The organism is Paenibacillus sp. RC73, assembly GCF_044908085.1.
GTDB classification, from domain to species: Bacteria; Bacillota; Bacilli; order Paenibacillales; family Paenibacillaceae; genus Paenibacillus; species Paenibacillus terrae_A.
This window is the reverse complement of the sequence record NZ_JBIYCV010000004.1, coordinates 461,372-519,042: the sequence shown is the minus strand read 5'-3', so window position 1 is coordinate 519,042 and position 57,671 is coordinate 461,372. Positions and strand designations below refer to the sequence as shown.

The 57,671-nt window shown below is 45.8% G+C and carries 52 protein-coding genes and 1 pseudogene (1 of these 53 cut by a window edge); 15 read left to right on the top strand and 38 right to left on the bottom strand.

Annotated features, from left to right (window positions below):
• Nucleotides 1–368 precede the first annotated feature (368 nt).
• The 4 genes from ABH897_RS12455 (at nucleotide 369) to ABH897_RS12440 (ending at nucleotide 3,306) form a co-directional block, all read left to right on the top strand.
• Nucleotides 369–1,103 carry an SDR family NAD(P)-dependent oxidoreductase gene (locus tag ABH897_RS12455; RefSeq protein WP_283655163.1) on the top strand — a complete coding sequence of 245 codons (735 nt, stop codon included), beginning with the start codon at nucleotides 369–371 and terminating at the stop codon, nucleotides 1,101–1,103.
• Nucleotides 1,104–1,178: 75 nt separating this feature from the next.
• Nucleotides 1,179–1,778, top strand: coding sequence for an NADPH-dependent F420 reductase (locus ABH897_RS12450; RefSeq protein WP_404592067.1), 600 nt, complete (start codon nucleotides 1,179–1,181; stop codon nucleotides 1,776–1,778).
• Between the two features lie 287 nt (nucleotides 1,779–2,065).
• A complete protein-coding gene (locus ABH897_RS12445; protein WP_404592064.1) occupies nucleotides 2,066–2,329 on the top strand; it encodes a hypothetical protein in 264 nt (87 codons plus the stop codon).
• A gap of 422 nt (nucleotides 2,330–2,751) precedes the next feature.
• Entirely contained in the window at nucleotides 2,752–3,306 is a 555-nt protein-coding gene (locus ABH897_RS12440) for a TetR/AcrR family transcriptional regulator (protein ID WP_283655162.1), read from the top strand.
• Nucleotides 3,307–3,561: 255 nt separating this feature from the next.
• Here ABH897_RS12440 and ABH897_RS12435 read toward each other — a convergent pair whose 3' ends face one another.
• Nucleotides 3,562–3,696 carry a hypothetical protein gene (locus ABH897_RS12435; RefSeq protein WP_014277671.1) on the bottom strand — a complete coding sequence of 45 codons (135 nt, stop codon included), beginning with the start codon at nucleotides 3,694–3,696 and terminating at the stop codon, nucleotides 3,562–3,564.
• A gap of 614 nt (nucleotides 3,697–4,310) precedes the next feature.
• Entirely contained in the window at nucleotides 4,311–4,577 is a 267-nt protein-coding gene (locus ABH897_RS12430) for a hypothetical protein (RefSeq protein WP_283655161.1), read from the bottom strand.
• A gap of 765 nt (nucleotides 4,578–5,342) precedes the next feature.
• Here ABH897_RS12430 and ABH897_RS12425 point away from each other — a divergent pair.
• Nucleotides 5,343–5,634, top strand: a pseudogene (locus tag ABH897_RS12425) (hypothetical protein).
• 161 nt (nucleotides 5,635–5,795) lie between these two features.
• Entirely contained in the window at nucleotides 5,796–5,885 is a 90-nt protein-coding gene (locus ABH897_RS12420) for a putative holin-like toxin (RefSeq protein ID WP_007429455.1), read from the top strand.
• 237 nt (nucleotides 5,886–6,122) lie between these two features.
• On the opposite strand, the gene ABH897_RS12415 is transcribed toward ABH897_RS12420, so the two are convergent.
• A complete protein-coding gene (locus tag ABH897_RS12415; protein WP_404519943.1) occupies nucleotides 6,123–8,012 on the bottom strand; it encodes a B12-binding domain-containing radical SAM protein in 1,890 nt (629 codons plus the stop codon).
• Nucleotides 8,013–8,062: 50 nt separating this feature from the next.
• Nucleotides 8,063–9,961, bottom strand: coding sequence for a DNA helicase RecQ (gene recQ, locus ABH897_RS12410; RefSeq protein WP_404519942.1), 1,899 nt, complete (start codon nucleotides 9,959–9,961; stop codon nucleotides 8,063–8,065).
• A 246-nt stretch (nucleotides 9,962–10,207) separates the two neighbouring features.
• Between recQ and ABH897_RS12405 the strand changes: the two genes are divergently transcribed.
• On the top strand, nucleotides 10,208–11,254 hold the full coding sequence (locus ABH897_RS12405) for an RluA family pseudouridine synthase (RefSeq protein WP_283655157.1): 1,047 nt from the start codon (nucleotides 10,208–10,210) through the stop codon (nucleotides 11,252–11,254).
• A gap of 89 nt (nucleotides 11,255–11,343) precedes the next feature.
• On the opposite strand, the gene ABH897_RS12400 is transcribed toward ABH897_RS12405, so the two are convergent.
• The 3 genes from ABH897_RS12400 to ABH897_RS12390 all read right to left on the bottom strand — a co-directional run bounded on the left by ABH897_RS12400 (nucleotide 11,344) and on the right by ABH897_RS12390 (nucleotide 12,791).
• Complete coding sequence (locus ABH897_RS12400) at nucleotides 11,344–12,192, bottom strand: hypothetical protein (protein ID WP_283655156.1); 849 nt, start codon at nucleotides 12,190–12,192, stop codon at nucleotides 11,344–11,346.
• A 194-nt stretch (nucleotides 12,193–12,386) separates the two neighbouring features.
• Nucleotides 12,387–12,626 carry a helix-turn-helix domain-containing protein gene (locus tag ABH897_RS12395; protein ID WP_283655155.1) on the bottom strand — a complete coding sequence of 80 codons (240 nt, stop codon included), beginning with the start codon at nucleotides 12,624–12,626 and terminating at the stop codon, nucleotides 12,387–12,389.
• A 27-nt stretch (nucleotides 12,627–12,653) separates the two neighbouring features.
• Complete coding sequence (locus ABH897_RS12390; protein ID WP_283655154.1) at nucleotides 12,654–12,791, bottom strand: hypothetical protein; 138 nt, start codon at nucleotides 12,789–12,791, stop codon at nucleotides 12,654–12,656.
• Between the two features lie 252 nt (nucleotides 12,792–13,043).
• On the opposite strand from ABH897_RS12390, the gene ABH897_RS12385 reads away from it, so the two are divergent.
• The 3 genes from ABH897_RS12385 (at nucleotide 13,044) to ABH897_RS12375 (ending at nucleotide 15,888) form a co-directional block, all read left to right on the top strand.
• Nucleotides 13,044–13,379 carry a hypothetical protein gene (locus ABH897_RS12385; RefSeq protein WP_404520077.1) on the top strand — a complete coding sequence of 112 codons (336 nt, stop codon included), beginning with the start codon at nucleotides 13,044–13,046 and terminating at the stop codon, nucleotides 13,377–13,379.
• A gap of 13 nt (nucleotides 13,380–13,392) precedes the next feature.
• Nucleotides 13,393–14,199 (top strand): adenosylmethionine decarboxylase, encoded by an 807-nt coding sequence (gene speD / locus ABH897_RS12380; RefSeq protein ID WP_283655153.1) that lies wholly within the window; start codon nucleotides 13,393–13,395, stop codon nucleotides 14,197–14,199.
• Nucleotides 14,200–14,469: 270 nt separating this feature from the next.
• Nucleotides 14,470–15,888 (top strand): NAD-dependent malic enzyme, encoded by a 1,419-nt coding sequence (locus ABH897_RS12375; protein ID WP_283655152.1) that lies wholly within the window; start codon nucleotides 14,470–14,472, stop codon nucleotides 15,886–15,888.
• A gap of 108 nt (nucleotides 15,889–15,996) precedes the next feature.
• On the opposite strand, the gene ABH897_RS12370 is transcribed toward ABH897_RS12375, so the two are convergent.
• Entirely contained in the window at nucleotides 15,997–16,677 is a 681-nt protein-coding gene (locus ABH897_RS12370) for a protein kinase family protein (protein ID WP_283655151.1), read from the bottom strand.
• Between the two features lie 42 nt (nucleotides 16,678–16,719).
• Nucleotides 16,720–17,454 carry an HAD family hydrolase gene (locus ABH897_RS12365; protein WP_404592062.1) on the bottom strand — a complete coding sequence of 245 codons (735 nt, stop codon included), beginning with the start codon at nucleotides 17,452–17,454 and terminating at the stop codon, nucleotides 16,720–16,722.
• A 447-nt stretch (nucleotides 17,455–17,901) separates the two neighbouring features.
• On the opposite strand from ABH897_RS12365, the gene ABH897_RS12360 reads away from it, so the two are divergent.
• From ABH897_RS12360 to ABH897_RS12350, 3 genes are all read left to right on the top strand, one after another.
• Nucleotides 17,902–18,759, top strand: a complete 858-nt coding sequence (locus tag ABH897_RS12360) for a hypothetical protein (protein ID WP_404580814.1) — start codon at nucleotides 17,902–17,904, stop codon at nucleotides 18,757–18,759.
• Nucleotides 18,760–18,870: 111 nt separating this feature from the next.
• The gene (locus ABH897_RS12355) at nucleotides 18,871–19,626 is read left to right on the top strand and encodes a threonine/serine exporter family protein (protein WP_404519936.1); all 756 of its coding nucleotides are present in this window, start codon (nucleotides 18,871–18,873) and stop codon (nucleotides 19,624–19,626) included.
• A gap of 20 nt (nucleotides 19,627–19,646) precedes the next feature.
• Nucleotides 19,647–20,081 (top strand): threonine/serine exporter family protein, encoded by a 435-nt coding sequence (locus ABH897_RS12350; RefSeq protein WP_283655149.1) that lies wholly within the window; start codon nucleotides 19,647–19,649, stop codon nucleotides 20,079–20,081.
• Between the two features lie 134 nt (nucleotides 20,082–20,215).
• Here ABH897_RS12350 and ABH897_RS12345 read toward each other — a convergent pair whose 3' ends face one another.
• Complete coding sequence (locus tag ABH897_RS12345) at nucleotides 20,216–20,737, bottom strand: GNAT family N-acetyltransferase (RefSeq protein ID WP_283655148.1); 522 nt, start codon at nucleotides 20,735–20,737, stop codon at nucleotides 20,216–20,218.
• Nucleotides 20,738–20,912: 175 nt separating this feature from the next.
• Between ABH897_RS12345 and ABH897_RS12340 the strand changes: the two genes are divergently transcribed.
• Both ABH897_RS12340 and ABH897_RS12335 read left to right on the top strand, forming a co-directional pair.
• Nucleotides 20,913–21,347 (top strand): MBL fold metallo-hydrolase, encoded by a 435-nt coding sequence (locus ABH897_RS12340; protein WP_481857713.1) that lies wholly within the window; start codon nucleotides 20,913–20,915, stop codon nucleotides 21,345–21,347.
• A gap of 79 nt (nucleotides 21,348–21,426) precedes the next feature.
• Nucleotides 21,427–22,515 (top strand): M24 family metallopeptidase, encoded by a 1,089-nt coding sequence (locus ABH897_RS12335; protein ID WP_283655147.1) that lies wholly within the window; start codon nucleotides 21,427–21,429, stop codon nucleotides 22,513–22,515.
• Between the two features lie 117 nt (nucleotides 22,516–22,632).
• Here the strand turns inward: ABH897_RS12335 and ABH897_RS12330 are convergent, their stop codons facing one another.
• The 28 genes from ABH897_RS12330 to ABH897_RS12195 all read right to left on the bottom strand — a co-directional run.
• The gene (locus tag ABH897_RS12330; RefSeq protein WP_404592060.1) at nucleotides 22,633–23,439 is read right to left on the bottom strand and encodes a sigma-70 family RNA polymerase sigma factor; all 807 of its coding nucleotides are present in this window, start codon (nucleotides 23,437–23,439) and stop codon (nucleotides 22,633–22,635) included.
• A gap of 241 nt (nucleotides 23,440–23,680) precedes the next feature.
• A complete protein-coding gene (locus tag ABH897_RS12325) occupies nucleotides 23,681–24,028 on the bottom strand; it encodes a hypothetical protein (protein WP_283655145.1) in 348 nt (115 codons plus the stop codon).
• Between the two features lie 17 nt (nucleotides 24,029–24,045).
• Entirely contained in the window at nucleotides 24,046–24,363 is a 318-nt protein-coding gene (locus tag ABH897_RS12320) for a hypothetical protein (protein ID WP_044644645.1), read from the bottom strand.
• Nucleotides 24,364–24,395: 32 nt separating this feature from the next.
• Nucleotides 24,396–24,860, bottom strand: coding sequence for a hypothetical protein (locus tag ABH897_RS12315; protein ID WP_404592058.1), 465 nt, complete (start codon nucleotides 24,858–24,860; stop codon nucleotides 24,396–24,398).
• A gap of 168 nt (nucleotides 24,861–25,028) precedes the next feature.
• Nucleotides 25,029–25,565 carry a sigma-70 family RNA polymerase sigma factor gene (locus tag ABH897_RS12310; RefSeq protein ID WP_283655143.1) on the bottom strand — a complete coding sequence of 179 codons (537 nt, stop codon included), beginning with the start codon at nucleotides 25,563–25,565 and terminating at the stop codon, nucleotides 25,029–25,031.
• Between the two features lie 521 nt (nucleotides 25,566–26,086).
• Nucleotides 26,087–26,227, bottom strand: coding sequence for a hypothetical protein (locus ABH897_RS12305; RefSeq protein ID WP_404529655.1), 141 nt, complete (start codon nucleotides 26,225–26,227; stop codon nucleotides 26,087–26,089).
• Nucleotides 26,228–26,459: 232 nt separating this feature from the next.
• The gene (locus tag ABH897_RS12300) at nucleotides 26,460–30,449 is read right to left on the bottom strand and encodes a DNRLRE domain-containing protein (RefSeq protein ID WP_404592056.1); all 3,990 of its coding nucleotides are present in this window, start codon (nucleotides 30,447–30,449) and stop codon (nucleotides 26,460–26,462) included.
• Nucleotides 30,450–30,485: 36 nt separating this feature from the next.
• On the bottom strand, nucleotides 30,486–33,260 hold the full coding sequence (locus ABH897_RS12295) for a filamentous hemagglutinin (protein WP_404580811.1): 2,775 nt from the start codon (nucleotides 33,258–33,260) through the stop codon (nucleotides 30,486–30,488).
• The gene (locus ABH897_RS12290) at nucleotides 33,245–33,862 is read right to left on the bottom strand and encodes a hypothetical protein (RefSeq protein ID WP_404592054.1); all 618 of its coding nucleotides are present in this window, start codon (nucleotides 33,860–33,862) and stop codon (nucleotides 33,245–33,247) included. The genes ABH897_RS12295 and ABH897_RS12290 overlap by 16 nt, the downstream gene beginning before the upstream one ends.
• A 36-nt stretch (nucleotides 33,863–33,898) precedes the next feature.
• Nucleotides 33,899–34,393 carry a hypothetical protein gene (locus ABH897_RS12285; RefSeq protein ID WP_025682889.1) on the bottom strand — a complete coding sequence of 165 codons (495 nt, stop codon included), beginning with the start codon at nucleotides 34,391–34,393 and terminating at the stop codon, nucleotides 33,899–33,901.
• A gap of 265 nt (nucleotides 34,394–34,658) precedes the next feature.
• Nucleotides 34,659–35,879, bottom strand: a complete 1,221-nt coding sequence (locus tag ABH897_RS12280; RefSeq protein WP_404592052.1) for a hypothetical protein — start codon at nucleotides 35,877–35,879, stop codon at nucleotides 34,659–34,661.
• 143 nt (nucleotides 35,880–36,022) lie between these two features.
• On the bottom strand, nucleotides 36,023–36,856 hold the full coding sequence (locus ABH897_RS12275) for a hypothetical protein (RefSeq protein ID WP_404592050.1): 834 nt from the start codon (nucleotides 36,854–36,856) through the stop codon (nucleotides 36,023–36,025).
• A gap of 14 nt (nucleotides 36,857–36,870) precedes the next feature.
• Nucleotides 36,871–37,956 (bottom strand): cell adhesion protein, encoded by a 1,086-nt coding sequence (locus ABH897_RS12270; protein ID WP_283657989.1) that lies wholly within the window; start codon nucleotides 37,954–37,956, stop codon nucleotides 36,871–36,873.
• A gap of 14 nt (nucleotides 37,957–37,970) precedes the next feature.
• Nucleotides 37,971–41,477: a hypothetical protein gene (locus ABH897_RS12265; protein WP_283655135.1), complete on the bottom strand. Its 3,507-nt coding sequence runs from the start codon at nucleotides 41,475–41,477 to the stop codon at nucleotides 37,971–37,973.
• A gap of 30 nt (nucleotides 41,478–41,507) precedes the next feature.
• Nucleotides 41,508–43,343 (bottom strand): hypothetical protein, encoded by a 1,836-nt coding sequence (locus ABH897_RS12260; RefSeq protein WP_404519921.1) that lies wholly within the window; start codon nucleotides 43,341–43,343, stop codon nucleotides 41,508–41,510.
• Nucleotides 43,344–43,380: 37 nt separating this feature from the next.
• Complete coding sequence (locus tag ABH897_RS12255; protein ID WP_283655133.1) at nucleotides 43,381–44,805, bottom strand: hypothetical protein; 1,425 nt, start codon at nucleotides 44,803–44,805, stop codon at nucleotides 43,381–43,383.
• Between the two features lie 40 nt (nucleotides 44,806–44,845).
• Entirely contained in the window at nucleotides 44,846–47,164 is a 2,319-nt protein-coding gene (locus ABH897_RS12250; RefSeq protein WP_404592048.1) for a PKD domain-containing protein, read from the bottom strand.
• A gap of 17 nt (nucleotides 47,165–47,181) precedes the next feature.
• On the bottom strand, nucleotides 47,182–47,568 hold the full coding sequence (locus tag ABH897_RS12245) for a Low copy number virion structural protein (RefSeq protein WP_404580807.1): 387 nt from the start codon (nucleotides 47,566–47,568) through the stop codon (nucleotides 47,182–47,184).
• A gap of 3 nt (nucleotides 47,569–47,571) precedes the next feature.
• Nucleotides 47,572–47,991, bottom strand: a complete 420-nt coding sequence (locus tag ABH897_RS12240) for a hypothetical protein (protein WP_404592047.1) — start codon at nucleotides 47,989–47,991, stop codon at nucleotides 47,572–47,574.
• 107 nt (nucleotides 47,992–48,098) lie between these two features.
• Nucleotides 48,099–51,536, bottom strand: a complete 3,438-nt coding sequence (locus ABH897_RS12235; RefSeq protein WP_404592046.1) for a peptidoglycan DD-metalloendopeptidase family protein — start codon at nucleotides 51,534–51,536, stop codon at nucleotides 48,099–48,101.
• A gap of 25 nt (nucleotides 51,537–51,561) precedes the next feature.
• Entirely contained in the window at nucleotides 51,562–52,611 is a 1,050-nt protein-coding gene (locus tag ABH897_RS12230) for a hypothetical protein (protein WP_283655130.1), read from the bottom strand.
• Nucleotide 52,612: 1 nt separating this feature from the next.
• A complete protein-coding gene (locus tag ABH897_RS12225) occupies nucleotides 52,613–53,230 on the bottom strand; it encodes an S-layer homology domain-containing protein (protein ID WP_283655129.1) in 618 nt (205 codons plus the stop codon).
• Nucleotides 53,231–53,285: 55 nt separating this feature from the next.
• Nucleotides 53,286–54,077: a hypothetical protein gene (locus ABH897_RS12220; RefSeq protein WP_283655128.1), complete on the bottom strand. Its 792-nt coding sequence runs from the start codon at nucleotides 54,075–54,077 to the stop codon at nucleotides 53,286–53,288.
• Nucleotides 54,078–54,142: 65 nt separating this feature from the next.
• Nucleotides 54,143–54,361 carry a hypothetical protein gene (locus ABH897_RS12215; protein ID WP_283655127.1) on the bottom strand — a complete coding sequence of 73 codons (219 nt, stop codon included), beginning with the start codon at nucleotides 54,359–54,361 and terminating at the stop codon, nucleotides 54,143–54,145.
• A gap of 125 nt (nucleotides 54,362–54,486) precedes the next feature.
• Nucleotides 54,487–54,921, bottom strand: a complete 435-nt coding sequence (locus tag ABH897_RS12210) for a DNA polymerase III subunit gamma/tau (protein WP_283655126.1) — start codon at nucleotides 54,919–54,921, stop codon at nucleotides 54,487–54,489.
• A gap of 22 nt (nucleotides 54,922–54,943) precedes the next feature.
• A complete protein-coding gene (locus tag ABH897_RS12205; RefSeq protein ID WP_404519913.1) occupies nucleotides 54,944–55,996 on the bottom strand; it encodes a hypothetical protein in 1,053 nt (350 codons plus the stop codon).
• A gap of 636 nt (nucleotides 55,997–56,632) precedes the next feature.
• Nucleotides 56,633–57,331 carry a queuosine precursor transporter gene (locus ABH897_RS12200; protein ID WP_283655123.1) on the bottom strand — a complete coding sequence of 233 codons (699 nt, stop codon included), beginning with the start codon at nucleotides 57,329–57,331 and terminating at the stop codon, nucleotides 56,633–56,635.
• A 152-nt stretch (nucleotides 57,332–57,483) separates the two neighbouring features.
• A protein-coding gene (locus ABH897_RS12195) for an L-cystine transporter (protein ID WP_283655122.1) crosses the window boundary here: on the bottom strand, nucleotides 57,484–57,671 show its final stretch. 1,210 nt of this gene lie beyond the right edge of the window; 188 of the gene's 1,398 nt are visible here — the last part of the coding sequence; its start codon lies off the right edge, out of view; it ends in the stop codon at nucleotides 57,484–57,486.

Sequence of the window (57,671 nt, the reverse complement as noted above, 5' to 3'; positions counted from 1 at the left end):
AGGATCACTTGGAGAGTTGCGTTGTGGACGCTGTACACCACGGAAATCAAGAAAAGGTACTGTCCGATCTAAATAAAGCGATAATTACATTCGATAGGAAGTGGTTGCTTTGGCAAATGATCTAACGATAAATGACACCACTAACCGGGTGGTGTCATCTACGCTGGTACTACCCCAAGTAGATGACTGCAATTTTTCCTGGCGTCAGCTCGCATGGTTGCCTTGACAAACGGATCAGTGATCCATTATAATTGGATCACTGATCCGAATACAGTAATCGGTGACTGGATCAGTGAAATCCATAAGATACAGCAATCTGTGCAAATGGGCCAGAGATGCTGTCCAACACAACGAAAGGGTGAAAATTCATGGGAAAGCTTGAAGGTAAGGTTGCAGTCATCACGGGGGGCGCTACCGGCATCGGTCGCGCCGCAGCAAAGCGATTCATCGAGGAGGGCGCCTTCGTCTTCATCTTCGGCCGCAGGCAGGAAGCGCTCGACGCCGCTGTGGCCGACCTTGGGCCCAATGCCCGCGCGGTGAAGGGCTCGGTCTCCGATCTGGCCGACCTCGACCGACTCTACGCGGCGGTGAAGTCCGAGCGCGGAACTCTCGACATCGTCTTCGCCAATGCCGGGGCGGGAAGCCAGCTTCCGCTCGGCGAGATCACCGCTGAGCACATTGACGAAATCTTCGACACCAATGTGAAGGGTTCGATCTTCACGGTCCAGAAGGCGCTACCGCTGATGGGCCAGGGCGGTTCGATCATCCTAACGGGATCGAGCGCTGGCACCACGGGCGCCCCGGCAATGAGCGCCTACAGCGCGAGTAAGGCGGCAGTGCGCAACCTCGCGCGGACCTGGGCGGAGGACCTGAAGGGCACCGGCATCCGGGTAAACGTGCTGTCGCCCGGAGCGACGGCAACCGAGCTCGCGAAGGAATCGCTAGGCGAGGAGGGCCAAAAAGTCTTCGCTTCGATGACTCCGCTCCAGCGCATGGCTGATCCGGCGGAGATTGGGGCGGTGGCCGCCTTTCTCGCATCATCGGACAGCAGCTTCATGACCGCCAGCGAGGTCGCCGTCGACGGCGGTCTAGCGCAAATCTGACACGCTACGCCCGGCCGGTCACTCCATTCGATATTCGGAGCCCGTAGGGCGTGGTAAACCAAAGGAGAAGAATATATGAGCTACGCAATTATTGGCTTCGGCAAGATCGGCCAGGCTCTTGCTAAGGCGTTTGCCCGAAGCGGCATCGAAGTATCCGTTGCAACCACTCGCGACCCGGAAAGCTTTGCATCCGCTGCGGCCGCGATCGGACCAGAGATCATTCCCAAAAAATTGGCGGACGCCGTCAAGGCGGACATCATCTTTTTGGCTGTCCGTTTCGAGTCGCACCCGGATGTCGCGAAGGCGCTCCCCACCTGGCAGGGGAAGACCATCGTCGATGTGACCAATGCCTACGGTGTGCCCCCTGAGGAACTGGGAGGACAGCCTTCTTCCAAGTTCGTCGCGCAGGCCTTCACTGGTGGACGATTGGTCAAGGGCTTCAACCATTTGGTGGCTGCCGTCCTTGACCAAGATCCGGCCGTTCATGGTGGCAGGAGAGTCGTGTTCCTGGCGAGCGACGATGACGGCGCAGCAGCGGAGATTGGTGCGCTTGCGGAAAATCTCGGTTTCGCGCCGATCAAACTTGGCGAGCTTTCGGAAGGCGGACTGCTTGTGCAGGCGCGAGGAAATAGCTGGGGTCAACTGATCTTTAAGGATTTGGTCAAGCTCGACTGATGAATCGTGATCGCAAATTCCGATGCAATCCTGCCTCGTGGACAAAGGGCAGCCACAGTTTGATTGAAGCGAGGGCGACGCCGGTAGACAGACGCTTGCCGATCATCTGGCGTGTGCGCGCTTGTGGGTCTGTCTGACGTCCTACTCGGGGAGCTGACGGGCCATGGCACTCCTGCTTGCGCACCTGATCGGGCGTGAGGGTCGGGCTAAGGCGCTGCGCAGCTCACGCCTAGACGGTTTGAACGCCGAGACGATGAAGCTTCGGTCGTGGCCTGCACCCGTCGCGCTTGCAGCTGGCTCGATGGTATGAAATCAAAAAATTCAAGCAGATCGTAGAATCGACGAAAAACCGCAACATACCTAGACCACCTATTACCAACGCATCTACTCCCAATACTGTTGGTGCATCTTTCGGGGTTTTTAAAACAAATTTACCTGCATCCGACTGGAACACCATCCGTGAACAAGTGCGAAATGATGTAATTGGACAAAAGTTGAAAGGCTATGACGACCAAGGAAGAAATGATGGAGATACTGACGAGGAAGATTGAATTTGATATAATGATAATGCAGCACATTGGAGTTGATATTGGATCATGGCTGGCTCCTTAGGGATTCGGCCTGCCCTCGATTCATAATAAAAGCCTGGCTTCTGGTTTACCACATGCTAGCCTTCGGTATTCTTAAGGGATAATGTTACGTAAGCAATACTAACGTTTCAATTTCGCTTGGCTGGGAAGAAATGAGAGATCACTGATCAATACCGATTAGAAGAACAGTTAAGATCCATTCTCTTTGATACTGAAAGACATATTAGCTTTCGATGGAATGTCCCAAAAACAAATCTTTTTGTGGTTTTTACAGATCAAGTTATAACTAGGCGTATGCCGAGAAAAGTCGCGTACCGGGAACGCAGGGAAAATCAACGCCTGATCGTGACAGTAAGCTTTCGCTATTTGAGTGGGGTGAAAACATGATGCGAGCCGACGCCAGAAAAAATTACAGTCATCTACTTGCAGTCGCGCGTGACGTCGTCGCCGAGCATGGTGTCGATGCGTCCATGCGAGATATCGCCCGCCGGGCCGACGTCGGGTTGGCCACATTGCTTCGTCATTTCCCGACGCGGGAAGCCTTGTTCGAAGCGTTGCTGCGTACGAATCTGGAGGCACTGACGCAGAAGGCAGGCGAACTCGAAACGTCGAATCCACCTGACGAAGCGCTCGTGTCCTGGGTTCGCGAACAGGTGGCTTTCGTCCAAAGCTATAGCGGCGTTGTCGCCTTGATGGCGAGCGCCCACGCGGACCCGGACTCCGCGCTTTACGCTACATGCGCAGCGGTGCACTCAGCGGGCGAGCGACTATTGCTCCGAGCTCAGACCGAGGGAACGGCGCGCGCCGATATGAATGGGGACGACTTGTTCGCCCTGATATCGGCGCTCGGCTGGCTTGTCGGCCAACCTTCATTCGCGCCACGGACCGATCATCTCTTCAATGTTATCACGAGCGCCATCTATGCTACCGGAAAATAGCACCCTCCCTGGAGGCCTTAGAGTCTTTCATTGTCGAAATGAAAAGCAAATTTAAACCTGAATAATGTCCTGCAGTTGGGGGCATGCCTCCTTCAGATCGATGCATAAATAAAATCCCGCCAGTACTGGCGGGATTTTATTTTGCTAGGACGAAGCGCCATATTATTATAGCTGAATTGAATCTTTACTTGCGTAATTTTCGGTTGCGTCTGCGATACTTTGTGTTTCGCTTTAAACTTCTTCTTGATTGCATGTTTAAATCGGGTGGACACAGAGGCAGCTGCAGGCGAATTCAACCGTTTCTTTCGCACCCTGGAAACCCTTGGACCAAGGAATCCCCTTTCCCCATTCGACTACGTGATTCACCATCTCCATCCATTGTTGTTGCATTTGTATTCCTCCTCATTATGATTTTGTTACAATATTCTTTTGTCAAAATCTTTAAAGACTCCTAACAGAGATGCGAGAATTTTAAATTTTTTGATGAATCATATCGTATCCTTCCTTATAAGCACCTCCGATTCTGTATATTCCAGGATTCCATCGCTACTGTGTCTAACCATTCAGGAGCCTGTTTTTCCCGTTATCTAAATAAAGTGAAAAGTTCAAAGTTTACTCTAAAAATCTCAAAAAATATGAGTACCGCAAAAAATTAGGCAGAACTGGCCAACGTGTTACGCGGGGAGCTCGCAGGCTTGGAGGCTTGATCGAGTCATTTTATGCCTATCGAGCGAACCGGTTGGATTATTTAGCTGCCTCTCGATTCGTCCAAGGCAGGTACGTGCACCTTCCCGGGTTAACCATTGCCCCACCAGGGACAATAGTTGCTACAGGGTCTAAATTTTTTCTGGGAGGGATAAGTCCGGCAATCGTTTCGTTGTCTTTTCAAAAAGAAAAGGCCCTCTTCAATTCGAAGAGGGCCTCTTACCAGTATCAAAACGTTTCGTTTATTATCCATTCCTTGCTTACATTAATCTATCAGCATTGGAGTACCTTCTATTGGTTTAATTAGTATTATCGATCAGCTGCTTGGCTGCATCTACCGTGGGAAGCTCAATAGAGCGTTTCGTACCAAAGTCTACCCTATAGCCATCCTCCATTCCATACTGCAAAATAGAGTAGCCCTTATGCTCCTCGATCTTCGTATAGGGATCCGGAGTAGCCAGGGAAAAGGAACGTAGCATCAGCAATTTTATCACCGCTGGCCAATTCCACGTCGGCCGTCCCGAGTTGAGACACTTCTTAAATGTTCCCCAGAAATTCAGACTCATCGGTAATTTCGCCTACTTCAGATAAAACGACTTTATCCTTTGGGGGATACTGCTGCAGTAGTTAATACGCGTTGTAGGGGTTTACGTGATATGCATTTATCTAGGGATGGGAATCGCTGGCGTATGGCTTTCGGTTGCTATTGACTTACTCATGCGTGCCGTTTTCTTGCTGTTGCGTTTCAAACGAATATTTCGGCCCCCCCCTTGGATCAAACAATCACGGTTCGTGATTCATGATTTAACTTGGAATTCCTCAAATTTAACATTTTTATCCAAATGCTTGCGGGTGGTGTCAGCTACGCTGGTACTACCCCTAATCTTCATTTACAAATAAATCATTCAATATCCATGATCTTTCCATCGAGATAGAAGAAAACGAAGGATATAATTGTGTGAATCCAATCAATTTATCTTCTTCTGCATCCTTTATGATAAAGATGACAGATTCCATTGCGACAAAACGCTCGCGCTCCCTCGATATCCGATTCAGTTTATAAAATATTCGGTATTAATCAAACAATTCTGCGATTTTATCCAGCTTTTCAATGGTAGCTTGTCTGACAAAAAATCTGTTTATATGGAATAATTTTCCTTTTTTAAGTCTGTCTAAGAATGTTCACAAAATGTTCGATATTTTCCTATTGATTTGATGTCACTATGATGTCACCTTTCGGTATACCAGATCACTCTGTAATGATACAATATTTACATGATATTTTTTAATAGCGTGTTAAAAATATTTTTCATCCCGAAGGTTTGCAAGTCATGTCTAATTCTTTAGAGATATTAATTGAACCCATCATCAGAAACCGATTAGAAAAATTGTATAGCATGCTTTCCAAAAAACACACCAGAATACAATCAATTTTCTATGGAATGTAACCAATACTTCCAGCAAATTCGTGAATCCGTTCCTGAACATCTCGAACACACACTATTCTTATATGAAGATGCTCAAATCTCTCTTCAATCTATTTTAGAGAACCAAATATATTTACAAGGATTTAAAGACGCCATACAATTTTTAGATGAATTACGCGTATCTTATACCAACTAATAATTATAATCTAAACCTATTTATCTCAAATAGAAAACAAACACCTAGAAACAGACGTTTTCATTTTTGTCCTTTTTAGCAAGACTATCCATATGATATACTATGAACTAACAACAGAATGGCTTAGATGGGCGGTCGGCTAGTCTCCTGCAAAGGAGGTGATGCCTGTGGAGGTTAAAGATACGCTGATGTTGATGATTCAATTTGCAACGTTGGTGATCTTGATTATTTCCTTCAACAAAAAGAAATAGACCGCCCTCAGCAAAGGTAAACGGTCTACTTCAGCGCCTTTGTTAACACAGCCACCGCCCTTATAAGCGGCTGTTGTCAAAGAGTGAGGATGTTGGAAGCATCCTTACTCTTTTTTAGTATATACCTATTGGCTATAGTTTATCACAGGAAAAACCATATTGCCAATATGGAAAATCTTTTATTCAGGCACCCAAATGTAAGATTGCCCACCTAACATTCTCTATTCATAATTCCACTTAAATCGCTGCAATTTCCTTGCCAATTGGCATGGTGTAGTACAGTGGCTTTTGCTGTTCGTTTTGCTGGTAGACTACGAGTAGCAACGTTCGGCCTTCAGCGGTCAAAGGGCTGCCACCACTCAGGATATGATCCAGCCGGAACGGCAGAACATCCAGCACAGCGTGCTTTTGCAGTTCCTTTTCACCCAGCTTCAAGGAAGCGAAAGACGGAATCACCTCGCGGTATGGCTGCGGCTGCGAACTGTCCGAAACAGAATGGCCATCTGTAGCATGAGAAGCAGGTGCAGCAGTTTGCGTCGCATCTGCCACAAAGTCTGCAACCACAGGTGACAACAGCGCATCCGGGTGCTGGAGAGCCATTTTCATAAAGCTGGACCAATCGTCCTTCTCCAAGGCGTGTTCCCACCAGATTTTACGCGGCTTGTATTTATGGTTCAGGAAATAGTCGAGCTTCATCAGCCCAAGCACCATATCCATTCGCTTCGTTCCGCGTGATTCAAGAAAGGACTGGAGACGCGTGAACAGGTCTTCGAGCTGGTGACCGATTTTTTGCCAGCCCTGTCCCTCCCAATAGTCTCCGAACTCCTGAAAGAAATCAAAGGCCGACGCAAATTCGCGCTCGATCAGATAGTTCACCGTATGATCCATACGATGGGAGTTCCAGTATTTCTCCAGCACATCTTCCAAACGTTTAAGCCGAACGATATCGGCAAAGGAAAGGACGTCATTGCTCAGCATTTCATAAGGCGCAACATCCATGTACGTATAGTTGTACTTGTCTGCGTCGATACGCAGTCCAGTGCCGCGCAGCATTTTGAGGAAGCCGAGCTGAAGCTCTTCCGGGCCGAGCGCAAAAACGTCATTAAACGTTTTACGGAACGTGTTGTAATCCTCCAAAGGCAGACCGGCGATTAAATCGAGATGCTGGTCGATCTTGCCGCTTTGCTTGACCTTCGTAACGGTACGGGAAAGCTTGGCAAAGTTCTGGCGACGCTTGACCAATTCATTGGTCGGATCATTCGTCGACTGGACGCCGATTTCAAAGCGAAATACGCCCGGCGGCGCGTTTTCTGCCAAGTAATCCAACACCTCGGGACGCATAATATCTGCAGTAATCTCAAACTGGAAGACACATCCACGATGGTTTTCGATGAGAAACTTGAACATTTCCAGCGCATAATCGCGTTTAATGTTAAAGGTCCGATCCACGAACTTGATCAGGTTGGCTCCGTTGTCGATCAGATACAGAATATCCGACTTTGTACGCTCAATATCGTAATAACGTACCCCTACCTCTATACTGGACAGACAGAACTGGCAACTGAACGGGCAACCCCGACTGGTTTCAAAATAAACAACCCGTTTGCCTAATTCCGGTATATCCTCTGCAAAGCGGTACGGTGACGGCAGCTCGTTCAAGTCCGCCTTTGGACGGCCCGGCATCTGAATGACCTCTTCTCCCTTGCGGTAGGCAAGTCCATAGACAAAATGGTACTTTTGCGTACCCTCAATCTCCTGAAGCAGTTGATGAAAGGTTTCCTCCCCCTCACCGACAACGATAAAATCCACATTCGGCAGACGCTTCATCCAATGTTCGGTATCGTAAGAGACTTCCGGGCCACCGAGAATGATTTTGACCTCCGGCATAATCTTTTTCAATACATCAATGACTTTAATTGTCTCTTCAATGTTCCAGATATAGCAGGAAAACCCAATGACATCCGCTCCCCGCTGAAACAGGTCGGATACGATGTTCATCACAGGGTCCTTGATCGTATACTCCGCCAGCTCGATGTCAAAGTCCTTTTCACTGTAGGCTTTGAGACACCGGATCGCCAGCGAGGTATGAATATATTTTGCGTTTAACGTTGATAAAATGACTTTCATAGGTCACAACCTTTTATAGTTTGCATGACGCCTCATATCTTTTAGTATGGCTATTCAAAATCCTCGTACACATCGTCCGCATAAATCTCATCTTCACTCACCGTTCCTCCGGCATTCCCCTGATTTTGAAAAAAATCAAGGAACAGCTTGCCGTACTTGCGGAACTTCACTTCGCCGACACCCTTGATCCGCAGCATGTCCGCCTCAGATTGCGGGTTCGCTACACTCATCTCACGCAGCGTAGCATCGTTAAAAATGATATAGGACGGCACATGCTCCTGCGCGGCCAAATCGCGGCGAATCAGGCGCAATTGCTCGAACACCGTTTCGTTGACTGCCGCCGGGTACGCATCGCGTTCCTGTCGTCCACGTGAGCCTGTCCCACCTGCAAAAGCTGTGGCATGGCGCACCACACGCTGCATGACTTCGCGCTGACCTTTCAGCACTTCAGCCGCAGGCTGCTGCAAACGGACAACCGGATATTGTCCCTCAGACAGCAGCAGAAAACCTTCCGATACAAGGACGTTAATAATTTCAGAAATTTCTTTTTCCGTCCGATTGCCCATTACACCATAGGTTGGCAGGCTGTCAAAGCCATACTGTAGCACTTTTTTGTTACGCGAGCCTTTCAATACCGAGGCTACCATCGAAACACCAAAACGTTCCCGCATGCGATGAATACACGAAAAAATCTTTTGCGCATCAATGGTCATGTCTACCAGTTCCCGTTCATCCGTACATGAGCTGCATGTGCCGCAAGCTTCATGCTCCTCTGCCTCACCAAAATACTCAAGCTGTGCCGTACGCAAGCAGCGAGTCGTGTAGCAATAATCAACCATCTGCTGGAGCTTGCGGTAGTCGTTGCGCTTGCGGTCCTCATCCTGCGGATTTTGCTCGATCAGGAATTTCTGAGTCACAATATCCTGCGGTCCGAACAGCAAAATACATTGACTCGGATCGCCATCACGTCCTGCGCGTCCCGCCTCTTGTACGTAAGCCTCCATATTTTTAGGCATATTGTAGTGAATGACGTAGCGCACGTTCGATTTGTCGATCCCCATGCCGAAGGCGTTGGTCGCTACAATGACACGAATATCGTCGTACAGGAAGCCCTCCTGGCTGTCTGCCCGTTCCTGATCGGTCATCCCGGCATGATAACGCCCGGCCGCCATTCCCGCATCCCGCAGCCGTTGGTACAGATCGTCCACGTCCTTGCGTGTCGCCGCATAAATAATGCCCGATTCGCCGTCATGCTCACGCGCATAATTCAGCAGAAAGCTGCGCTTGTCCTCCCCACGCAGCACGCTGAACGCCAAATTCGGCCGTCCCAGGCCCGTGACGAATGTCTCCGGCTCACGCAGGCGAAGCAGCCGCACGATGTCGTCCATGACCTGCGGTGTCGCTGTTGCCGTGAATGCCGCTACAATCGGGCGCTCGTATAGCCCGTCCACAAAAGGAGCCACCGCCAAATAGCTGGTGCGAAAGTCATGTCCCCACTGGGATACACAGTGCGCCTCGTCGACCGCAACGCAAGAAATCGGTAGCTGCGCCATCTCATCGCGGAACCAGTCCAGCTCCAGCCGCTCCGGTGCAACATATAGCAGCTTCAAATCTCCATTCCGTGCGGCACGTATGCGATCGTTCACTTCTCGACCACTCAGCGTGCTATTGATATAGGCTGCCGCAATTCCCATCGTGGTCAGCGCATCCACCTGATCCTTCATCAGCGAGATTAGCGGTGACACAACAATCGTCAGCCCATCATGCAGGAGCGCAGGAATCTGGTAGCATATGGATTTCCCGCCGCCTGTCGGCATAATGCCTAACGTATCGTTGCCCTCCAGCATACTGGCGACAATTTTCTTTTGACCCTCCCGGAAATCGGGATAGCCATAAAATTTTTGCAGCAAATCCTGCGCCCGTTCCAATATTGGTGCTTGTACACTCATAGTTTCAAAACTCCTCATATTTCTGGCGCCCCTCGACGCATATCGGCTTATCTTTCGTTACCTTTAGTTTACCGGGGTTCAGGGTAATGTTCAACCGCTGGAAGTCCATAAGCATAATGTATAATGAAATTCTTATCGCCCCCTTCTACCATGGCGTTCGCTGTTTTCTCATGATATAGTGAACACGGTGCCGCAAGTTTGTCCATTACTATGATGAGACACGGTACCAAGAAGGAGAAAGAACTCATGAACAATCGTAAACCCAATCGAAAAAATCATACAAAATCCACGCCAAACACAGGCAACTCCAAACGCAGCCATAAACCCGCCGGAAAATCCGGCTCACATAGACCCGAAGCACGGGGCAAAACGGGGGTTTTTGATAAAACTGCTGCCCGAGAGTACGGTAAACCGGAAAAAAACGTTGCTAAAACATACATCGTGCAGGAGCCTGCCGAGCTGTTGAATTTTTTGGTAGAACATGTGTCTGGCATGGGCCGCAATTCCATTAAATCAGCGCTGGCCCGTGGACAGGTGTCCGTGAACGGCATTCCCCGTACCGTGTTCAATTTTCCGCTGGAGCAAGGTCAGACAGTGGCGCTCTCCAAGGAAAAGATCACTCCCGTGGTGCCGCTGACCGGGCTGCGTATTTTGCATGAGGATGAGGCCATTATTGTCATCCACAAGGATGCCGGGCTGCTGTCCGTCGCCTCTGCGCAGGAACAGGAAGTAACGGCATACCGTCAGCTTACGGCACATGTGCGACGTGAACATCCATACAATCGTATTTTTGTGCTGCATCGTCTGGATCGTGATACATCTGGAGTCATGATGTTTGCGAAAAGCGAAGCCATACAGCAGGAAATGCAACAAGCGTGGAAGGAAGTCGTGTATGAACGAACATACATCGCTCTCGTAGAAGGACAGGTTAAAAAGGCTGCGGGCACTATCACCTCATGGCTGAAGGAAAGCAAGACGCTGAAAATGTATTCCAGCCCATATCCGAATGACGGACAGCACGCGATTACTCATTACAAGCTGCTTCAGGCCAATCGGCATTTTTCTTTGCTGGAAGTACGTTTGGAAACCGGACGCAAGAATCAGATTCGCGTTCATATGGAGGATATCGGCCATCCGATTGTGGGAGATAAAAAATACGGCTCCAAAGCCAAATCTATCGGTCGACTCGGTCTCCATGCGCGAGTACTGTCGTTTATTCATCCCGTCACTGGAGTATTGCTGCGGTTTGAATCCGACATTCCTAAAACCTTTTTAAATCCGTTTCGAGAGTAGCCTTACGTAAGACAAGCAGGAATAATTGGAACGGAAAAAATATACGTGGAAATTAGGGGGCTGTATGATACAGCTCCCTTTTTTATTCATTAAGCGGTATGCTTTCGGACACCATTAGCTGTTTTCATCAGCTCGTCCCAAATGGAGATCGATGTATTGCAAATGGGGCAATTCAGCCGACCGTTTAAATAGGGTAAATGGGCCAAAAGGTTGTTCTCTTCAATTTTTTGGGCATATTGATATAGCCATTGTAGATTAGAGCCTTTATGGTCCAATGAGCCGGGTTGGATCGAATGGGGAACCAGGTTTTTTGAGTTTACCGGATCTTTATCGTAAACCACCAGGACATCACTTTGTTCAAGAGGCCAAATATAGAGCGGAGTTCCGCAATGCGGACAATCCAGCGTATATTCATCACCAGTATCAAAGCTTTGCAGCATAAAAGCTACACATCGATAACCCTGAAAGGCAGCCCCCGCAGCCAAAACATAACGCTTGCCAACATCTCCTTCGTGGTCCTTAGCATACAACACCATTTCCTCGGTCAATCCTGTAAGCCGGACAATAGCTTGCTGGTATTGTTCATATATATATTCAGCCAGATCTGCATCCAATTCTACCTGATCCCTTGCAAATTCCAACGGAACTTTTGTATGTAAGGGATTAACATTTTTGGCTTCGAATATTCCGCAAATATTATAAATATCCGCACGAATACTTGTATCAGAGCTGCTTAACGCAATATCGACGAGGTACGGTACAGCTGCGAAGGTACAAGTATATAACGTATTTTGGTGATACAGTTCCTCCCAATACAAGGTGTCAGCTATTTCGCCGTCATATCCGGCTTGGAGCTGCTTCAACATCTCCGGGACGTATTGAGAGGAACCATAGGGGCCTTGGAGCAGAGCCCAGGCCGGATCGGACAAAGCCAGCATCTTGAAACTCCTTTCGCCATTTTACTTTCAGTGTAGCATGGGATGGGATTGTGAAATTCTTTTTGCTATCAAATTCATTTTAACTTCATAATTCTTAGCTTCTTACGTTTATTTTATTATACGCTTGCTTTTAGCTGAAGTTTCTTTTCTCATTTTACGCAATGCCCAAAGTCACTTTCCTTGCAAGTCTATAATCATATTCGGTTAAGCTTGCGGTATTGTGAAGGTGACATGTGCTTTCTGGCTGAAAAAACCCGACTAAAATAAAATCCGTTCAGATATCCGCATTTTCCCGCAATATCATCAAGCGTATATTCTGTCTCCAGCAATAAAGTCTGGGCCTTCTCAAGACGCAGTGTGGTCACATACCGGATGGGTGTCAAGTCCACCGCCGTCTGAAAACTCCTCGGGAATTGCACCGGACTTAACCCCAAACGAGATGCACCTGGTATTTGCCTCCCCTAGTGTTCCTTAATAGTATAGGCAAACTTTCCTTCTTCAATTACATAGGCAATCCAGTGCACATCCGTATCGAGCACCAACTGAAAAGATTGTTTCTGCTTCCAATATACATGCTGATGAATGTGGACTCCGAACATGGGCGTTTACCGCCTTCATTTTCCATGTCCTACTGACTGTGCGCCAAATATCCACAAAGCGTTCTATCCATCTGCTTTCACATTATAAATCCTGTTACTAAAAATTAGCTAAACATGAAATAAAGTATATACGCATGATGTTTCCGTGCATGTCAAAACAAAGCTCGCTCAGGTAACAGCGTCCAGCAGTCTTACTGCCTTGCGTGTGGACTCGCGCAGGCTGTCTGCTCCAGCTCAGAACTTCACGGATATGTGAAAGCCAGTGCGGTGCTGGAATGGACAATGCGATCCGGTGGACTGCGGCTGCCGAAAAAAACGGTTCGGGAGATTCATTGTACCTTTAATGATGACGTTAACGAGGATTTAATCAATCTCCATCATCATCGCACCCCTTTTGAAGTTATGCCCGAATTGGTACGTCATTATCGAATCGAGGTGTTTACAGATGGAACTATGAACAGAACATGGCGTACGTGGACGTTGATTCCAAGTTATGGGTACATTAATCCTAGCTACAGGATGGAGTATATGAATGGGTATATGAAAAGAAGTGATGGGAACATTATGTATGAATACTGCAACTATTAAGGGGAAATAGCCCATGACCATGACACCGGAACAGCGGATTACCTTGCACGGGTTTAACAATCTGACCAAATCGCTGAGCTTCAACATGTACGATATTTGTTACACCAAAACAAGGGAAGAACGCGAAGCCTATATCGAATATATTGACGAACAATACAATGCGGATCGGCTGACTGCCATTTTAAAAAATGTGTCCGATATCATCGAGGCTCATGTGCTCAACGTAGCCCAGCAGGACTATGTTCCTCAAGGAGCCAGTGTGACCATGCTTATATCGGAAGGTCCTATCGTGGAGGTGCCTACAGAATCCTACGCCGAATCACCCGGCCCTCTGCCCGATTCTGTCGTTATACAGTTGGATAAAAGCCATATCACTGTCCACACCTACCCGGAATATCACCCCGACGAGGGAATCAGCACGTTCCGAGCCGATATTGACGTCTCTACCTGTGGGGAAATCTCCCCGCTCAAGGCACTCCATTATTTGATTCATTCCTTCGACACAGATATTATGACGATTGATTATCGGGTACGCGGCTTTACACGTGATACGAATGGGCATAAGCTGTTCATCGACCATGACATCGCCTCCATTCAAAATTATATTCCCGACGAAGTGCGCAACCAGTATGACATGATAGACGTGAACGTGTATCAGGAATACATTTTCCACACTAAATGCAAGCTGAAACAATTCGATCTGGACAATTATCTATTCGGCTATACGAAGAAAAGTCTGAGCGGGAACGAGCAGCAAAACATAGCCGCCCGTCTTAAAACAGAAATGGATGAAATTTATTATGGCAAAAATATGACGTAGCGGGATGGGAGCAGCAGGATGGACTATATGTTATCCATTAGAAAAGGACAATAGCTATGGAGCTAAAACAGAGCAGGGCTTTTGTCCTTTTTTGATGCAAAATGAGAGATTTGATTCAGCTTTATCTGTACAAGTGGGAGATTGTTCACTATGATAGGGAAAGAATCCACTAATTTGAAATATAAATTCACCTCTTAGGCACGCTTTCGATTGTAAGCGCAATCAATTGATCCTACTAATTTTGTTATGGAACACAAAGGAGGAATTTGTATGCAAGGCGGTATTGGCGGTAAAAATATCATTTTACGACTGGAAATTTCCACCGAGCACATCCAATTTGGTCAATTGATTACGCTGGTCAACGAACATGGCGGGGATGTTATTGCGATTGACGTCATTCGCACCTCTGAAAAGGTCACCGTGCGGGATATTACGGTTACCATTGCCGACCCGGCCGAAATTGACCGAATGATTACCCGGATTAAAAAAGCGCAAGGCGTGAAGGTACTGTCCATCTCTGACCGGACCTTTCTGCTGCACCTTGGAGGTAAAATTGAAATGCAGCCCAAGGTTCCGATTCAGAATCGCGACGACTTGTCCCGGGTGTACACTCCAGATGTAGCACGCGTGTGCATGGCGATTCATGAGGAGCCGGACAAAGCCTTCCGTTTGACGATCAAACGTAACACCGTTGCTGTCGTCTCGGACGGAAGTGCTGTCCTGGGCTTGGGCAATATCGGCCCCTACGCGGCTATGCCGGTCATGGAAGGCAAAGCCATGCTGTTCAAGCAGCTCGGGTCCGTCGATGCTTTCCCGATTTGTCTGGACACACAGGACACTGAGGAAATCATCAAGGCGATCAAGCAAATCGCTCCAGCTTTCGGCGGTATTAATCTGGAGGATATTTCATCACCTCGCTGCTTTGAAATTGAGCAGCGGCTGCGTCAGGAGCTGGACATTCCTGTTTTTCATGATGATCAGCACGGCACTGCTGTTGTCTTGTACGCAGGGCTGATCAATGCACTCAAGGTCGTCGGCAAAGCGCTGTCTGATGTGAAAATCGTCGTCTGCGGTATCGGAGCTGCGGGTGTAGCCTGCACTAAAATTTTGCTATCTGCGGGTGCCGTTAACATCATTGGTGTAGATCGCCACGGAGCCATTACAGCTGATGAAACGTACGATCATCCGGTGTGGAACTGGTACGCACAGCATACTAACCCCGAACGGTTATCAGGCACGCTGTCCGAGGTTCTGAAAGGTGCTGACGTGTTTATCGGTCTATCGGCAGGCGGGCTACTCCAACGGGAAGACGTAAAACGCATGAACGAGGCTCCAGTGCTGTTCACCATGGCTAACCCGGTTCCCGAAATTGCCCCCGAGGATGTCGAAGACATCGCTGGTGTCATTGCCACCGGACGTTCAGACTACCCTAACCAGATCAACAACGTGCTTTGCTTTCCCGGCATATTCCGCGCGGCGCTCGACTGTCGCGCCCGTGAAATTAACGAAGAAATGAAGCTTGCGGCAGCAGAAGCCATTGCGAGTACGATCCGCCCCGAAGAATTAAATAAGCTGTATATCATCCCCGGCGTATTTAACGAGAATGCCGTTCAGCGGGTGCGTGAGAAGGTCATTCGGGCTGCGATTGAGAGCGGAACCGCCAGAAGAGTACCTCGGGATTTCAGGTAAAAGAGAATCTGCCTATTCCGTAAGACATGTCTGGTAACGTGCCAAAAAGGATTGCTCCCTAATACGGGTGCAATCCTTTTTTTATAAGAAGATCAAGACTTCCTTCCATTATGACTTCCATTTGGAAAACAGTTGGCTGGCGCGTTGAGCGAACTCCTCCAGATTAAAGCTGGAGTTGTCCAGCTTGTAGTACCATTTTTTAATCGTATCCAGAATCCATGACGGAACTTTAACCTCCGAGATACCTGAGTAAAACGTATGATACGCCCACACCAGATGCTCCCAGCGCTTGTCATCGCCCTCCTTCACGTATTCGGATACGTCCAATACCTTGGCGCGTCCATCTTGCATCAGTACATTTTTGAGATGAATATCACGGGGATTCAGCCCCTTGGATCGGACAAACTCCCTCGCCTCTTCCACGTCCAGAATGACTTGCTCCGGCACCGAAATGCCTTGCAGCAGACAATCCAGAAGCGTAATACCTGATTCATAGCTTATGACAATATACTTGTCACCTTTCCCGTAATAATGTGGAAAAAAATCGGATCCCCGCAAACGCTCGTATACGTCGGCCTCCGCATCCTTCTTCTCGATCGCCATGTCTGAGTACACCTTGAACGCGTAGCCGGGCAACATATCGAGCGTAAATACGGCCGCATCCGTCCCGATGCCAATACAACGGACGTCTTGGGAGACTGTTTTAATCGTAACCGGATCATTATCCTCGGTACTGTAAACAGTCACTTGACTTATGATTTCGTCTGCCTGCCTCCATTGTTCAACCATGCGCGATCCCTTCCTTCTCTGTTCTAAACCATTTGAATGAAGTTAGACATATGTCGGATACAGCAGTAATTTTTTCAACTCTGAATAGCTTGCCGCTGTTTCATAGACTCCCACTACCTCAGACTCCGGGGCAACCTTTCTGTGATTGAACCAGATGACCCGCCAATTCGCCGCTACAGCTCCCGCCACGTCATTACGCCAGGAATCCCCAATATAGCAGCAATGCTCCGCCAGAGTCCCTGTCCGTTCGTTCACTACTTCGAAGATACGTGGATCAGGCTTGGCATAGCCAACCGTTCCGGATACAAAAATATGCTCTGCCGCAATATGATTTTCCAGCGCCATGGCCCTGATTTTGCTCATCTGGTGATCTTCGAGACCATTCGTAATCAAGCCAACCAGATATCCAGCCGAGCTCAACTCGTCCATTAACGATGTAGCTCCCTCGAAAGGCTCAATCCGATACTGGCGATCCAAGTACTCTTTTTGGATATCCACTGCCTGCTCACGGGTAATATTCACCCCAAATTCGTGTAAAGCCAGGACAAAACGGCCTTCCCTCATATCCTCCAGCTCATCCTGCCCCGCTTTCCCCTCCAATAGTCCTCCTTTGGCTGATAACACATCACTGTAATAGCGAATACGATGATAGGCCTCTTCATAAGGAAAACGCTCACTCAATCCTAATACTGTACGCAACGCATCGCGAGTAGGGTGCAAATGATCGTACATTGTATCATCCACATCGAAAAATACGGCCTTCTTGTGCAAGTTCATATACCCACTTCTTTCTGTAAAAATCATTGGATGACGTCCATCCTCACCTTGTCCTGATATTATACCCGCTGACCCGATACGTTGCACCTTACTCCTTCGCCATCCATAGCTCTGATCTGTAGTTTGATCTGTAGTTTGATCTGTAGTTTGATCTGTAGTTTGATCTGTAATTTGTAGCAATTATTTGTATCCATTCCCGCATTCACACTTCACCGTGGCGGTCATAAACTGAAAAGACATCTTTTTCACAAACTCACTTTACTTCTGTACTTACTCTAAATAGGTATCTCGTCCTGTTTTACCCCGAAAGCGGTTTATTCCATAACACACGGGTAAAAGGTCACATTTTTGAAAAGATTCAGCATACAGGTTTACATTTCGTGTAAAATCACGTACCTTTTAGGGATGAACGCTTTTTGGATGTACTTGGATAAGGAGGCATACACGATGATTTCCGGTTCTAACCCTGCCTACGGATCAGCTACACCTTTGATTGAGGCAATTATAGAATTTGAACAGGAGCTTGAAGCGAACCGGCATTCTCTGAGTTTTGATTTGGGATTGATTATGGAGCATGGCCGCGCGCCACGATATATGGCTACACCACCGGATGTGATTCCCTTTGCTCACGCAGGCGTGGACGGAATACATTACGGCTTTTTAACGGATTTTGGACTTGTAAAGGATCTTTCGCTGGCCCCCATTGTGTGCATATCCCCTGTTGACTGGACAGGTGTATGGGTGGTTGCCCGCCACTTGCAGGATTTTTTAAGTGTAGTTTATACAGAGAACAGTTCATTAAAGCGCTACTACGCTAGTGGACAGGATTATACAGGACATACAGGACATCGGCCGCCTCAGGCCGTAGATGAACGCACTGCGTTTGTGCGGGAATCCTTTCGGGAGCGCTTCGGTGTTCAACCGATTCAGGATATGGCTGCCTACATCGACAGTTTGCGAACCGAGCGCAAGCAAAACGAAGCTGCTCCTACACTGAACGGCTTGGGCATTCCTGCATTTCCTTCTTCCGCAAAACAGCGTTCCTCTATGAAGAGTGCTCTTTTAAGCGTGGCAGAGCCCTTTCATTGGGATAAACAAGGTGAAACAGTTCGTGATTTGTTCCACAACGCTTCGCGTGAAGCGAGATTGGCCTTTATCCGGGATGCTCAAACACGCCATCTGTTCACCCATTCTGCCCTTCGTGTTTTTGTAGCAGGACAGCTTAGATCCATGGGCTTGTCTGAGGCTGCAACACATTTGGAAGAGTCCTACTATACAGTTATTCCCGATACGATGGAATCTTGACGGATTCCTTCTTATTTCCCACACAACCGCCTCTGAAAGGGCGGGTTTTTGTGCTACAATATATACAAATAATACGGCCAAACGGCCCGGTACGAATGAAAGAGAGCGAGCATGAATAATCATTCCCATCCTACCCCTGAGATCATCGAGGTTTGTCTGCTGGCTGGCAAGCTCATGATGCAAAATGGAGCCGAAACCTATCGTGTCGAAGATACGATGTCCCGCATTGCCTTAGCCTACGGCATATCCCAGTCCCATAGCTATGTGACACCGACCGGGATTTTTTTTGCCATTAACGACTCGGAGCCTGCCAAGCTGATCCGGATTGTGGAGCGGACCACCGACTTGCACAAGGTAGTAGAGGTTAACGCGATTTCACGTAAAATAAGTCGGGGTGACCTGTCACCCCGCGCAGCAGTTATGGAGCTGTCCAAGATTGAACGTGGTCCGCTCCGCTATTCCAATCGCGTGCAGCTGATGGCTGCGGCATTGGCGAGCGGCTGCTTTATGATTATGTTTGGCGGGGTCTGGCGAGACTTCCCTGCAGCCGTTCTCTGTGGCGGGGCTGGCTTCGCGGCTGTGCAATATTTTCACAGACTCGTTAAAGTTAAGTTTTTCTCAGAGTTTTCTGCCTCTTTTTTAATCGGCTTGTTGGCGGCCTTACTGACAGTTACAGGCTGGGGCCAGATGATGGACAAAATCATTATTGGCTCCGTTATGCCGTTGGTGCCAGGCTTATTAATTACTAATGCCATTCGGGATTTGATGGCCGGACACCTCGTTTCGGGCATATCCAAGGGTGCTGATGCTTGCTTGACGTCCTTTGGCATTGGGGCTGGCGTTGCGGTTATCATTTCGTATATGTGATTCGGAGGAGATCCAAGTTTATGCTTGCACAATTATTCACAAGCTTTATTGCTACCGCTGCTTTCGGCATTCTTTTCCATGCTCCCCGACATTCACTGCTACAATGCGGCTTCGTCGGCATGTTGGGCTGGCTCGTCTATTATTGGACTACAGACAGCATGGGACCCGTGAGCGCCAGCCTGTTGGCAACGGTTCTAATCGGAATCATCAGCCAGAGCTTTGCCAGACTGTACAAAATGCCCGTTATTATTTTCAGCGTGGCAGGCATGATTCCGCTCGTCCCGGGGGGAATGGCCTACAATGCGATGCGACAGTTTGTACAACATAATTATCCTCAGGCACTGGAGCTAGCTATGAGTACGCTGATGATCGCAGGTGCCATTGCTGTCGGTTTGGTGCTGTCCGAGGTGCTCAATCAAATTTTTCGCAACATCCGTTTTAAACCGCAGCGTTAAACGAAGGGGATAGGCAACATCTTTTTTTCACAACATAAAAAGGCTGCTTCCAAAACCACGCACGATTGTAGTGCGCAGAACATTTTGGATGCAGCTTTTTTTCATGTTCCACTTTATAAACGATGTTTGTTCGTCTATTTATCCTCAACATCCACTCGTTTACCCAGAATAGCCAGATCCCGCTCTATGCTGTCCAGCAGCGCAACACGCGGATAATAACCCCATTGCTCAAAACCGAATTTCCGCAGCAAGGCGATACTCGGCTCGTTGTGACCGAATACAAACCCCAACAGCGTCGTAATTCCAAGCCCAGGGCATGCATTCAGTACGTGTTGCACCATACGACTTCCTGCTCCAGTTCCACGAGAATCTTCATGGACATAAATACTGATTTCCGCCGTACCGTTATAAGCTGGACGTCCGTAAAAAGACTGAAGGCTGGCCCACCCTGCAATCGTCTCTTTATGTCTCAGAACCCACAAAGGTCGATGGTCTTCTTGATGAGCCTCAAACCATGGGATACGGCTCTCCACTGTCACGGGCTCCAAATCTGCCGTTACCATTCGTCCTGCAATGGTGGAATTATAAATGCCCACAATAGCCGGAAGATCCTCCCTGCGCGCAAATTCAATGGAAAAAGATTGGTCCCTATTCATCGTTTGTACCCGCCTCCTGCTATGTTGATTTATTTCATTGTACAAGACAAGCACCTGAACAGCCATATTAAGTTGTTATTTTTGCGGTTCGGATACAAAGGGTTTTATAATAAAGCTTGAAGAAAAACAAAAGCTTCAAAGCTTGGTCGGCCCATTTAACAATAGGAGACAGGAGGTGTGCTTCGGAGTTCACGGGATTCAGTTGGAACCATTGCGCAAGGCTATTGCAGATGTGGGAGAGGATATCAGCCACCTGAAGCGAATTATTTTAACGCATCAGGACATTGATCATATCGGTAATGTTCATGCACTACTGGACTTGCTACCGAATACCGCTCTATTGGCTCATAAGGATGATATTCCTTATATGACAGGGGATCGGCCGTTTGTGAAGCTGACACCGGAACGAATCAATCAGTTGGATAATACACTCAAACAGCAAGCAGAGGATATGATCCGCCGCTTGCCGGACTTGCGCTTTGCCCATGCCCTTGAGGACGGTGAGCATCTTCCTTATAAACAAGGATTTTTCATAATTCGATTCTCAACGCTTAAATGTACACTATATAGACGAACTAAACCGTTTCGATCTATTATAGCGCTGATTTAAAATCGCTCTTGGGATTTATGTAAAATGCTCATGCAATAAGCGTTATAATGAATCCATGAATAGAAAGGGATGATTCTGTATGAATGATAAAATAACCCGGCTGTATGATAAATTGAAGTCACAGTCATGGGACGGATTGCTCGTTACCGATCCCAAGCACATTTACTACCTGACTGGCTTTGCCAGTGAGCCGCATGAGCGATTTCTTGGCTTGGTACTGCTTCGGGACGAGGAGCCTGAACTGATCGTGCCTGCACTGGATGCAGAGGCGGCCCACGCTGCTTCTTCCGTGACTCGCATCTCCACCCACACAGATACGGATAATCCATATGATCTGCTGCGCCAGCGCACAGATACCGGGGTGAAGGTGTTCGCCTTGGAAAAGGAACACGTCTCTGTACTCCGCTACGAGCAGCTACATACTGCCATTGGTGCGGCTCAATATGTGGATCTCGGTCCCGTGCTTCAGGATATGCGCGTAAGAAAAACACCTGAGGAAGTACGGCGTCTGAAACATGCCGCACAATTGGTAGAGGACGCGCTTCGCCACGGCCTGACCCATGTGCGTGAAGGCGTGACAGAAGTCGAGCTGGTAGCCGAAATTGAATACCAGATGAAGAAAATCGGCGCAGATGGCCCGTCCTTTGACACTACGGTACTATCTGGACCCAAAACAGCGCTGCCTCATGGTGTTCCTGGTACCCGCAAGCTGGAACACGGCGATCTGCTCATGTTTGATATGGGCGTATATTCAGACGGTTACGCCTCAGACATTACGCGTACTTTTGCTTTTGGCAAGCTGTCAGCTGAGCTGGAGACGATTTATCAGACGGTACTCCGCTCAAACGAGGCTGGTATTGCCGCCATTCGTCCGGGTGTATCCTGCGCGTCGGTAGACCAGGCAGCACGTGCAGTTGTAGAAGCTGCCGGGTATGGTCCCGCCTTTAACCATCGGGTTGGACACGGCCTTGGCATGAGCGTTCACGAATATCCGTCTGTGCATGGCGGCAATGAAGACCTGCTTCATGAGGGCTTCGTGTTCACCATAGAACCCGGCATCTACGTGCCAGGCCTCGGCGGTGTGCGGATTGAAGATGACGTTCTGGTCACCTCTGACGGCGTAGAAGTACTGACCTCTTTTCCGAAAGAGCTAACGGTACTGGGATAGGTTTGATATCTTTTTTCGCTTTAAAGCTCATGCTGAAAACTGCATGGGCTTTTTTTACCCTCTTGATTCTAATATCGATCGAGAGCAGTTGTGATTTGCGTTTAACTTTGCTATACTTTATATAGCTAATTTTGCTTTTTTGCGGATATAGTAAAGAACACGTTTTGAATACTTTGAAATATCATAGCCGGATATTTTAAGTACATCTGTAATGTCTGTAACATTCAAGACTTGTTTATGTTCTTTACTCATCTCTACAATTAAGTTAATTTCTTCTCTGTATTTTGATTGAGCTTCAATTTGGATATTCTCAGTATCCTGTTTGTGTTTATCTATTTTTTTCCTGATGCGTGCTAACGTCCTGGTGATTGTCATGGGGTATACGTGGAGTATTTCAGATATCTGGGAGTTATTAGCTCCTTTCATAATTAAGTGCATCACCGTTTTTTCATGTTCTGTAAACAGAGAACTACATAACAGTTGTTGAACATAAACCTTATTAATCACATGTTCATCCATGTTATTTTGTGAGTTGTCTGTAGCTTCGAAGTTATCTATTGAATCAAAATGTTCCATTGCATCACTGAATTGGGCAACTTCTCTGTAACGTTCTATAGGAACTTGAAGTAGCTTCGCCATTTTTTGCTCACTCGGCCTGTAGCCTAGTGCATCTTCTATCTCTACCATCCTTCGGATCATATCAATAGCTCCCCGACTAAGTCTTACCTCTTGAGAGTTGCTATATAATAACTGATTAACCTCCCATAAAATTGGTCTTACTACATACGTAGTAAATTTAATTCCTCGATGAATATCAAAATCCTTGAGTGCCGTTAGTAATCCTATACATGCATGTTGGTATAAGTCATCTTCAGTAACCTTGAATTTCATTTTTAGCTCTTCTATACTTCCCTTATATCGCATAATAATCGAAAACATAAATTTCCGATTCTCTTGAAGAAATTCCCCAAGAAGGTCTTTGTCCTCTTTACACGCACAGATCAGCTTTATATTATGCATATCCTTCACAGCAGGTTTTCTTAATTGTATATACGTATCACTGAGCAATCCGTTCACCCCGTCTTTTCTGGCGATACCAGCTTAATGAATTTCCTTCTACATTGATCACGCTCACACTCCAGTAGTCGGTCTACCTTTTTAGAATTTATTTATCTGAATAGTTAATGAGATACGTATGACCGGAATCATCCAAGAATAAAAAATTCTTTGAACGCGTTTGGTTAGTTTGCATTGAATCCAACACATACTCGTGCTGGGTAAGGAACTGCTGCTCCATTTCCTGAACCAAAGACGTATATTCATTCATTTGCAATTCGAGCAATTGATTACGGGCCGCAAGTTGTCTATTTTGGGAAATCAGATGATGATTTTTCCTTTTAAGCTCCTTATTCTCTTTGACAACTCTCTGAATTTTGCTAATAATTTGTATAAATTCTACTGAATCAGAATCTTCCCCATCTTGCTGATACATGTTGTTGTTCATATGATTCATATCATTTCCTCCAGAGTTTATTTATAGCGATAGTCTGTAAAATCCTTGAGATGGATTTCGACCCGATTCAGGTTACAGTCTGGTTCATCTGCTAGCGTTTGTTCCAGCCTTTCAAACATAAGCAGTATCCCTTTGCTCACAGGCGGCTTAAATGTGTCTTCGCCTGCATCGTATCTCGCCCACCACTTCCTCAGGGATTCCATTGTTATGGTCTGATTGATATAATCCCCACAGTGCTTACACCAAAGAACAAGAGATTGATCGCATTCCATCTCTTCAGGAACAAAAGAAGATTCCGCCCCACAATGGGGGCATTTATTCATATAACCGATCATGTTCTATAACCTCCCTCCCTAGGTGCTGTTCCTTAAACCCGGTCAGGTAGAGAAATAGGATCATAACTTTGGTTCGTTATACCGTTTAGACGAAGGGTAACCTTCGGGTCTGTCAAAAAATAATAGGATACTTCTATTCTTTTGCGGTCAGCACTCTCCGTGTAAAATTCAAAACGAAATTCCCGCCCGCCCATTACAGGATGAGCTACCTGAAAATAGAGACCTTCACTATAATCTTTGCAATATACATGGTTAACAATTACATTTTCATCAACCACTAAGGACCAATAATCGGCAGGGGTAATAACATCCGCCTTTATTGAAATAGCGAAAAACTCCAGATCATTAGATATCTTAAAGATGTCTGTTACCTTCCTTTTACCTTCTAAAGCTCTTAAACCATCTATATCAACCCTGCGGCTTGCTATGCAGGGCCTTGTTTTGGTAGGATAGAAAGGTGGATCTAATCTTCCACCAACTATATAGCGACTCAACATGTAAACTACCTTCCTTTTTAACAATTTTCATTAAATTTTCAGAATCATTCACTTGCAATGCCTCAGTCAGATATGTATACTAATTAATGTATAGTAAGGGGCAGTGCGTAGTGCCTTTCTATTTCCTTTTGGATTTGATTTTGTTCTGATAGTGGTATATCAGAATGTTTATTTGTCAATCTCAGTTTTATAGAGTTCTCTTAGTTTTTTCACGGCTCGACAAGCATGGGATTTATGAATATCAAGATAATGGGCGATTTCTGCAGGTTTCATATCCATGCCTTCTTCAGTGAATAGCATGAAATTTATGATTCGTTGCTCCTGTTTTGTGAATCTATTACGGTTGCTTAAGTAGTCTACTTTCACGTCTGCTAATTTAAACCCGTAATCATTCACTTGAACCGAGTAATAATTGGCCATTGAGCCTTCTTCATCTGTGCCATCGCAAAAGTTAACGGTTGTACTGAACTGTGTAATTTTACGTTTTTTTTTACGATAATAGTCAACCACAGAACGTTTAATGACCGTATGTGAAAAAGTAGATATATCCTTTTTTATATTCCCTTTGTGGATCGCTGTCAGAATTTGAACGATTGAATCCTGTTTCACATCTTCTCGATCCTCCTCGTTAACACCACGAAGTATAAAGTTAAAAATATGATTTAAGGTATCTGGGTTAAATGAGCTAACATTTGTCGTTATCATTGCGGTTCTCCTATTTTAATAGTTTATTTTAATTCAATAGGTTCCAGTTCACTCTGTTCCCTCCTTAAAACTTGTATCACAACTCCTTTCCGACATTCGACAATTAGTTTCCACTTTTTTCTTTATCTTACCCTACTCTTTTTTTAATACGTAATACATTTGAATCAGTTCCATTTACCTAATTGAATATATAATTTTTAGGATTCTACTCTAATAGTCGTCATATCTATCAGAAGAGTTGCAATTTATCTATTACTTTTTCAAAACACGAACTTATGTTCTCATTTTAATAGGTATATATAACCTTGTCAATTCCTAGCATTGATTGATGTTATTTTCATCTGGTTATATTGTTCCATTTTTTTGTGTATACATCTTTAAAAACAAGCCTTTTGACTCAATTCGAACATGTTCCATAAGACCTATTTCAACATTCTTTTGAAAACTGTCGAAGTTCCTCGATAGCCTCCAATTAGTACTTCATTTCAAACGTCAGTTTGCTTCCCCTATAAATCTATTTCCTATCCACCTTCAAGTCTGGCTACCAATGCCTCTACCTTCGCATTCAAGGATCTGTTTTCTGCGAGCAAACTTAAATTTTCAGCTTGAAGTACAGCTACCGCTTCACTTAAGCGATGGATTTCCTCCTTATGACTTGACAATGCATCCATTAGGGTGACCCGGAAAGCCTGCTCATCTTTTGACAATAGCTCTCGATCCGAGACCTTATTATTGCTACGACCGCTGGCGTAGCCGATGACTCCAATAACCGCGGTTATTACATTTATATCCAGCCCATATCACCTGCCTTTTGTCTATTTTCTTCCCCGACAGGTTCAATATAAGTAAAAATCAGTAAAACTTAACCCCTGCTACGAATAGCAGGGGTTAAGTTTACATGATAAAGCAGTATCCGTATTCTGTAGCCACATCTATACTGGAAGCCATATCATCATACACCTGAACCTGTATAGCCCCAGGTAGTAATGCTTTCTGCCACACGGAAATATGGCCTTTTAATATAGATCTTTTCCAAATGTCCATGGAACCATGAAGATCATTTTGTCGATACTGTCTGACCACCACTGAGCCAGTGACAATGGATTTCTCCCACACACTCATATCACTTTGTAAGCTTATTTGTGCTTTCCTTCTCACAGTTAGATAGCCTGTGATGTGACTATGTTCCCGAATCTCCAAATCTGATGGAAGCTCTGTTTGCTCTGAATGTCGAACGGTAACGCGACCATATTTATCATACGCTGCGTCCCGCCTAATCCCCACTTCAGCATTCAGATCATGGTGTTCCATAACACGAACCGATAGTTCGGTATCCCAATCCTGCTGATCGGAAAGACGCACCGAGATTCGAGACCATCTATCAGATTCACGGCTTTTCCGTGTACTGATCCTGCCTTTAAGTTCAGATTTCTCCCAAGTTTTTACGTAAAGCTCACTCGAGATAGAGTCCAAATGACTACGTCTGATTCGCAGATGAGAAGACTGATCCGTATGGCTGTCCACTCGAACCTTTATGTTAGAGCCTAGATTACCGGATCTTACTCCTACTGCAATTTCCAGATCAGAAATGAGCTTAACTCGCACTGTAATTCGTGACTGCATATCCATTCTTATATGGTACGGAATGGATATGGAGGCCCATAAATTTCCTGAAAGTACAGTGAGACTTGAAGGCACATCTTTTTTCGGCCAGATCGCTATACTTGATCTCAAAGAAGTATAATGCGGTATTGTGACCGTTGAAGATAGCCCGGATTGCGCTCTTGTTCTTACAGACAAATCGGATATGAGCAGGTTACCAAACACAATTTGGAGACTGCCGTAAAAATCAGGATTGTGGATATTCATATCCGCAGGCATATCTTGCCTATAAAGTATATGCCCCTCCACCATCAGATCCGCTTCACGAGATCTACGGACTGAAATAGAGCTTTTCTTTACCGCTCCCTGAAAGACGGTTATGCTCCCTAATATATTAGGGATACTCAGTTCCATACCAGAAGAGATATCCTGATGCTCTGTCCTTCTTACACGGATCGACCCAAGCGTTTCCTTTCGATTGACAAGAATCGTTGCCGGAAGTTCGGGAAACGGAGCTGCCCAGCGGGCAACGCTCAGTTCGGAAGCAAGGTTCTCCCTGTAAAAGACATACATACTCGAAGGTACTATTTTCCTATTCACCCACAGGGTGCTGTCCATAGAATTCTCACGTGCAACAGCAATAACAAGCTGAGCTTTCAAAGAATGATTATCCTTGCGCCGTACGGACACCTTACCGTTTAAGTTAGGTACCGTCACTGTGATATCGGCCAGGACCTCCCTTTGGTTATGGACAAACAAGCTTCCCTTCCAAACCGTTGCTCCATGGGACTGTTTGATGCGAAACGAAGCTGGAAGATGAGACACCTTACTTACACGAGAGGTAAGGCCACCTTCTATACTGTTCCTGCCCAAACTATAGATACGAGTATCATAGTAGGTAATATCCAATATAGGACGGTACGATTTTTGCTCCTTGGTAAAAAAACGGATACTTCCATTTTCAAATTCATCCAGAGCTTTAAAGATATATCCAAAATTCGGCCTTTTTCCTTCATACCATGCACGAATGGAATCAGTCACATCAAAAGAAATGTACCCTGAATCTCCACCTACATCTTGAACGATGTTTATACCGTCATAGGTTGAATTAGGACTGCTAAAGCCAAACGGAAACGGTTGGTTTTGCCAGGTAACTCCATATTCTGTCCATTCCCTGGATGCTTCAATGAGCTGTATCCCCTTCAGGGGTACGTTGCGACCATCGAAATACACTTTGAGCTCGGCAGATTTAATCGTTGTATTTTTCTTGGGAATAGAAGCTGTATCCAAATCAAAGCCAACATAAGATCTGTATCTTTCCTGAGCCGAGGCAGAATATCCGACATACATTTGTTCCTCAACACCATAGTTTAATCTGGGCTGAGACTCACGAACAAAAGCATCTTTATTAGAATACATAATCGTCGTGTACGTTGGGGGCTCGATAACATCATATCTGCCTTTCATCCATGTATAGGGTGCAACTCCTATGGATGAAGCCATATTCGAAACTTCCCGAACCGTCATTGCAGACGGAAGATCATCATAACTCCGAGAAGTTATCCCGTATCTGCCGGTAGACTGGGTAAAGGATGCAATAGACAAGAATGAAGGTAGATTCTCCGTCTTCTTAATTTCCAGACTAGCATATATATCTATAACATGACTTTTACGAATATGGTAATGCCCCATTAATCGGGTATGGGTACCTACCAGAATGCTACTGTGTAGTTCAGATATACTTGGTACCGTCAGGAAGGAGGTTAAGTCTTCGGCTCCAAGAGACTCTATACCATATTTCACGCCCAGGTGAGTATGGGCTCGTACAGACAATAATGAATATATTTGATGAATAGACTTAATTTGCAGGCTGGAGCTGAGATTAGCAGGCTCAATTCCCCGTACCTGATATCTTCCGTTGCTGTTTACCTGAGTGTTTACCTTTAAGCTACTGACGATATCATTAGGCTCTTTGACCTCTATTACAGCTTTGAGGTTTTGCTCCTGAACAGCATGAATATCGTATTTGGCGGCTAAGGTAGTACTTGCTTGAACCGATATACGGGAAGGTAATCCCTGTTGCACAACATTCAGGCTGGAAAGCAAATCATTTGGCATGAGCCGCTTCACATCGTATGTGCCTACTGCTATAGCTGATGAGCTAACACTCAGCACAGCAGTGAGATGATCGGATACCTTAACTGCCAACCTACCTTGGACATCACTATTATCCGCAGGCAGGATACTATATCGAGCCTTTACAGCCGTTTTCCCTGACGCACTAACACCCAGTACGGCTGCAAGATTATCCGCTACTTTAACTTCAATAGTACTCTGTACATCATCATGATCCGCAGGGCGGGTCGCATAGTGCGCTTTTACAGAAACATGAGTATTAATATGCATATTGCTCACTATATGACTAGGCTTTTTAACGGTTATATGTGAAGACATGTCAGCCATGTCGGTAGGAATAATGGTCTGCTTTCCTTGAACTCCTCCGCTAATTCCCACTTGCAAAGATGCTGTGAGATTCTGCCTTTCTGGTACTCTCGTATAAATCTGCATGTCAGAATGACCTATCCCCAAAAGGTAACCAGCCATATAGTTTGCAACGATTTCATCCATCGTTAACGCAACATTGTACATCCGTACAACAGGAATATATCCACGAAACCATTGGCTATCCTCTGTACTGTGCCTGCCAATAAAAAGTCCATCTGGCTGCTTGATATGTTCAGTGACTTCAGCTTGCACATTTCCTTGAGGAGCCCCGTTCAGAAAGGTAGATAGATTGCCTGTAATTTCATCATATGCGCCAACAATATGATACCATTTGTTTCTGGGTAATTCCCCTAAGTTGGCATATGCTTTTCTTGTACGGGTCGCAACCTGAAGCTCCAATTCCCCCATAGGGTTAAACATGACCAAAATGCCCTGGGTATCGTTCAACCGTCCCCCGGAAGACAAAACAACGTTGCCCCCGATATAATATATCCACACTTCAAAGGTAACACTGGCGACAGGCTTAGAGGTATCCGCGCCTGTACATTGGACATAATGGCTCGTCCCGTTAAAAAACAGGGCATAGGGATCGACGGGGGTGTTTCTGCCTCCCCAACCATCATCTTTCGTAAAATGGAAGCCATTCAGTATGCCGTGATTTCCTTTACCACTCAAATCATGCCATTGCGAAGTGGGTTTTGAGTTGGAGCCAACCTCCAAACCTTGATCGGCAAGGGAAGCGTGAAGGGAAAGGATTAATCCTCTCTTACTAAACATCAACATCACGCCCTATTCCATTGTATTGGAACATCATTACATGGGGCTTGCTTTCGCCCTTAGATCAAACGTTCCGCCCGTCTTCACTGCAATATCCGACTTGATTCGGACATAGAACTTTTCCGCGCCGCCCTTGGCCAAGGTGCCATTAAAGGCTAATTCCTGAGCAGGTAAAAACGGAGTATCCGACATGCTTAAATCAATTTCCATCCCTTTGGCTACCGTCGTGCTGTCCACCCATGCTTTGAGCTGATTTACCGGGAAATCAGCATTATTCTGCAACCATACTGGTTTTGGAGAAGAGGTTTGGCTTGCGACTAATGTACCAAACTCCAGGTAACGCAGCCGCTCTCCTGCATTATCCGTATAGTATTTACCAAATTCATTACGGAAGCCGAGCAACGGTAGATCAAGAGGTAGGAGCTTTCTTAATGCAGGATAACCGTCATTATATTTAGGATCCATAATCCATATATCATCAAAATTCCAGGCCGTATTGGAGTAGGTTCCCCTGTACTTCATTTCACGGGTGGTTAGGCCTGATCCCCCTGTACCGGAAGTAGTCTTATACAATTCCTTATCAAAGTAATTATGTGAAAAGGCTCCGCTTCCTGTGTAAATAAATCCATTCAATCCGGAGGAAGCAAATGCCTTGCCTAACGCGAGGCACCGTCTTATAGTGAGGGTAACCGTATTTCCACCAAATCCACCCACCGTTTTTCCATTTAAATTCGCAACTGTGCAGCAATCCTCCACTACAGAGGAACCAGCACCATAACCTAAAAATCCCCCCAAGTAATCCCCTGTACTCTCGCCTTTACCAGAAGCATAGCATCTGCGTATGATTCCATTACCAGTGAGATAGCCTGCGAACACTCCAGTGTAGCTTACTCCTACAACAGTTACATTTACACTACAGTCCTCTACGATTCCATCCGTAGTTATTTGTCCTACCAAACCGGCTCCATGACTTCCTGTACTTGTAACTTTGCAATATGAAAATGTATCGACATGGCAATTGCTAATGGTAGATTTGGAAACCTGGCCTGCTAATGCTGACGTATAACTGCTGCCTGTAATATTACAATCAATGATATCCAGATTCTTGATCCACCCGCCCATCATATAGCCAAACAGACTTAAAAATGAATCATTGGGACGATAGATGAATAAGTTAGCAACACAGCGCCCTCCACCATCAACATATCCTTTGAAATACGATTCTTTACCCACAAGATTAAAACCAATGGGGTAAAATCCGTCCTCCGCCTGGAATTGTGTCATTTTGATATCATCTTCAAATTTGAAATAAGATTCATTGCGGAACCAGCGCATTTGAGCAAGATCAAACTCGGTCAGAATCATGTAAGGATCCTCCTTTGTGCCCGTCCCACTTTGGTATCGAATGAACTGTCTATGTTCTGGATATCCTCCATTGTAATCCTGACTCATGTACCAATAATTTGCAAAATCCCAATTTTCAAATGTGGATGCAACCTTTAATTCCGACGAAGATTTACCAACACCTGCTGCACTGGTTGGAACTTCAGAGGTTTCTATATCCCAATAACAATTTGTAATTGCAGAAGTATTATTACTGCCTATAAAGCCCCCAATATTGCTTCTTTCCCGAGCTAATGTGATATCCTCAACCTTACCGGTAGAGTAACAATATGCAATTGAGAAACTGCCGCTGTAATAATTTACATTTCCAATGAACCCTCCTGCAATATTGCCTGCTGATCGAACGTTACACTTAAAATTATATAAATAATTAAGGATTGAGCTGCCTACGTAATTCTGATTGGTTTGACTTAGATAACCTATTAATCCACCAACAATTCCACTCTGACCTTCTACTACACCTGAAATAACATTACAATTATATACTGAAGTATTGAATGCATAACCTATTAAAGCACCTGTATATAACTTTTTATTCGTTATGTTAGGATTGATTAACCGTAAATTACGAATTGTTGCCGATCGAGTATATCCAAATAAACCAACAAAATCCCTATCCTGATTCATGTACAAGCTTTTTATAGAGTAACCATTACCATCATACACACCTGTAAATAAAGAAGTACCAGAACTTATCGGTGTAAACCCCTCTCCGGTCTGAAAGCTCCCCATGACAATATCCCTATCCTGCATATACCAGGCCCCAGGCTTCTTCCGTACATCATCCAAATCCTGTTCGGTAGAAACAATATAAGGATCTGCCTGCGTTCCACCACCACCAGAGAAGTGATCCACATAAATATAGGTCTGACCCTCTATCTTTTCATAATAGGGTCTTACGCCGTCCGTCTCTTCCTTCGTCTTCACATAGGTCAGCTCGGCAACACCGTCTTCATCCGCATCACTGACTACGTATACATCCGAATAATCATCATAGGGTAAAATAATCGTTCCGCTAAGGTTGGAGGCTCCATGCACATAAGCGAATTCACGGCCAAACGGAATCTGTCCACGGGTTTCCGCATCCAATACATGCTGCACCCGATCTCTGCCTACGATGTCAATTCCCGTCGGATCGACGGTATCCAAAATAATCGTGGAAGCTATTTTATTCTCGTAAAAGGAATCAGCCAATTGCTTATATTCCTGATAAATCTGCTCTTCATCAGGTGTTAATGTATCATTGACATCCAGCTTTTTTTCCTGCAGCTCTTCAAATTCTTCTTTAATACTTTCCCAACCATTTGGAGTGAGAACTTCTACAGGATATGGGTATATACTGAATACTGACTTTTTATTGATGTTATCCACTTCAATCGTATAATTACGAATTACTGAACCAGCCAATTCAATTCACCTCCGATATCGGGTTTTAATGGAGCACTAAATTCCTGAGTAACCAAGCCGTTTACCTTGACCTGTAATTTACCATTCAGTTCCGTATTGGATACTAGTCTCAATGCCATATGAACGGGTGCGTTGAATGGAATCTTACAGATCGCTTTGACATGAAATTCAACATGGTCAAACAGAAGTGCCGCCTTATATCCAAAATTAAATTGGGTAATCGTACTACTCATTACACCTTTTTCTCCAGCCGCAGCAGGGCTGTAATTGGGTAATCCAGATGCCTCCGCATCCTTATATGAAATAATGTCTCTGTAGGATTGAAACACGTTACCCGTCAGGTTATAGTCTTTGTCCGACGTTGAATATACCAGCTCCACCATCCTGCCAGCCAATTTGAAAATACCGTCACTTTCAAAGAAAAAAGTTTGACCGTGCCCAACCATACCAAAGCGAATCAATTTATCTCTTTGAATGGCGTAAAAGCTGTTTTCTGCCTGAGTGACAAAATCATACTCAGAAAGGTGAGTACCGTCTGTGTACTCACCCAGCCAAATAAAATCCTGTGACACAGGAGAATATCCGTTACATTGTGCAAACATAGATATTCTTCCTCCCATTGTATTGGATATCAGTTGTTAGACGTATTGATAGGCCACACGTGTCAAAAAGTTAACGTTTCCTGCCGTAGCTGTAGCTGGAACGCTTGCTTGTAGTGTCACTTGTGTGTAATTGCCTTTGGAGTTCCCTACGGAGCCATCGTTGATAACGCCCAGAATTTCCTTGTTTCCCGGCGAAAAGGTTCCCTTGGAATTGACCGTATTCCCGCCCGCCTGAATGACCTTCGTCGCTGTCCCGCCAATAGAAGTAAAGCTGGATTCTGCCATACTATCCACACGTACCTGAATCCATGTATTCAGTACCAGCTCCCCACTATCCCCACCTGAGCTATCCTTGGTCGTAATGGTACAATTGGTCATCGTAGAGAAGTCAGTGTTTACATTTCCCCGGTTGTTCCAAATAAGTACACCCAGGGATGGAGAAGAAGATCCTGCGTCTATCGTCCCGATCTCCCATTTTGACAATGTTGTTACGTTGTCTGTTTTAAGCCATGATACTGCTGGTGCTGGCATGTTTTTTCCTCCTTCATTTTAGAAAAGATAAAATAAAATAAAACCTTTCGCCACGTTCCTCATGGCATACTCAATATAAGTAACTTGAATCGAAAACTAACATTCTGCGGAGATAAAGCATACAAAATTCTTTAGAGGTAGTAGACATAAATACACCCCTTAGCTGCTACGAATGAGCATACACTCGTTCAACGCTTCTAAGGGGTGCTGCTATAGCTCAAGCTGATGGATATAGAGTTAAAATAGGATTAAGCCTGCTTATTGCTTATTCAGCCTTTTTATACTGAATGAACAAAACATCTGGTACATCTTCGACAACCTTCAACGTATCCGGCGTAAAGTTAAAGCCTGTAATCAATCCGCTGACATCCTTGATATAGGTAAAGTTAATACCTGGTGTTTGGAGCTGCCCGTTGATGGCCAGATGTACCGTTTTGTCTTTGGCTTTTCCCTTTTTTAGAGTGTATTCCGTCTCGCCCCCAACTGCTTCAAATACCTCTTCTTCATCCGCAGCTTCGATAGTGCCCACTTTCACACTTAATGCTTTGAACGCGGCATCTGCCGCCTTCTCCAAATCAAGAATACGACCTTCCGCATTACCAAAAGCACCTGCTTTGAAGTAATTATTTGAAGAATCTGCATCCCGGTCATTAATTCCATTCATCAAATCCTCAGAAGATTTCAAGCGCTGCGCCAAATGGCTGAGAGCCAACTGTAAAGTCACTCCGCTATAGTTCGGATCTGTCGCAACCCCGATCAGTTGTGCGCCTGTAGCAGACGCCAACTGATCCCGAATCGCCTGATCCGCATCTTGGCGATCTTGTGCCTCCTGGCGAATCTGATCTTGAATAGAAACTACCAGATTCGAATTACCGTCATTGTCCAGCGTACCGGTCGAACCATACACATCCTTCATCAGCTGAATCAGGTTCATATAGGCTTTGGCATCGGTGGCCCCTTCCACGAATCCGCTACCGCCTTGAATGATCGCATCCGAAGGAATGACAGACAAATTCGTGCGAATCACGAAACGATAATCAATCTTGTTCGCTTTTGCATCAAATGTATAAGGCTGCTCTTTGCCCCCTTCTACACTATAAAATTTCAGAAGGTAGCTGCCTTTACTTTCTTCAAGACGACCGTATACCACGTCAGAATCGCTGTCTCCAATCGGGCTATCTGTACCAGCGGCGCGAAGCTGCACCTTCTCGGTCAGTACGACACCCTCCACCTTGGCTCCGGTCGAGACAGCTCTTGTACCGATATCGCCCGATACATCCAGTTGTGTGCTGCCAGCAACCGCTTTTTCATTAACCTGTACAAATACATCAATCTTGGTGTCTTCCAAAATTTCACGGTGATTATGAAACTGGAGGTCAATGTACTTCTCTGCAATCTTGTTCGCTTCGTCAAAATGTTGATTCCGCAACAGTTTGTTGTTCAACTGCTCACCACGAAATCTCGCAATACCTCTTGTTTCTGCCATAACATACCTCTCCTTGTCGGGATTTTGCAAAATCCTCTTTTATGTTTTGTTACGAATGCAATATAAGTTTGCTTGATGCCTTCTTATCCGATACTGTAGTAATATTTTGTTGTAAATCATTAATTTTTACTTTATTTTCCATCTTATATAGTAACGACAATTTCTAGTGTCAAGCCTCTTAAGCCTTCGCCTGCCATATGAGTGTAAATACGAAAATGATCATTTTTATGAATCAGAGGATCGGACAGAACATAGGGTAAGTTGCTCGTATTACTGGATTTCTCACCTGCATGAATGGTCAGGTTGCGGGTGAAAATATTAGTCCAGTTCGGCAACGTTTCATAGTCGAACTGTGAGCATTTTTCAATGGAAAACTCACTCTTACTTGTCCCGTACGCTCCGCAAGAAGCATATATTTCTCTGATCTTACCTTCGAAGGGGAATCTCATTTCATATTTACAGGGACCCAGCGGAATCCGTTCCAGCACAAATACCATCGTTTTGACCTCTGCCCGCTCCTGAATATAATCCAGCCTGTCATCCAGACGATGAAACAGGACATCACGCTCCGTATATTTACGGGCCGATACAATTTCTTCCTCCAGCCTTTTGAACCTGAGATCATCAATACCGCTTCCGCCCCCTTGACGATACTCAGCCTTCCAGGTGCGGATGTATATTTCATCATTAATCACGAGAGGAATGTGCTGCCCTGCCAATGGATGCTCCAGCGGGTATGTGCCCAAATCGAGACGAATCGTGTTTTCGTCCACTTCTTCATATCCACCCTGAACCAGCAAATGCTGCCCATTCAGATATACGTCCAGCATCTTTGTACCCAATATATAAGGATGTGTCAGACGGATGTACAAGTCTTTATGCTTGTCCAGGTAGGCCTGATCCACAATAATCTCCTGCTCGTTCCAATAGATTAGTTCATTTCCATATCTGCGCAACGTCATCTTCGTACCAGCCAAAATCCAACACCTCCTTATATATGAGTAATATCCAAAATAAAATGAAGCGGCTTGATGCCAAAGTGCTCATTTTTGCGCTCTATCTTCATCCAGAATTTCATCTTGCCGTCGGGGGGGAGAGTCCCCATAGGGAGTCGCTGCATATAATCCCCTTGCGGATGATCTGACCCATCATCATGGCTCAAGTCCGCCCATTCATAACCAAATTCCTCCAGATATTTCAGGATACCCATGGAGATCTGCTCGGACTTCTTATTTTTCGAGGGATTATATAGCTCCATCTGAACCTGAATGGTATTGTCATACATCGTGCCCAGGTAGGTTTCCCCGCTTAAACTAAGCTCTTTATCCTTCCACAGCACACGAAGATCGGTACCATACAGATACAGATCACCACCGTACATATCCATTTCGCCAAGGCTCGATAAAAGAACTCCATTTTCATCATAAACCCTCAGCATTCCGCTAAAGGGCATCGTCGGAAGCTCCAAATGTACCCCTGTCCACGTAGGCTCTACTTTAGAGGAGGCAATAGCATATCCGTCGGGATCGCATAAAAACACGGAATAGCCTTCTGGCAAATTTCCCATCGTTATTTTGTTGCTTTTACATAACACAAGCCTCTCTAAACCAAGTTTTTCATATTCATCACGTTGTGGATTTTTTAAGAGGACACCTATTTTTTCAGCCGACAGATCAGCCGAGTCAAATAGCTCCCACCCCAATCCGCGATCAGCATAAAAAATCCATCGATTGCCCTTCTTCTCTGCCCGCCATCGGCTATACTCCCGGGTTGTCGTATCCTTACTCTCCAGGAATTCCAGCCGATGGTAGCCATCCTGCCAGATGACAATCCCCCCTTCGTCACCATATGCAATAGGAACATAGTCAGCAGTAACTTCTAACAGCAGGGTAGGCTCATCCTTTGGTGCATCAAACAAAAGCATGGTTTCCGGTTCTGTGTGGGACATGATAAACTGCTGCAAGCCTGTATCCAGGGTACAAGCCGTTGTCGGAGATAATTGGTAGCGGGAATGGATTTCTCCACTTTGGAACGCATCATCAAAAATCAATCCACTCCATTTCTTGTAAATCCCCATGAGATTTCTATCACCTACCTTGTCTTCTTCCAGTTCCAAATGTTCCAAGAAGCGATCTTGCCCATAATCATCCATATTTTTCGTTTAGGCATGCCTGGTACCGATTGATTCGTAGCTTCGGATGGAGTCCCAATCACCGTCTTCAGGGTTTTATGCCGCTTGGCTGACTCTGGAGCTTCGATACGAACAGTAGCTGTTTTTTTCAAACGTGTACCCTCTTCTGCATCTGTAATCTGTGTTTTTATTACCTTTTTCTTTCTGCTAGCTTGTTGGTGTTCATCCTCAATATTTGTAGACATGACCTTCTTCTTACGAGTACCTTCAGATATAGCATGCAGGTCGGTTTCTTCTATTTTTAAAATAGGCTCTGCATCGGTATGAGCAGGCACCACTGCTTCCAACGTTTGTTCGTTGGCTTGGCCTTGTTCCAGCTCCTGAATATCCACCATTTTGCTGATATCTCCTAGCGTGGCTGTTTCAAGATCGTCTCTGACACTGGTGTAGGTCTGCTTCTCACCACTGGAGCCTTCCCCGTGTACCCATATGGCTTCACGTACATTTTCAACATTGTTACCTTGTCCATGCACCTGCTCGATCACAGCCTCATTCGTTCTCATGATGCTGTTCGCCTGATCGATCTCATCTGTAATCGTCTCGCGAACCGATTCCATAGAGGCTGCTTGCTCTCCGTCAACGAGAACAGCATCGGAGACCTGATTATTCTCTTGGCTGTCTGCACAAGTGCCGCTAGTGATAACACCGGCTTGAATATCCGGATAGACAAAAGCGTGCTCCAATGAAGTCACATCAGCTTCCTTCATCTGTTCTAAGAGCTCGCCAGCTTTGACCTCATGCCGATCGGCTTCCACGCTCACAATGCTTACACGTTCCGACGGAATCAGCGCGACTTTCTCTGCTCCCAGACTCTCTATACTTATCCGATCCGACGGAACCAGCACGACTTTTTCCGCTTCCAAGCTCTCAATGCTTGTTCGCTCTGCTGGAACCAACGCCACTTTCTCCGCATCCAATTCCCCAATATACTGTGCACTTTCCAGTGGCCCTGACTCCGTTGCATCAAAGTTTCCAGCGCTCATGGCTGCCCTCTCCAAATGACTGTATTCACCATCCGTAAACGATTGGAGAACGCCCTGTTCCATGGAATCCGTGACACCTGTAGTGCTAGAGAAGGTTCTGCCTGTTTCCGTGTCCTGTATCATGACATTCGCACAATCCGAGCTAATAAGTGCCTTGCCCAATGCCTGGTATTCAGCTTCGGCAGACATGCGTCTTTCTGCATGTTCCATCGCATGATACGCACCTTCCTTAGAAGAGAAGGAGTTACCGGATTCGGAATTTGTAAGCTGTCCCTTTTCAGCAGAAGACTTGCTTCCTTGTTCAGCGTTCGTTTGTAACGTTCCTTCGGTATGCTCAATATTGGCTTGATCCGAACGAATCTGGATAGCTTCCAGCGAACCATCACCCAATGATGTTTCCAACTGATGAATGACGCTATCTGTAATTAGATCTACCGAAGCCTGAGTTGTCCCTTCCTTCACAGCCTCTGCCACAATATTTTCAATGCCTGCTTCAATCAGCTCTATCGCTTGCTCACCATACATAATCCGGAGCATTCGAGCCATCTTGCTGATTTCAGGAGACTCTGCAATCATTTCTCTCAGAACATGAGCTGCAAGCAACTCTCCATGCTGCCCATCCAACTCCAAGCCATTAAAACGGGCAGAACCAAGATCGTCCAACTCTCCTTCTTCACTGACATATATCCGCTCTCCACGCTGAGAGTCGTCTAACGTCGCGTGATGCTCAAGGATACCCGAACTCAAATGTTCATTGTCGGCATCTGTGGAGGCATGAATATAAGCTGTACTGCTCCGCTCCACTGGCTGAGCTTTGGAGTCGTCGTATGGAGAAGCTGCTCTATACTGATTTAGACTGATAGGATAGACTTGTTCATTATTGTAGCTAGCCACGCTCGCAGGCTCGTTCAAACTGTCCCGGCCTGAGGAAGTGAAACCGCTTGTAACCATTTCTGTCTGCACACCTATCGTGCCATCAGATGATTCCATGCTTCCTGTCATCGAATGACCTTGAACCCCCTCCAGTGAACCGCCGTTCAAAGTCTCCTGCATTCGATGAATTACACTTTCAATCGAGCTTGGTGTGGCTGGTACGTCAACTTGCTGCAAGCCCTCTGGCAGACTACTTTCCATTCCCGCTTCAACCCATTCCATCGCTTGTTCGCCATATACAGAGCGGATCTCTTTAGCCAGCATGCCTTGAGACTCCGTAGCAACTTGAGGATAAATACGATTACCTGTGGCAGACTCTTGAATCATCATTGGCTTGTCATGACTCAACTCTGTTACGCCCATTCGTTCATGTTCAGCACCAGTGCCGGAACGCATCAATGCAGCAGTGCTATGTTCGTCGGTGGAATCCTTAAATTGGCGCTGATTGACAGACACCTGCCAATCTATGATGACATCCTCGCTTTTGTCGGACTTCGCCATACGAGCTTCCATGGGAGCATTATCATCCTTGGCTCTAGCCTCTGTCTCTCGCAAATCATCGGGAATAGTCCCGACTACCTGTTCAAGCTTCCCGGCTTTTGTTAAATCGTTGATTTCGTCCGAATCCAAAATCTGTTCCTTCACACTGGACTCTGATGTCTCAATCAGGGCATCCCGAATATCGGTTCGATAGCGCAACGCCTCACTTGCTGGCTGGAAGAGAGTTTCCATCGCAAGGCTTTCAGCCGCGTTTTGCTGTTCTACCACTACTTCTCGATCCTGAAATATCTGATGAATAACCGTCTGTTGTTCAACGTTGTCTCCCTGCTTCACCGTTTCTCCATGAATTGCAGATTCAGAAGAGGGAGATCCGTCACCCTGTCGATGCTCAGATCCAGAGCTTGCATCAAAAACTCCCTCATAAATAGAGAAAGCCTTCCCGGATTCATAAGCATCACTTGAAGCCTCTACCTGCTGCCTTATTTCAGAAACTGCGTCTTCTTCCTGCACCGCATTAAAAATAAAATCAGCCTGAATGGACTCCTGCCTATATCCCTGCTGTATAGAATCTGCATGTTCCATGGAATGGATCTTGCTACCCATTTTCCAACGCGCATCTGACGCTGTAGAACGTGATGGTTGCTGCACTTTCTGTCTGAGTTCTCCTCTAAAATGCCTGTGAATATCTGATAGGTAAGATACAATGGTCGAGTGAACGGCTTCCACGGTTTGACCCTCGAATTCACCAGCAATCGCTGCCTCTCTCCAATCTCTCCCGAATAAACTTGTAGCGGAATATGGAGCTTTGGATGCATTCTTTAACGTATCCTGCCTCAGCGTTCGGTACGTACTATTCACAGGAGCAGACAGATGGTAACGCGTATCCCGCTGTGTATCCAAGATCATGTCTGTACCAAATGCCAGTTCATAGCCCTTTTTAGAAAAAAGGGCGGTGATACTGATCAGGTAAGATTTTTTACCGTCCAGCATGTCACCGCCGACCTCCTTTAACCCTGTAGGTTAACTGTTCTTAACAAGCGTTTCCTTCAGAATACCCAAGCCGATCGGAGCGAATGGACTAATGGTAGCCAGCGTGAACGGGCTCACAGGTGTATCCGCCAAGGTATAACGGTAAATCTGTTTATACTCATAGGTGGCCAGAACCTCTTCATCCGCTTTCGGTCCTTTACCGTCCAGGAACGTGATTTGCTTGGTTTCCAGATCCAATGTGTAATCCGTGCCGAATTTGGCCTCGACACAATTAACTTTGATCACCAGATTGAATGGTGTACCATCATCTTTTAATGAAGGCTGATGAGATAAATGGAATACCTTATTTTTCCCATCACCTGTGCCCAGAATTTCATGATCTGTCGTTTCTACGACCTCCAGCTCGTCGAGCTGAGAGATATTTTTCGGATGAACAGCGTAGCACTCATCCAGCTTACCGACAAAACCGTCATTTGGATGAACCACATACATAGGAGAAATGTGGTATTTTCCGCTGTATACCGAAGGATTGAATCGGGACTCACCCGCATCCACCTGTTTATCATGTGTAATGAAGGCGAGATAATGCTGCTGATAATACGTTCCGCCAATAGACTGTTGAAGCTGTACGGAGCTGTTACCATTCGAGGTATTCAGTCCATAGTCTACGTATGTGGCACCCAGCTTCATATCCTTTTTCCATTTCACTTCGTCCTTTTCCCGGCATCCAGAGATCAGAACGTGATTTTTTCTTGGCGATTTGCCAAGTGTGGTCATTTTGCCAATGTAAAGTGGTGCAAAGTATGTGTTTTCAGGACCCGAGGTAGGATCGGGACGCAGAAACATAACAATACGGTCTTTGTTGAAGTTCCCCCAATAATAGATGCTGGAATCACGCTGCCAGCCGCGAGTATAATTATCCAGTGAAGTAAAAGACAACGCTGTAGGCAACGAAGGATAAATATAGTATATGCAGGAGTACACAGCGTCCATTAAGCTTGCTCCAGAATCCGGGTCAAAGTTCCGGGTAGTCACATCCCCGAAATTAATCATGTCTGTTCCCGTACCCGCCAGTACTCTGATATAAGAAGCGTGAAGCTCACTACCGGCGTCCGGCGCCTTCACTGTTGTTGGGATTTTAATCGTATTGGTATCGTAGTCAACTGTAAAATCGGTAGGAGAAACCTCTACCTGATTAATATACAACCGGACGCTTCCTGCCTTGATGGTCGTGTCAGCAGGTATTTTAAATTCTCGACGAGTTCCATCTCCGTCAGGAAGAAGGGATTCAGGGTCGCCTACCCTTACTCCGTTATTTACAGCTTCTACGATCTTTTCCGAGCGTACATCATCGAAGGTAAAGAAAAATAAACGTTTGGGCAGACTTGGAGCATTAGCAGCAGGTGCATAGGATACGGTAAATTGATCGCTTGCTAGTGCAGCTTTATTCAGCTTAAACACGCCACTGTAAGGTTCAAAGGTATATTCTGTCTTCTGAACGAATACGCCATTCTTATACAGCATCTCCGAGTCCGCCTCTACAGGACGTACGACGACCTGCAATTGCGTGTCACTACCTTGTACCCGCTGTGCTTCTCCAAGCATGGAGTTTTGTGAGATGAAGTCCATCTCCCCGGGCTGTTTGACCGTCCCACCGTAACCAAAAGCCATGCCGAAGTTACGTATCTGACCGTCACTGCCCGTGGACCTGAACAATCGGACGTCAGCAAATTTGGTCGCCGTATTTCTAGGGTTCCCGGTTACTGCCCGGTATTTAATAAACGTGTTCCAGCCATGAGCATTGAATTGTTTCTCTAATTCCTGCGGAAACAGTTGAAAAGTAGCATCTCCATCAAACCACGACACAATCAATCACCTCTAATATTAGATTAGCCAAGCTACACTACAGAGTAGTTGGTTTTATTTCATTTCCTTCATCATCTACGGTGTTCACATACAAGCCAATGCCCGCGGATCTGAATTGAGTACCTGGTTTTTTGGTCAATGGGGAAATTCCCTCTATCAAGAAGTAACGGTATACATCAAATTCATCTGGACAGTTGGCTCGCTTAACTCTTAATTTGTTGGCATTAAACGAAAAGGCAGCCAAAGAGATCGTATCTTTTAATGTACCGCGCACACCCTCCTCGGGGTGAATAACGTATACTTTGGAAGTATGCACCTTCCCACTGTAACGAGAAGGATTGAAAGTGTATTTGTACAAAGGATTTTCAGCATTATTCCAGGCTCTCGGGTAATCCTTCTTGCCGTCAACAGAAGTTCTGGCTGGCGGCATGAGATTGGGTGGCGAATTCCAGGAAAGATAATGGGCTTGATATCTCGCACCCAGCTTGGCGCGATTAACCATGATATTATCCAGACCATTAGCCGGAAAGTTAGGATATGATTTTAATAAAGGCATAATATGAGGTTGTCGGGTAGTGGTATCGTCAAAATCATACGTAGCGACTCCATTCACCGTATCCCTGATCGGAACCGTTCCTGCAAATAAAGCATAAACGTTATCGCCTTCCTCGACTGGGTCCAGCTTGCCAAAGTAGAGCGGAATGATCGGAACCAGATTGTTTTCTGGAGCCGGTACATTATCACACTGAATGGTAAAAAAGAAATTAGTATCTGAAAGAGTCCCCTTTACGGAAATTTCAGAATCACTCCACCAGTTTGTGTTTTGGACAGGATAATTAAAAGAGTTGTTGTAATAAGACTCCATCAGCTTGTAGCGCAGACCTGCTTGCATAATCGGAGACTGCATACGCGCGCCTTCTGCTTTAGTCACCGTAAACATAGGACCGCTAACCGTTGTTTTCCAGGCAGATTCCTCTACTTCGATATCTAGCGCTGCTCGAAGCTGTCCGGCTTCAGAATTATCATTCCAGGCCAGTACAACATCTGCACCGTCTGGTTTCAATCCTTTTAAATCCTCCAGCATGTACACATATAAAGTATGGGAAAGCCGGTATTTGCGGAATTCATTCGTTGCCCATTCCCCAAATTGCTTGTAGGAATCTTTATCTGGACGCTTCACATAATCAACCAATCGAGGGTACCATGTTCCGGCGATGGCGATACCAAAGCTTTGATTATCCTTATTGGAATATATAAAATGTTCGGCAACCGTAATCCGGAAATTTGTATAATTCCTCACTGCATCTGAAGGATGGGTAATATTGGCGTCGAAAATGACCCTTTTATAATTGGCTGCGACTTTCCAGCCTGCCGTAGCCAGCAACTCTCCCAAACGGGGTTGTAAGTCCGCTTCCGTTACTTTTGGAGTAAATGCTGCTGCTGTCGTATCAATGAATGACATTTGTTTCTCCCCTTTCTTTGAACTACGATTGTGTTCTTTGCTACTTCACTACGGTAATGTCCGCTGTCGCCGTTCCTGTCTGTCCCAGCTCATTCGTTAAGGTAAAGGTTACGGTATACTTCCCCTCTTTCTGAAAAGTAAAGCGGGCGTTATTCACCGTAATGCCTTCTGGATTCGCACCACCTGAAGCAAACCAGTTGGAGATCAATACCGGAGAATGCTTGTTATAGGAAGACATCAATTCCACTCCCTCCCCAGCATGGACCGAAATATGGGATGGAGTCAGGGATACAACGAGCGCAGGCGGCGAAATAGGTAACCGTTTTTCTGGCCTTCGAAGATTTCCAGCCTTCAGAATACCGATACCCGCTGGTCGATAAGGTGTCGCTGCCCGCTTGGTCAATGGTGATATGCCCTCTGTCAAATAATAAGAATACGTCTGATGCTTAGCACCCTCTCCATCGGTGCAGTGTTCATCAACAGCCTCCAGCTCATCCCCATTCATTATAGTTAGGGGCGACAGTAAAATAACATTTCGTAGTGTTCCGTGCGTACCATCTTCCGGATGTATTAATATAGCTCTCGAAGAATGTACCTGCTCCGTGTAGCGGGATGGATTAAACTGATACTGATAGGCACTGCTCATATCGCTGTTGTTCCAGGCTCGAACGTGCTTGGCTCCAGTCGTGTCCTCCCGCAAGGGAGGCATCCTGTTCGACGGAACAGTCCAGGCAAAATAGTACGATTGATAACGTGCACCATACTTTGTTCTCTTGACCATGACAGAATCAATACCGTTACTCGGGTGAACAGGATATCCTTTTAGCATCGGCATAAGCGTATCCTGATGACGTTTTGGATCTGCATCATCATAGTCAAACCGGGCCGATTGGCTGAGCGCACTCTCTAAACTTAAGCCGTCTTTTGCAAATGCAGTCCCTGCGAATAGAGCAGCTGTAGCACCCGCGTTTTCTGTATAGATTTGAAGCTCCACCCAGACTCTTGCGGAAACAGGACTAAAGCCATCAACTCCAGAAGAAGAGAACACTTCCAAGTTAAATGAATTTTTACCATCCACCCCGTAAACAGAGAACTCTCCAAGGTACTCTGCCTGATCTCTGGAATGGGCGGGGGTGTGGGCTTCCGTGGTTCGTAGCTTTACAAGCTCCTGACCTGCAACACGTAGAGAAATATAGTTTGATTCCGCAGCCACATCTCCCGATAACCACACTTTCATCGTCGATCCGGTATTAACCATAGGACTATCCGAGAAAAAGGTTGCTTTGCGAGATTCCTCACCGCCATTCAGTTCAAAAACGCAACTCTCGTTCATTATCGAATGGGTATTGCCCTTGACATCAAAATCGCCCATATAGATCGGGATCGAAGGTACTGCATTACGCTCCCAGGCAGGTGCTGTATCTGCCAGCAAAACCAGCATGACAGTCTTTGCATCCACGTAGCCTCTAAGCTGGACCTTACTGTCCTGCCACCAGTTCGTGAATTTCACATTCATGGTGGCTACCTGTTCATAGCGATCCAATTGCGGAATCCGCGTCCGCGAAGCAACGTAAGGAGATTGGTAGAATTGAGGGAATTGATGCGTAATCATCAACTGAAGCGCTTGGGTCTCATCGTGCAGCCCCCACATAGAGGATTGAATCTCTACATCCAAAGCGAGCCTTTTAAAATCAGCGGATTTATCCCAGCCTACAATCATTCTGCTCGTATTCACGAACTTTTCCAATTGATAAAAATACATCGTATGACGCTCAAACAGATTGTCCTGTTCGACCTTCTGAACAGCCCAAGAGAATATCCCATCAGATTGTGGCTCCAGCTGCGTTCCCCAACCGGCATGGTTTCTGTGAACAGCAAACGGGATTTTTGAGCCTGTATTGTGCAGCTTTTCCTTCACACTGCCCAGCATAGCCATGCCAAAAAGATGCCCTGATACATTTCGCAAAATGTAGTGCTTGGCTACGACAAATTCAAATTCCTCCGAGCCGTTCAGATCACTGTAATAAACAGCCGCCTCTCCTGAAACCCCTGACGCGAAGCTAATACGTTGTCCGCCATCCTTCTTCTCTTCTGCTGAATAATAGGAAGAAGGCATAAGCTCGCCATCCAAATACACAAAGTAGTCACCCTTATGCGCAAGCTTGGGAATATCTACATAGGAGTTGACGAGTGGAAGAGAGAAGCGCTGAATCGTGGGTTTGGCCAGTCGGCTCGAATACACGACCTTATGAAATTCATCCACAATATCCCATCCGTTTTGAGAGCAAAGGGTAACGATTTGACTCAACAACTGATCTTCGTTAACGAGCATTTCCAGCCAAGGACTATCCTCTGGCATTATGTTTCACCTCCTTTCTATTGGAGCATTTGATAATTCACCCATATATCCTTGTTCCTGCCGCCTTCATTAAAAAACTCAAAACGAAATTCCGTCCCTATCGGACAAGGAATAACGGCTGTAAAATACATCCCTTCAGGTAGATCCTTCGTGAAGATACGTTGGCATATCAGCTTATCCCCTACATACAGATTCCAATAATCGCTGGACTCATAAAAAGATGCTCCCACAGCTACCGCAAGCAGCTCGCAATCATGGCTGACTTGCATTGTGCTTTCTACCTTGCCAATTCCTCGGGATTCAATCCGATTGCCCACAATGTACGGTTGGGTCTTCGTTGGCATAAAAGGCGGGTCCAAACGTCCTCCTACCATATAGCTTGCAAAATTAGCACCACTGGACAAAGACTACACCGCCCTTACATAATCAAGAGTCAGATTTTTGAACAAACCATTTTCACGAATAATGCTTCCCCGTATAGCGTTTAACGATGGAATATCAGCCTCTTCTTCCATTTCTGCATTGAGGGTTGTGGAGGCTTCAAATTCAATAAAAAATCCGGTCACCTGCAACAGATCGTCCCGATACAGCGTTAGCCGTTCCAGCAAGCCGTTATCATAGGTGTATAACACTGACGTTACCAATGCAGGATATTGAAGCATTTCACGGGCCACGTCGATGGTCATGACATTGGGCTCCTCCTGAGCCTTTTTTTCCAACAAGTCGTCCGTCTGACCCGCATGTACCCTTTCCTTACGTACTTCGCGTCGAATCAGATCAATAATCGGAAATACCTCGTTGGAGTTCGTAAAATTCTGGTTCTCCAAAGTTCACACCTCACCTTCTCCTTCAATATAAGAAAAAGGAAACGACAATTAACGCAGGCTACGTAATGCCATTTCCTTTTATTATGTTATGGATCATACTGTAAAAATCAGGATGTTGCAGGAAGAGCGGACCAGGTTAGCTCCAGATAGTTAATCATGCCGCATTCATTACCGACCAGCCTGTTGCCCTTAATCAGATAATATCCCGCATTACAGGTATGGTTGTCATACACATAACACCCATCCAAAAGCTCTACGAGCGGGTTACCGCGAATGACAATGTTTTTGGTGCGGGCTTGTCTTTTCATATCAAAAAATACTTTATTCGCTATCTGCTGCTTGAGATCACGCATGGATGCCCCATCCTGCTCTTCAATCCATGGTAGCTGTAATCCGGTAGTTCTCATATTCCCTTTGGTGGCGACAATCAGGCTTTTATCCAGAAAATGCTCCGTTAACCCCTCAGAACCAGAAATCATCAGATGGTTGCGAACACGCGAGTAGTCGGTAGAAGACGTCATTTCAAGCAAATGATCATCTGTAAATTCCCACTTGGAACGTGCTATCTGATCCCAATCCGGAGTATCCAGAAAATTCATTCGTTTCAGTGTAAACGTTCCGTAACGATCACATCTGACATCATAGGGCAAATCCTGTATGAGCGATTGTATAGCATCTGATGCCCTTGTTCCCGTCTTGAAGGATACCGTTGCTACGAAAGGATTTTCCCAGCCTTCGGCTGTTTTCACACATTCTTGATCTTGGGGAATCGTCTGAAGCTCTCCTGACTTGGGATCAAATCTCATGTAGGAGTGCTTGCCCTTCTTCACATCAACATATACCGTTTCGTCTATATCCAAATCGGGATATTGGCATTCTTCCCCGTGCACACGCCATGAATTAAGCCCGGCTGCGACCACAATATCCTTTACAATACTGGATTTCATCCAGGCAAAGGCGCCGCCGTCCCCAGCATACGCTTCCTCTGGAGGGTAGATCATATCCTTATAAAATATAAATTCCTCCAGCATGTCATAACGGTCTACACAGTGGAACGTAAGCGTTCTTCTCTCGGCATCCTCCTCAATTTCACCCTTGATCATGCCTGTAAATACACGTACCAGCTCATCACCGTAGCCTGCATAAATACGGATGGGAGTCCCTTCACTAATCAGATGTCTTCGCTCACCCTCCTCCCAATAGGTAAATTCGTTAGGTGGCTGCTTCCTCCCATCAGGAAATGCAGCGTAACGTTCCAGGGATAGGGAGTAGATCCCTTTGGCATTATTTAAAGTTACGGTGGCTGACGTCGAGGACATATCCATGTGAGAATGAACCTCCCAGTTCATCACATCCCGTTCCAGTGAAGCGGTATCCTCATACTGAAACCCGCCGACGTCATACCATTTCTCCTTATACGTATCTGCGATATGGGTGGCAAACTGCTCAATAGAGTAATCATGAAAGGAATATTTTACCTCTGCAATATACAGACCACCGCTGGATACGGAAAACCGCAGTCTGTTCGCCGTATCATCCTCGGATACGCCGCGTACCCGGGTATTTTCCCATTGTTCGACACCACCCGGAAGTATGCTTTTAATATATACATCCAGATCTGTTTCGTTATGGCAGGTTACTACATAATCGGTGTACTCGCTCATATGGTTATGGCTATAGGAGCCAACATTCGTAGAAATCCCCTGATCTGTAACCTTGACCACAAAGGCTTTGGAGCCACTGGACATTATTATTTTCCCTTGTGTTCCCTGATCGGCCTTAATTCGGAACTGCATCGTAAATGGAAATTTGTTTATCTTCCCTGTCCGTTCAATACCAGCCTCTTCCCGTGCTGTGGATATCTTCTGCTGATCCCCCAGATCCGTCACCACTACCTGCTGATCGGGAGTCCAATCATTTATTGTGCTCATCGGGTCTTCGAACGTCCAGACTGTTTTGGCTGAGACGGATTCCACATCAAATTCTCTGGCTTTCAGGAAAGTGATCCCGAAATTGCCTCTTGACGCCTTGGAAGGATTCGACATTGAAAATTCGATCTTGTGGTGTCCACCAGGCACCGGAATAGAGGGAGGATAAGCCAGTCCGTTTTTGGCATTTACCCCTTCAATGGTCGCAACTACATGGTCGTCCACCTTCACCTCTACTCTGTCCTGGATATCCATATCCGACACATAGGCCCAGCTTAAACAACCCGCCTTGAACCAGTCATGCACAAACGTGAATTTCTTCACCTGACCCGCCCCGTCTGTTCGTTGAAAACCTAAAACATTACGAACCTGATTAGGCGTTTCATTGGTGAAAAATTGTGTGGCACCCACGATATCCACAAATTTCAAAGGGTCCAGACTCGTTTTTTGAGCCGTAAAATCCTTGTTGTACGACACCTTCTCCGTGGCACGGTTGATCTGGTAGGATACAATGGATTGATCGACTTCTGAGTTTGCGCTGCGAGTTCTTCCGTCCCCCCATTGCTTGATTTTCACAATGACAGGTTTTCGCCCAAACTGGAGGCATTGCTCCGCATTTTCCATTAAAATTTCAATACGTTTGCCCTTCGTGGAGCCAGCCGTATCATCAGCCACATATTCGCCCCAATTTTTCCCGTCTACCAACAGCTCAACCTTACTTCCCAACGGAATGACAGAGGGATCGACAGCAATAATTTTGTAATCCTTCCACTGCCGTACATCTGTTCCTCCTCTTGTAATGCCTTCAGAGTTTGCAGCATTTACATAATAAGCCCACGCTTCCATACTATATTCCGTGTAGGATTCGACAGTGCTAGCTGCCAACGATGGAGTGACTGTGCTTTTATTCTGAACAGCCGCATCCAGCAATCGAATGGGCAATTGTATGGATTTTTCCCCGCGCAGGAAAGCTTCGGGGTTCAAATCCTCGCCATCCTTGCGAACCTCAAAATGAAGATGTGCTCCATCCCCACCTCCACTACTACTCTTGTGACCCGAGTTCCATCCTATAGCAATCGGATCTCCAGCCTTCACATGATCTCCAACCTTGACCATCATCGCATTGGGTTTCAAATGAGCATACCGGGTCGTCCAGCCGTTGCCGTGATGAATATATACAGCGTGACCGTAGCCCTTTACAGCACCAGCCGCAGTAATTCTTCCATCCCATACGGCATGAATGGTATCCTCCTTGTCACAATCCAGGTCCACTCCCTTGTGAAGAGGGCGCTTGGAATTCACTGAACGGTGACGGCTGGTAACCAGCATGCCCTGTATATGATTCGAATCGGTAACATGCCCACGCATTTTCGAACTAGAAAGTATAGGCATGGACATAGGCAAATTGGCGAGACGGGCTATTTCGCTAACCTTTGTGGCTTCCTTTTCACTTGATAGCTGGGTCACACCATCAATGGACAAAAAGTCTTTAACGACCGTATCTTTTACATATTGAACAACGTCTTGGTTTGGCCGCAAGCTGCGGACATAGGACATTTTGTCCAGCTCTACAATTACGCGTGGCTGATGACCCCGAGCCTGTCCGTGCTTATTCATGGATTCAAAAGTCATTTTTCATCACCTATCTGAATTTTTCTAGGGCCCATTCTATGAATCGGTTTAAAAATACGACAGCTTCCGCACGTGTAATACATTTTTCTGGCTCCAGCATATTGTTTTCATAGAGTGGAAATACATAGCTTCCGTCTAGAAACTGCTCACTTATCAAGTCCATAACATCCTGCTCATACCATTGGCCTGAGAAAGAGCTTCGGTCCTGCAAGGTTCTCGGCGGATACGTATTGCTCTCCAATCCACGGTCGGTATATCTGTTATAGATATCCACCCGCATCTGTTGAAGAAGAACAAGAAACTGTGCTCTTTTCATACGAACATTCGGAAAGAAACGGTCATGATAACGAGCATGTACAGTGCTGACAACGACCGTCTCCTGTTTAAATTGCACACTCCCGGCTTCACGATAGTTATATCCGACAGTCGCGGGAAATCCGTTATAGTTGAAGGGGAGATACACAATTCCTTGATGAATCACAAATGCATCCTGCCTGAAGCCGAATGCTTTCTTAATCACTTCCTTTGGATCTTCTTCCGATTGGATTTTCACAGGTAACCGCTTGAGCTTGGTTCCCAGAACCGTGACCGTCTCCGGCTGATATTTCGTTTGGCTCTGATAATCAGCCGCCATGGACAAGATCGCAGAAGGCAGGATAATCAGACTTTCGTCCGTATCCATATAAGGTTTTTGAACACAGCCATCCCCCTGATAAGCGGGTCTGCCATAAGCGATACATACCACCTCAAGTCCGCCGGATAAAGGATGGGGCATCGTTATTTTTTCGTTTTCCACTCTTTCAGGCTGTACCTGAACTCCAGCGACGAAAACAAAAACTGGATTTTCAATATGCATCTGATAGCCGGGAATGGCAAATTCCTGCTGACCATCGAACGTTACAAAGCGCTTGACAATGCGTTCATGTTCTTGGTCAAAAGTGTCGTAGGGCATCCCCTCGATAAAGCTGTGCTCGTTGCGGGCATCCAGACCTAAACGTGCCATATCTAACATATCTCTATAAAACCAATCCAGTGGATCTACATCAATCCAACGTTTCATCTCAATACCCCCTTAGAATCCGGTCCACATACCTATAGGACCTCATCAAAAAGGTGATTCCCTCTGCCCGGGTACAGCCCTCGTCCGGTCTGAAATAAGGGCTGACTTCGCCTTCATCCGCAGGGATGGTAACCATACCACGCTGCTCCATTTCCTCGATATAGCTGGATGCCCAATGGCCATTGAGGTCCATGAATTGGCTTTTGCAGCGGTATTCATCACCTTGCTTGCGAATAAGTGACATTTGGACTTGGATGATATATTTAGTCTCCATCTCCGCCGTTTGAATATCTGGTTTACCTGTCACAACCCCCAGATAGATCGTGCCTTTTTCATCATAATATTTGTGTTCTGAGCCTATAAAAGATAGCCAGTCTGCGTATTCCTTTTTACTGTAAAATAAAAGTGTTAGGGCAGCTGTATAATGTGAAGTTCCACGATTGACCAAGCCTACTGAGTAGGAAAACGTTTCATTAACATGGGATTTCAGAGTCGGAGCCGGTGGCTTATATTCGCTGATAAACTTGGCCTTAACCTCGACAAAGCGAATTCCGTTATCATAAAATAATCGCTTTTTGTAGATCACATCTTCTGATTTATTGGGGCTTTGCTGAGTCAAATGTATACCTCCTGTCATTAAAAATGATGTTTACTCCGGTTCGACAGAGTATGGATTAATATGACGTACTGCTACGATAAGCAGTGGTCGGATTCATAAGAAGCTGATCCCGTAAGCTTCCGGCTCTACCGTTTTTAAGACCTCTTCCCAGTCCGTTACCGATCGCTTCCAGTTGGGTCGGACTTACGTCATTCGTGACATTAGGCAATGTCATATGGACGATGACGTCACCGGAGTTGATCGTGTACGATGGGTGCATGTTTGCACGTGTCAGATATTCTTTGCTGGTCAGCTCTGTGACGCCCCCTGGCATATGAAACGTTCCAGCTAATGGCTCCACCCCACTCCAAATCCCCAATTGGGCTTGCAGGGACTGCCCTCTCCATTCGCTGTGCTGCTCTCGGAATTCCCATGAAGCTTCCGACTTCATATGAAATGCACGCTGATGACGGAGTACACTTTGCAAGTCCTGAGTTTGGTGCTTGCGCATACAGATATACTCCATAGAGCCTGTTCGTATATCTGCTATTTCAGCGTTTAGCGTCTTCCTGCTTGGATCCCTCTGCACCTTGCCCACGTATTCATTCATGGGGAAGGTCAGCGGCTTCGTTTTACCATTCATATCATGTTGCAGACTTTGACTCTCATCTGCGGGTAGCTGATCTGGTTTTTGCTGGTTTACTTCGGACCTTGTCCTACAATCTAATAAGGTGCTTAATGTGTGCTTGTGTTCACTCAAACGCCCTAAGCGTGAAGCCAGCTCCCGAATATCAGCACGAGAAGAATGCCTTAGTGTCTGAATAAATGCCTGTAGCTCCACAAGCACATCAACCTCTATATTGCCCATACATTCACCGCCTTTTATAAAATGAAACTCCCGCCCCTCCATACGGAGCAGAGCAGGAGTGCCTTTCATCCAAGCATATTAGCCAGAAATGCCATATCTTCTTCGTCCGCTATCTTATAGCTGCCCATATATGAGCCGTCTTCCCTGACTTCTTCACGGGCTGTATGGCGGGTATCCGAACGATCCATTTGATCAGTCCCGCTCCATAGCCCACCGGCAGACATGGAGGATACTTTAATTGTAAATTCGATATGGTCATGACACTGCTCCAGATAGTAGCCCAACTGAGGGAGCGTAAGGTCCCAAACCTGATGCTTATCCAGGTGACAATAATGGGCCAGCTTAAAAAAAAGATTCGCCCAGTCAACGGGAGCTTGCCGGTCATACTCCAGCTCCTCATCCTCAGTGGCTACATGGACTTTTTTATTCCATTCAGTCCGATCATGGCATCAATAATTTGCTTGGCCGTTTCGAGGTCAACATACTCCTCCAGATGCTCAGGAGTCATCCAGCTATAATAAGGCTTGAAGCCCATCATCAGCACATCTATCAGCTCATGATAACGATCCGCACCTTCCGGGTCATCTGGAATCAGATTTGCAATAATAATGCCGGAATCAATAGCGTTCAGCTTTTTAATCAGCTTACGCGCATCCTTTAACCCAAGCGGAGGCAAATAATACGTTTTACCGTCACGGAGACGCACCTTTTCATCTTCTTCAAAGAAAGCTTTTTCTTTGATCTGTGCTTCCTCTTCTGTCAAAACCTTCTTTGTACTTTCTACCACCGCATCTGACTTGGAAGGCTCATTTTTAGATGGAACGGTGAACTCTCTTTCATTCATTTCGAAAACACATCCTTACGTATCAGTTGTTAGCAGATGTTGTTGCGATCTCATAACGCTTGATCGTGCCGAGCTTGTTATCAAAGCGTTCCGGGTCAATGACCGTCAAGGTTACACTATGCGTAGACGCCTGCTGGCGCTGAGCATCAATCGTGAAATTGGATTTCACACGACATTGATACAATTCCGTTTGGTATCCTTGCACAGAACCGTCCTTTTGCTCAAAACGGCCATCATGAACCAGGTGAACCGTCAACGGTAAATCCCTGCTCGAAATATCCAGAACATCCACCACTTCATTGCGTTTATAGTTTACATAAATGGCTACATCCTTCAACGCTGCATTGAAAATCAGCTTTCCCCCTTCAACAAGGTATTGCTCCTCGGTAGGGGTTCCGGTGAGCGAACGTTTGAGAAGCTTGTTTCCATTTAGCGTACGCACTGAAATTTCAGGCGTGGTATGCAGCGAGGTACCAAAGACAAGCTCTGCCTCACACTTCCCGTTTACTTCCTGAATAACGTGCTTCTCTTCCAGCTCCCATACAAATCCATCATCATCCTGCTGGATTCCACTCAAAGCGACAGGATAGACAATCACTACTTTTTTCCCGGCCAACGCTGCATCGAACACTGCCTTATTACCTGTCACGGTAACTTCTGTGGTTACATCTGTGCCTGTAATTACATCCTCGTAAGCCTTCATTGCAGGACTTGTCGCTGCGGCTTCTGTGAGCAGCACCTGGTATGGGGATTCCCCTGGAACCGTCACGGTTTCCGTTGTCAGTCGGTAAGACGCTCCGCTAACACCTTCACGAAGCTTGGAACCGAGGACGAGACGGACCAGATTTAAGTCAAATTTGGCATCTTGAGCTGTAATATCAATCGTTTTTTTACGAAGCAATGCATCCAAGGGCACACTGGAATCTCCACCCTCGATATCGTGCATATCCAGTTGGATGTCCAAAAGCATGTTGTTCAGTGTTCCAATCGTGATGAGTTCATCACTATTCGGAATTTTAGCCATAAACTTGCCCGCACCTTTAATCAACATTTTTTTGTTTTTCGTCATTCCCATCTTCAAAAACCTCCAGTTTATTATTCCATTCTAATGGTATCCCGATTGGAATGGAGTATTTATATGTGTTCTCAAGGCCCGCGTCATGATCTGAACCCGTGACAACTTGACCTTTGAGCAAACCACCTTCCTGACGATATCAATATAAGTGAAGTATTGGATGTTTTAACTGTAGCGATGTACTTGATCTCTTCATCGTCCTCGTTTCTTCATACAGGGTCTACACCCCTCAATAGACGACCTCGGAATATGCTGCTGCCAATTAGACTGTTCAACCTCATGAGGATAAACAAGTTTACCGAACTGATCCATTACTTTACCCGTAAGTTCGCCGATACAATGCAGGCATAGCAAGGGTTCTCCTGCCATTTTCTCTGCCATAAAGTTTTCTCTAGCCCTTTGTGTCACATAACGAAATTCACACCGGATACATGGGGTAAACTGCATCATTCCTGTAGCCTCCTTCATAGTACAAGGTTTGATTTTCTCCTTACGTAGTCTCCAATATTACAATTCATCTGACGATCTATATACTTCAATATAAGTAACTGTAAGCTTCATTGAACGATTTATATATAAGAATAAGAACGATTTCATTGGTTATACAAAAAAAAGGAGGAGCAACCCCAAGCCAAATTACGGCTTGAGCGTCTGCCCCTCCTCTTCTGCAAAGCGGAAGTTGCGTGCGATGTACAATATCGGTGTACCCGCCGCGGTTAGTACAAATTTTAAGATATAGGTGGTGAACAGTAGCTCCAGCCATATTCCCCATTCATAGCCGTAAAAGGCGATGCTGCAAAAAATGAGCGTATCAATAAACGAGCTAATCATCGTACTGCCATTGCCGCGAATCCAGAGCTGGTGACGTTGCGGGAAAAACTTGCGAATCCACGAGTATAGACGAACGTCCAGCAATTGGCTAACCGCATAGGCCGTCAGGCTGGCAAGCGCAAGTCTGGGTAATAGTCCGAATAATTGCTGCATCGGCGCCTGGGCAAAATCGGTTGTATTAGGCTGAAACACCAGCGCCATCTGCATCGTTAGCGTCGTCATAATCAGCGTGAAAAAGCCGAACCACACCGCTTTGCGTGCCTCTTTAGGCCCGTATTTTTCATTCAGCAAATCGCTGGCCATGTACATAGAGACATACATTGTATTTCCCAATGTCGTCGTAATACCGAGCAAATCAATGGTTTTGGTTACCTGAATGTTGGCAAGTACGGTAGCCACACCAATCCAGGCGTATAACCCTTTTTTACCGAACAAACGATAACATAACAAAAAGAACATAAAATTGACGAGGACAAAGGCTGCCCCCCATAGCAAATTAAACATGAAATCCTCCTAGTTTTGATAGCGCGGGATGGTTGCGAACCGCGGTTCATCCGGAGTAAGCCGGAAAAACATTATTTTAATGTATCACAGATTACGATTCGTGAACAGTAAACCTGCTCCCTAAACTGCGAAGAGAGTCCCTATCGTTCCAATTAGGAGCTTACCGTCGTATCTAGATCCATACCCTGATCGTTGAACACATCCTGATCATTCTCCTTAAGCACCTTGCCTGAAATGAGTCCTGCCGTAATAGAATCATTGACATTCAGCGCTGTGCGTCCCATATCGATCAGTGGCTCAACCGAAATAAGCAATCCCGCCAAGGCTACGGGCAAGTTCA

Excerpts from the sequence above, each read along its gene's own strand:
- ABH897_RS12325 (WP_283655145.1), bottom strand. The coding sequence starts at position 24,028 with ATGAATCATATGAACAACAACATGTATCAGCAAGATGGGGAAGATTCT.
- ABH897_RS12335 (WP_283655147.1), top strand. The coding sequence starts at position 21,427 with ATGAATGATAAAATAACCCGGCTGTATGATAAATTGAAGTCACAGTCA.
- ABH897_RS12420 (WP_007429455.1), top strand. The coding sequence starts at position 5,796 with ATGCCTGTGGAGGTTAAAGATACGCTGATGTTGATGATTCAATTTGCA.
- ABH897_RS12220 (WP_283655128.1), bottom strand. The coding sequence starts at position 54,077 with ATGGGCAATATAGAGGTTGATGTGCTTGTGGAGCTACAGGCATTTATT.
- ABH897_RS12230 (WP_283655130.1), bottom strand. The coding sequence starts at position 52,611 with ATGAAACGTTGGATTGATGTAGATCCACTGGATTGGTTTTATAGAGAT.
- ABH897_RS12270 (WP_283657989.1), bottom strand. The coding sequence starts at position 37,956 with ATGGGGATTTACAAGAAATGGAGTGGATTGATTTTTGATGATGCGTTC.
- ABH897_RS12370 (WP_283655151.1), bottom strand. The coding sequence starts at position 16,677 with ATGGTTGAACAATGGAGGCAGGCAGACGAAATCATAAGTCAAGTGACT.
- ABH897_RS12355 (WP_404519936.1), top strand. The coding sequence starts at position 18,871 with ATGAATAATCATTCCCATCCTACCCCTGAGATCATCGAGGTTTGTCTG.
- ABH897_RS12235 (WP_404592046.1), bottom strand. The coding sequence starts at position 51,536 with ATGAATAAGCACGGACAGGCTCGGGGTCATCAGCCACGCGTAATTGTA.
- ABH897_RS12375 (WP_283655152.1), top strand. The coding sequence starts at position 14,470 with ATGCAAGGCGGTATTGGCGGTAAAAATATCATTTTACGACTGGAAATT.
- ABH897_RS12285 (WP_025682889.1), bottom strand. The coding sequence starts at position 34,393 with ATGCCAGCACCAGCAGTATCATGGCTTAAAACAGACAACGTAACAACA.
- ABH897_RS12310 (WP_283655143.1), bottom strand. The coding sequence starts at position 25,565 with ATGATAACGACAAATGTTAGCTCATTTAACCCAGATACCTTAAATCAT.
- ABH897_RS12360 (WP_404580814.1), top strand. The coding sequence starts at position 17,902 with ATGATTTCCGGTTCTAACCCTGCCTACGGATCAGCTACACCTTTGATT.
- ABH897_RS12265 (WP_283655135.1), bottom strand. The coding sequence starts at position 41,477 with ATGCTGGACGGTAAAAAATCTTACCTGATCAGTATCACCGCCCTTTTT.
- ABH897_RS12435 (WP_014277671.1), bottom strand. The coding sequence starts at position 3,696 with ATGCAACAACAATGGATGGAGATGGTGAATCACGTAGTCGAATGGGGA.
- ABH897_RS12330 (WP_404592060.1), bottom strand. The coding sequence starts at position 23,439 with ATGCGATATAAGGGAAGTATAGAAGAGCTAAAAATGAAATTCAAGGTT.
- ABH897_RS12450 (WP_404592067.1), top strand. The coding sequence starts at position 1,179 with ATGAGCTACGCAATTATTGGCTTCGGCAAGATCGGCCAGGCTCTTGCT.
- ABH897_RS12430 (WP_283655161.1), bottom strand. The coding sequence starts at position 4,577 with ATGAGTCTGAATTTCTGGGGAACATTTAAGAAGTGTCTCAACTCGGGA.
- ABH897_RS12300 (WP_404592056.1), bottom strand. The coding sequence starts at position 30,449 with ATGTTTAGTAAGAGAGGATTAATCCTTTCCCTTCACGCTTCCCTTGCC.
- ABH897_RS12315 (WP_404592058.1), bottom strand. The coding sequence starts at position 24,860 with ATGTTGAGTCGCTATATAGTTGGTGGAAGATTAGATCCACCTTTCTAT.
- ABH897_RS12405 (WP_283655157.1), top strand. The coding sequence starts at position 10,208 with ATGAACAATCGTAAACCCAATCGAAAAAATCATACAAAATCCACGCCA.
- ABH897_RS12290 (WP_404592054.1), bottom strand. The coding sequence starts at position 33,862 with ATGTTTGCACAATGTAACGGATATTCTCCTGTGTCACAGGATTTTATT.
- ABH897_RS12210 (WP_283655126.1), bottom strand. The coding sequence starts at position 54,921 with ATGAATGAAAGAGAGTTCACCGTTCCATCTAAAAATGAGCCTTCCAAG.
- ABH897_RS12365 (WP_404592062.1), bottom strand. The coding sequence starts at position 17,454 with ATGAACTTGCACAAGAAGGCCGTATTTTTCGATGTGGATGATACAATG.
- ABH897_RS12455 (WP_283655163.1), top strand. The coding sequence starts at position 369 with ATGGGAAAGCTTGAAGGTAAGGTTGCAGTCATCACGGGGGGCGCTACC.
- ABH897_RS12205 (WP_404519913.1), bottom strand. The coding sequence starts at position 55,996 with ATGGGAATGACGAAAAACAAAAAAATGTTGATTAAAGGTGCGGGCAAG.
- ABH897_RS12415 (WP_404519943.1), bottom strand. The coding sequence starts at position 8,012 with ATGAAAGTCATTTTATCAACGTTAAACGCAAAATATATTCATACCTCG.
- ABH897_RS12390 (WP_283655154.1), bottom strand. The coding sequence starts at position 12,791 with ATGTTCGGAGTCCACATTCATCAGCATGTATATTGGAAGCAGAAACAA.
- ABH897_RS12255 (WP_283655133.1), bottom strand. The coding sequence starts at position 44,805 with ATGTCATTCATTGATACGACAGCAGCAGCATTTACTCCAAAAGTAACG.
- ABH897_RS12280 (WP_404592052.1), bottom strand. The coding sequence starts at position 35,879 with ATGGCAGAAACAAGAGGTATTGCGAGATTTCGTGGTGAGCAGTTGAAC.
- ABH897_RS12350 (WP_283655149.1), top strand. The coding sequence starts at position 19,647 with ATGCTTGCACAATTATTCACAAGCTTTATTGCTACCGCTGCTTTCGGC.
- recQ (WP_404519942.1), bottom strand. The coding sequence starts at position 9,961 with ATGAGTGTACAAGCACCAATATTGGAACGGGCGCAGGATTTGCTGCAA.
- ABH897_RS12400 (WP_283655156.1), bottom strand. The coding sequence starts at position 12,192 with ATGCTGGCTTTGTCCGATCCGGCCTGGGCTCTGCTCCAAGGCCCCTAT.
- ABH897_RS12440 (WP_283655162.1), top strand. The coding sequence starts at position 2,752 with ATGATGCGAGCCGACGCCAGAAAAAATTACAGTCATCTACTTGCAGTC.
- ABH897_RS12320 (WP_044644645.1), bottom strand. The coding sequence starts at position 24,363 with ATGATCGGTTATATGAATAAATGCCCCCATTGTGGGGCGGAATCTTCT.
- speD (WP_283655153.1), top strand. The coding sequence starts at position 13,393 with ATGACCATGACACCGGAACAGCGGATTACCTTGCACGGGTTTAACAAT.
- ABH897_RS12250 (WP_404592048.1), bottom strand. The coding sequence starts at position 47,164 with ATGCCAGAGGATAGTCCTTGGCTGGAAATGCTCGTTAACGAAGATCAG.
- ABH897_RS12200 (WP_283655123.1), bottom strand. The coding sequence starts at position 57,331 with ATGTTTAATTTGCTATGGGGGGCAGCCTTTGTCCTCGTCAATTTTATG.
- ABH897_RS12345 (WP_283655148.1), bottom strand. The coding sequence starts at position 20,737 with ATGAATAGGGACCAATCTTTTTCCATTGAATTTGCGCGCAGGGAGGAT.